34 protein-coding genes, 4 tRNA genes and 1 pseudogene (1 of these 39 running past the window's edge) are annotated in these 42717 nt (G+C 71.4%); 4 read left to right on the plus strand and 35 right to left on the minus strand.

What is annotated here, in order from left to right:
- A protein-coding gene (locus ACZ5WK_RS21225; protein ID WP_465548924.1) for an ADP-ribosylglycohydrolase family protein crosses the window boundary here: on the plus strand, positions 1–58 show its end. Its footprint begins 1043 nt before the window's first position; the window shows 58 of its 1101 coding nt (coding positions 1044–1101); the start codon falls outside the window, past its left edge; its stop codon occupies positions 56–58.
- 11 nt (positions 59–69) lie between these two features.
- Here the strand turns inward: ACZ5WK_RS21225 and ACZ5WK_RS21230 are convergent, their stop codons facing one another.
- The 21 genes from ACZ5WK_RS21230 to ACZ5WK_RS21330 form a co-directional block, all read right to left on the minus strand.
- Entirely contained in the window at positions 70–1407 is a 1338-nt protein-coding gene (locus tag ACZ5WK_RS21230; protein ID WP_465548926.1) for a serpin family protein, read from the minus strand.
- A gap of 128 nt (positions 1408–1535) precedes the next feature.
- Complete coding sequence (locus tag ACZ5WK_RS21235; RefSeq protein WP_465548928.1) at positions 1536–2531, minus strand: ADP-ribosylglycohydrolase family protein; 996 nt, start codon at positions 2529–2531, stop codon at positions 1536–1538.
- Between the two features lie 8 nt (positions 2532–2539).
- A complete protein-coding gene (locus tag ACZ5WK_RS21240) occupies positions 2540–3754 on the minus strand; it encodes a cytochrome P450 (protein ID WP_465548930.1) in 1215 nt (404 codons plus the stop codon).
- A gap of 63 nt (positions 3755–3817) precedes the next feature.
- Complete coding sequence (locus ACZ5WK_RS21245; protein WP_465548932.1) at positions 3818–4558, minus strand: SIR2 family NAD-dependent protein deacylase; 741 nt, start codon at positions 4556–4558, stop codon at positions 3818–3820.
- 260 nt (positions 4559–4818) lie between these two features.
- Positions 4819–5427 (minus strand): hypothetical protein, encoded by a 609-nt coding sequence (locus ACZ5WK_RS21250; protein WP_465548934.1) that lies wholly within the window; start codon positions 5425–5427, stop codon positions 4819–4821.
- Positions 5428–5625: 198 nt separating this feature from the next.
- The gene (locus ACZ5WK_RS21255) at positions 5626–6315 is read right to left on the minus strand and encodes a response regulator (protein WP_396321487.1); all 690 of its coding nucleotides are present in this window, start codon (positions 6313–6315) and stop codon (positions 5626–5628) included.
- Positions 6312–7499 (minus strand): sensor histidine kinase, encoded by a 1188-nt coding sequence (locus tag ACZ5WK_RS21260; protein ID WP_465548936.1) that lies wholly within the window; start codon positions 7497–7499, stop codon positions 6312–6314. The genes ACZ5WK_RS21255 and ACZ5WK_RS21260 overlap by 4 nt, the downstream gene beginning before the upstream one ends.
- Positions 7500–7581: 82 nt before the next feature.
- Positions 7582–8253, minus strand: a complete 672-nt coding sequence (locus tag ACZ5WK_RS21265; RefSeq protein WP_465548938.1) for a DUF4097 family beta strand repeat-containing protein — start codon at positions 8251–8253, stop codon at positions 7582–7584.
- A gap of 198 nt (positions 8254–8451) precedes the next feature.
- Positions 8452–8525 (minus strand) — tRNA-Met (locus ACZ5WK_RS21270).
- Positions 8526–8669: 144 nt separating this feature from the next.
- Positions 8670–12560, minus strand: coding sequence for a DNA-directed RNA polymerase subunit beta' (locus ACZ5WK_RS21275; RefSeq protein WP_465548940.1), 3891 nt, complete (start codon positions 12558–12560; stop codon positions 8670–8672).
- A gap of 103 nt (positions 12561–12663) precedes the next feature.
- A complete protein-coding gene (gene rpoB, locus ACZ5WK_RS21280) occupies positions 12664–16140 on the minus strand; it encodes a DNA-directed RNA polymerase subunit beta (protein WP_396321491.1) in 3477 nt (1158 codons plus the stop codon).
- A 737-nt stretch (positions 16141–16877) separates the two neighbouring features.
- The gene (gene rplL / locus ACZ5WK_RS21285) at positions 16878–17261 is read right to left on the minus strand and encodes a 50S ribosomal protein L7/L12 (protein ID WP_380608299.1); all 384 of its coding nucleotides are present in this window, start codon (positions 17259–17261) and stop codon (positions 16878–16880) included.
- A 90-nt stretch (positions 17262–17351) separates the two neighbouring features.
- On the minus strand, positions 17352–17915 hold the full coding sequence (gene rplJ, locus ACZ5WK_RS21290) for a 50S ribosomal protein L10 (RefSeq protein WP_148644361.1): 564 nt from the start codon (positions 17913–17915) through the stop codon (positions 17352–17354).
- A gap of 388 nt (positions 17916–18303) precedes the next feature.
- Positions 18304–19164 carry an SCO4651 family lipoprotein gene (locus ACZ5WK_RS21295; protein WP_465548943.1) on the minus strand — a complete coding sequence of 287 codons (861 nt, stop codon included), beginning with the start codon at positions 19162–19164 and terminating at the stop codon, positions 18304–18306.
- 171 nt (positions 19165–19335) lie between these two features.
- Positions 19336–20160, minus strand: coding sequence for an SCO4651 family lipoprotein (locus ACZ5WK_RS21300; RefSeq protein ID WP_396321493.1), 825 nt, complete (start codon positions 20158–20160; stop codon positions 19336–19338).
- A gap of 96 nt (positions 20161–20256) precedes the next feature.
- Positions 20257–21042 (minus strand): hypothetical protein, encoded by a 786-nt coding sequence (locus ACZ5WK_RS21305; protein WP_465548945.1) that lies wholly within the window; start codon positions 21040–21042, stop codon positions 20257–20259.
- 247 nt (positions 21043–21289) lie between these two features.
- Positions 21290–22012, minus strand: a complete 723-nt coding sequence (gene rplA, locus ACZ5WK_RS21310) for a 50S ribosomal protein L1 (RefSeq protein WP_396321495.1) — start codon at positions 22010–22012, stop codon at positions 21290–21292.
- A gap of 76 nt (positions 22013–22088) precedes the next feature.
- Positions 22089–22523 carry a 50S ribosomal protein L11 gene (gene rplK / locus ACZ5WK_RS21315; RefSeq protein WP_376155943.1) on the minus strand — a complete coding sequence of 145 codons (435 nt, stop codon included), beginning with the start codon at positions 22521–22523 and terminating at the stop codon, positions 22089–22091.
- A 162-nt stretch (positions 22524–22685) separates the two neighbouring features.
- Entirely contained in the window at positions 22686–23588 is a 903-nt protein-coding gene (gene nusG / locus ACZ5WK_RS21320; RefSeq protein WP_396321496.1) for a transcription termination/antitermination protein NusG, read from the minus strand.
- 212 nt (positions 23589–23800) lie between these two features.
- Positions 23801–24142, minus strand: a complete 342-nt coding sequence (gene secE, locus ACZ5WK_RS21325; protein WP_465548948.1) for a preprotein translocase subunit SecE — start codon at positions 24140–24142, stop codon at positions 23801–23803.
- Between the two features lie 149 nt (positions 24143–24291).
- A tRNA-Trp gene (locus ACZ5WK_RS21330) sits at positions 24292–24364 on the minus strand.
- Between the two features lie 308 nt (positions 24365–24672).
- Here ACZ5WK_RS21330 and ACZ5WK_RS21335 point away from each other — a divergent pair.
- Positions 24673–25920 (plus strand): pyridoxal phosphate-dependent aminotransferase, encoded by a 1248-nt coding sequence (locus ACZ5WK_RS21335; RefSeq protein ID WP_465548950.1) that lies wholly within the window; start codon positions 24673–24675, stop codon positions 25918–25920.
- A gap of 94 nt (positions 25921–26014) precedes the next feature.
- Complete coding sequence (locus ACZ5WK_RS21340; RefSeq protein ID WP_465548952.1) at positions 26015–27070, plus strand: adenosine deaminase; 1056 nt, start codon at positions 26015–26017, stop codon at positions 27068–27070.
- Here ACZ5WK_RS21340 and ACZ5WK_RS21345 read toward each other — a convergent pair.
- From ACZ5WK_RS21345 to ACZ5WK_RS21370, 6 genes are all read right to left on the minus strand, one after another.
- On the minus strand, positions 27060–28103 hold the full coding sequence (locus tag ACZ5WK_RS21345) for a UDP-N-acetylmuramate dehydrogenase (RefSeq protein ID WP_465548974.1): 1044 nt from the start codon (positions 28101–28103) through the stop codon (positions 27060–27062). The genes ACZ5WK_RS21340 and ACZ5WK_RS21345 overlap by 11 nt on opposite strands.
- A gap of 89 nt (positions 28104–28192) precedes the next feature.
- Positions 28193–28615, minus strand: a complete 423-nt coding sequence (locus ACZ5WK_RS21350; RefSeq protein ID WP_465548954.1) for a MaoC family dehydratase — start codon at positions 28613–28615, stop codon at positions 28193–28195.
- Between the two features lie 4 nt (positions 28616–28619).
- A complete protein-coding gene (locus ACZ5WK_RS21355; protein WP_148644350.1) occupies positions 28620–29078 on the minus strand; it encodes a MaoC family dehydratase N-terminal domain-containing protein in 459 nt (152 codons plus the stop codon).
- 116 nt (positions 29079–29194) lie between these two features.
- The gene (rpmG, locus tag ACZ5WK_RS21360; protein ID WP_006604855.1) at positions 29195–29359 is read right to left on the minus strand and encodes a 50S ribosomal protein L33; all 165 of its coding nucleotides are present in this window, start codon (positions 29357–29359) and stop codon (positions 29195–29197) included.
- A gap of 83 nt (positions 29360–29442) precedes the next feature.
- Positions 29443–29515, minus strand: a tRNA-Met gene (locus ACZ5WK_RS21365).
- A 43-nt stretch (positions 29516–29558) separates the two neighbouring features.
- Positions 29559–29631, minus strand: a tRNA-Thr gene (locus tag ACZ5WK_RS21370).
- 253 nt (positions 29632–29884) lie between these two features.
- Here ACZ5WK_RS21370 and ACZ5WK_RS21375 point away from each other — a divergent pair.
- Positions 29885–31156, plus strand: coding sequence for an amidohydrolase family protein (locus ACZ5WK_RS21375; RefSeq protein WP_465548956.1), 1272 nt, complete (start codon positions 29885–29887; stop codon positions 31154–31156).
- A gap of 322 nt (positions 31157–31478) precedes the next feature.
- Here ACZ5WK_RS21375 and ACZ5WK_RS21380 read toward each other — a convergent pair whose 3' ends face one another.
- From ACZ5WK_RS21380 to ACZ5WK_RS21415, 8 genes and pseudogenes are all read right to left on the minus strand, one after another.
- Positions 31479–32153: a response regulator gene (locus tag ACZ5WK_RS21380; protein ID WP_396321502.1), complete on the minus strand. Its 675-nt coding sequence runs from the start codon at positions 32151–32153 to the stop codon at positions 31479–31481.
- The gene (locus ACZ5WK_RS21385; protein WP_465548958.1) at positions 32146–34755 is read right to left on the minus strand and encodes an ATP-binding protein; all 2610 of its coding nucleotides are present in this window, start codon (positions 34753–34755) and stop codon (positions 32146–32148) included. Before ACZ5WK_RS21385 ends, ACZ5WK_RS21380 begins: the two co-directional genes overlap by 8 nt.
- A gap of 131 nt (positions 34756–34886) precedes the next feature.
- Positions 34887–35534: a K(+)-transporting ATPase subunit C gene (gene kdpC / locus ACZ5WK_RS21390; protein WP_465548960.1), complete on the minus strand. Its 648-nt coding sequence runs from the start codon at positions 35532–35534 to the stop codon at positions 34887–34889.
- Between the two features lie 16 nt (positions 35535–35550).
- Complete coding sequence (gene kdpB / locus ACZ5WK_RS21395; RefSeq protein ID WP_465548962.1) at positions 35551–37719, minus strand: potassium-transporting ATPase subunit KdpB; 2169 nt, start codon at positions 37717–37719, stop codon at positions 35551–35553.
- Positions 37719–39380: a potassium-transporting ATPase subunit KdpA gene (gene kdpA, locus ACZ5WK_RS21400; RefSeq protein WP_465548964.1), complete on the minus strand. Its 1662-nt coding sequence runs from the start codon at positions 39378–39380 to the stop codon at positions 37719–37721. The genes kdpB and kdpA overlap by 1 nt, the downstream gene beginning before the upstream one ends.
- A gap of 1 nt (position 39381) precedes the next feature.
- Positions 39382–39471 carry a K(+)-transporting ATPase subunit F gene (gene kdpF / locus ACZ5WK_RS21405; RefSeq protein WP_465548966.1) on the minus strand — a complete coding sequence of 30 codons (90 nt, stop codon included), beginning with the start codon at positions 39469–39471 and terminating at the stop codon, positions 39382–39384.
- A gap of 333 nt (positions 39472–39804) precedes the next feature.
- On the minus strand, positions 39805–41799 hold the full coding sequence (locus ACZ5WK_RS21410; protein WP_465548976.1) for an APC family permease: 1995 nt from the start codon (positions 41797–41799) through the stop codon (positions 39805–39807).
- A gap of 291 nt (positions 41800–42090) precedes the next feature.
- Positions 42091–42717 (minus strand): annotated as a pseudogene (locus ACZ5WK_RS21415) (amino acid permease); the annotation flags it as partial.

Genomic DNA, 42717 nt, shown 5'->3' on the forward strand with positions numbered 1-42717 from the left:
GTTCGGCAGCCGGGAGCCGGCCCACCCGGCGCTCGGCGGCCGCTACCCGGCCTGGTGACCGGGTAGCGCTCAGCGCGCCTGCGGGTCGGTGACCTGGCCGAGGAAGAGCGGCCGGCCGGTCGCGGTGTCCCGGATCAGGAACAGGAACGGCCGGTCGATGTGCAGCTCGACGGGGCGCTTCGGGGCCGCCGCGCCCGCCGCCTCCATCCCGACGCCGCTGCCGGCGGCGGCCACCGTGCCCTCCTCGTCCACCTCGATGGTGGCCTTCTGGACGACCGTGCCGATCTTCAGCCGCTCCTGCGCGCCGGCCCCGGGGATGCCGCCGAAGTCCGCGGCGTCGAAGGCGGCGTTGACGCCGAGCGCGCGCAGCGTCGGGGTCAGCTCGTTGGCCGTGTCGAAGTGGAAGCGCGGCAGTGTCAGGTCGACGGACTGGTCGGCGAGTTCGCCCAGGATCCGGTCCAGTTGGGCCTGGTCCAGGCCCTTGGTGAAGGCCGCGAAGCCGCCCTGCGCGGGCACCAGCAGGTCCATGGCCAGCCCGCCGTCCGCGTACGGGAGTTCGACGGCCTGCCAGGGCTCGCCGAGGATCCCGCCGGAGCCCTCGGCGTAGCGGAAGGTGCCGGTCCGGCCCATGGTGCTGACCGCGGGGGCCGAGCCGTCCAGGCGGTGGAACGGTTTGTCGGCGGTGTCCGCGGGCTTGAACGGGGTGGCCCACTTCGCCTTGAGGTAGAGCGCGTCGGTGAGTGCCAGCCGGGTGTCCTTGTTGATCGCCTTCTCGCCGAAGAGGTCCTTGATCCGGCCTTCGGTGGCCTTCTCCACGGCCGCGTTGACGCTCTTGCGGGCGCCCTCCGGGTCCTTCGTGAAGTCGGCGGTGTGCACGCCGGTGTCGAAGGCGGCGGCGAGGGTGGCCAGGTAGTCCTGGTTCAGCGGGAAGCCCTGCTGGGCCCAGAGGTCGTCGGACTGGCGAAGGGTCAGTCCGTCGGTGGGCGGGAGGCGGCGGGCGAGGGCGCCGGTGGCGAGGGCGTACTGCTGCGGGGTGAGCTCGGTGTGCAGGGCCTTGGCGAGCTCGTCGGCGGTGGCGCCGCGGGCGCCGGGCAGCACCATGGCGAGCGCGGTGGCCAGGCCGGACGGCGAGAGCACCATGTTGCGGCCGGCCTGGTCGGGCGCGGCGGTGAGGGTGTGCAGGAGGTCCAGGCCGAAGGCGTTGGTGGCGGCCGCGGTCGCGGCGACCTGGGCCGGGTCGGCGGGCGGCGACGAGGCGGGCGTGGAGGCGCGGACGACGAGGGGCTCGGCGGCGCCGGTGGAGCCGCAGCCGGTGAGGAGCAGCGGGGCGGCGAGTGCGGCGGTGACGGTCGCGGTGAGGAGCAGGACGGCCGGGCGGCGGCCGGTCCGGCGGGTTCGACTGGTCATGGCGGTTCGACGCGGCCCCCGCCCGGACGGTTCCGCCCGGCAGGCTCGTGCCGGGCGGAACCGTCCGGCACGAGGGTGCGCGGCCGGCCGCCGCCAGGGGCTGCCGCTCGCGGCACCGCGCCGGCGCGTCAGTCCCAGAGCGCGCCGAGCGCGAGCAGCTCGTCCCGGTGCTCGATCCGCTCCACCCAGTCCGCCGGCCAGGCCGACGCGCCGTGGTGGGCACCGGCGAAGGCGCCGGTCAGACAGGCGATCGAGTCGGAGTCACCGGAGGAGTACGCGGCCCGGCGGACGGCGGCCACCGGGTCGTCCGGCAGCAGGAGGAAGCAGAGCAGGCCGGTGGCGAGCGCCTCCTCGGCGATCCAGCCCTCGCCGGTGGCCAGGCACGGGTCCGCCTCGACATCGGGCCGGGCCAGCGCCGCGTCCAGCCGGTCGAGGACGCCGAGGCACTCTCCCCAGCCGCGGGCGATGAAGTGCTCCGGCGACGGGTCCTGGGCGTGCGCCGCGAGGTCGCCGAGCCAGAACTCGTCGTACCGGGTGCGGTTGGCCAGCGCGTACGCCCGCAGCACGGCGGTCAGGCCGGACGGCGGCAGGCCCTCGGCGAGCTTGCGGACGGCGTACGCGGTGAGGTCACTGGCGGCGAGCGCGGTGGGGTGGCCGTGGGTGAGCGCGGACTGCAGCTGGGCGGCCCCGGCGAGCTGGCGTGTCGTCAGATCCTTGGCCAGCCCGATCGGGGCGACCCGCATGTTGGCGCCGCAGCCCTTGGAGCCGAGGTCGCTCGCCTCCTGCCAGCGGCGGCCGTTGGAGAGCCGCTGGCAGGAGCGCATGCAGGTCATTCCGGGCGCCCTGTTGTTCTCCGGCGAGCGCCACCAGTCGACGAACTCCTCGCGCAGCGGCCGCTCCAGCCGCAGCGGGCCCAGCGGACCGTGCTCCAGGGCGGTGCGCAGGGCGCGGGCGAGGGCGAGCGCCATCTGGGTGTCGTCGGTGACCAACGCCTTGCCAGGAAGCGGCAGTTGCCGCCAGTCGGGGTCGTACGCGGCGATCATCTCGACCGTGCGGAACTCGGTCGGCCGACCCAGCGCGTCCCCGATCGCCAGCCCCAGCAGTGCACCCGTCGCCTTGCCCACGACCCCTCCTATGCCTCGACCAGCAACTCCTTCAGCCCCCGGATCACGTAGCCCGGGCGCCACTCGGGCTCGCGGACCAGCCGCAGGCCCGGCGCCCGGCGCAGCAGCGCGCCGTACGACTCGGTGAGCTCCAGTCTGGCAAGGGGGGCACCGAGGCAGAAGTGAATTCCGGCGCCGAAGGTGATGTGCGGATTGTCGGTGCGGCCGAGGTCGAGCCGGTCCGGCTCGGCGAAGCGGTCCGGGTCGCGGTTGGCGGAGCCGAAGAGCAGCGCGATCTCGGAGCCGCGCGGGACGGTGACGCCGCGCACCTCGACGTCCTCCAGCACCCACCGCTCGAACATCTGCAGCGGGGTGTCCCAGCGCATCAGCTCCTCGACGGCGGTGGGCAGCAGTTCGTCCACCGAGCCGCGCAGCCGGGCCAGTTCGTCCGGGTTGCGGAACAGCGCCCACCAGCCGTTGCCGGTGGTGTTGACCGTCGCCTCGTGGCCGGCGTTGAGCAGCAGCACGCAGGTGGAGACCATCTCCTGCTCGCTGAGCGCGTCCGAGCCCTCCTGGGCCTGGATCAGGGCGCTGATCAGGTCGCCGGCCGGGTCGGCCCGGCGCTCGCGGATGAGCGCGCGCAGGTAGTCGGAGAACTCGGTGCTCGCGGTGACGGCCCGGCGGGCGGCCTCCTCGGTCGGGTTGAGCTCGAACATGCCGGTGATGTCGGCGGACCACGGCCGCAGCAGGTGCCGGTCCGGCTCGGGGACGCCGAGCATCTCGGCGATCACGGCGACCGGCAGCGGTTCGGCGACGGCGGCGATCAGGTCGCCGCCGCCGGCCGCGAGCAGCCCGTCGACCAGCTCGCCGGCGAGCCGCTGCACGGTCGGCCGCAGCCCCTCGACCATGCGCGGGGTGAACGCCTTGGAGACCAGCCGCCGGATCCGGGTGTGGTCCGGCGCCTCCAGGTCGAGCAGCCCGTTGTCGTTGAGCGTGTGGAACGGCTCGTGCGCCGGGTCGGGCGCGGGCCGCCCGAACTCCTCGTGGGTGAACCGGTGGGTGTACGTCCGCCCGAGCCGCCGGTCCCGCAGCAGCGCGCTGACGTCCTCGTACCGCGAGACCAGCCACTGGCCGGTCGGCTCGTGGTACGTCACCGGCGCGTGCTCGCGCAGCTCGGCGTACGCGTCGTACGGGTGGGCCACGAACGCCGCCGACCAGGGGTCGAACTTCGCCGTCGTCGTCATCGATCACTCCAGGCCGTGAGGGGGTAGCCGGGGTGATCATCGTATGCACGCGGCCTCGCAGGATTAAGGGTGTCCGGCCACCAGCTTCGCCACCAGCGCCGGGAGCGCGGTGGAGATCGGCTCGCGGATCACCTCGTCGGCGACCTCGTCGAACGGCGTGGGCTCGCCGTTCATGACGACCAGCCGGGCCCCGGACTCCCGGGCGATCTGCGGGAGCGCCGCCACCGGGTAGACCTGGAGGCTGGTGCCGACGGCGACGAAGAGGTCGCAGGCCTTGGCGATGGCGTCGGCCTGCTGGAGCACCACCGGGTCGAGACTCTCGCCGAACATCACCGTGCGCGGCTTGAGCACGCCGCCGCACTCCCGGCAGGGCGGGTCCGGCTCGCCGGCCGCCACCCTCTCCAGGACCTCCTCCATCGGGCCGGCCGCCCGGCAGTCCACGCACTGCACCTCCCGGGCGGTGCCGTGCAGTTCGAGCACCTTGCGGGCGGGCAGGCCGGCCCGCTGGTGCAGGCCGTCGACGTTCTGGGTGAGCACCCGCACCGGCAGGCCGCTGCGCTCCAGCCCGACCAGCGCCCGGTGGCCGGCGTTGGGCTCGGCGGCGAGCGCGCCCGCGTCCCGGCGCATCAGCCAGGCCCGGCGGCGGACCTCCGGATCGGCCAGGTACGGGCCGATGGTGACCAGCTCCTGGGCCTTCGGGTCACGCTGCCAGAGGCCGTTCGGGCCCCGGTAGTCGGGGATGCCCGAGTCGGTGGAGATACCGGCACCGGTCAGCACGGCGATCAGAGGGCGCTTGGCGTTCATGCCCCGGACGGTACGGGCCGGCGCTCCCCGGCCGCCACCGAAAATCCGGTGCGCCGCGTCGACCCCCGCCGTGCACCGAGACTCCCGCCGTACCCGCCCCGGTCACCGCGACCGGACACCGAGGGCGCCCGGGGCAGGGCCCCGTCGGCGCCGGGCCCGCGCGGCCCCCGGCCCCGGCGACGGCGACGGCCGGACCTCCGGCTGCGCCGACACGCCCAAGGCGGCCGCCCCACCCCCGTGGGAGCGGCTGCCCCGGCCGGTCAGGCGAGGGCCGGCTGCCGCGCCCCGCCGACGCCGGCCAGCGGGGCCAGCGCCGCCAGGTAGAGCGCGGCGGCCACCGGGATCATCGCCAGGTCGGCCGCCGTCATCGCGGTACCGACCAGCATCAGCACCGGGCTCCACCAGCGCAGCGTGCGCGCCCGGCCCACCGAGGCGGCGACCAGCAGCGCCAGCAGGCCGACGTAGAACAGCAGCGGGCCCACCGAGTAGAAGGCCGGCAGCACCCCGGGCCGGCTCTGGATGCTGTCGAACAGCCGGTGCTGGTCCGCCTTGTCGACGGCCACCGCCCCGACGTACAGGTCGATGGCGATCTGCACCACCGAGGCCGCCAGGCCCGTGAAGGCCGCCCCCGTGGCTGCGCCGGCGGCGAGCCGGCCCGCCGTGGTGCGCGGTGCGAGCAGCCGCTGCAGGGCGGCGAGCACCGGGCCGAACAGCAGCAGCCCCACCAGCATCAGGCTGTGGCCGACCAGCCAGCCGGGGCCCGGATCCCGGGAGCCGTCCAGCAGCCGGATGCCGCCGTAGAGCGCCATCAGGGCGGGCCCGCCGACGACGGCGTACGGGGTGAGGCGGTCGGGCTTGGTGGTGGTCATGGGGGCTCCCCGGTCTGCGAGTTCGTTTCCGACATCCCAGATGCTGTCCGCCGGACCGCTCGTCGCGGATCGCCCGCACCGGCGAACCCGCCGCCTCCCCCGCGCGGGGGAGTCCCGACAGGAGTCCCCCGCCGAAGGCCCCGGACGGCCCCTGGAGAGCCCGGGCGGGCCCCGCAGGAGCCCCGGGGGCCCGGGGTGTCAGCCCTCCCCCGCGACGACCGCCCCCGCCTCGTACGCGAACACCACCGCGTGCACCCGGTCCCGCAGCCCCAGCTTGCTCAGCACATTGCTGACGTGGGTCTTCACGGTGTGCTCGCTCACCACCAGCTCGGCCGCGATCTCCGCGTTGGAGAGCCCGCGCGCCAGCAGCCGCAACGTCTCCTGCTCGCGCACGGTCAGCTGCTCCAGCAGCCGGGACGGCGCCCGCACGCCCTGCGCGGACTGCGTCGCCCCGCCCGGCCGGCGGGCGGCGAACTCCCCGATCAGCCGCTTCGTCACCGACGGCGCCAGCAGCGCCTCGCCGGAGGCCACCATCCGCACCCCGTGCGCCAGGTCGTCCCGCCGGACGTCCTTCAGCAGGAACCCGCTGGCCCCCGCGTACAGCGCGTCGAAGACGTAGTCGTCGATGTCGAAGGTGGTCAGCATGATCACCTTGGTGGCCGGGTACTCCGCGCAGACCCGGCGGGCCGCCTCCAGGCCGTCCATCACCGGCATCCGGACGTCCAGCAGCAGCACGTCCGGGCCGTGCTCGCGCACCGCCGCGATCGCCTCCACGCCGTCGCAGGCCTCCGCGACCACCTCAATGTCCGGCTGCGCGTCCAGGATCATCCCGAACCCGGCCCGCACCAGCTCCTGGTCGTCCGCGACGACCACCCGTATCGGCGTCATCCGCCCACCCTCTCCGCCAGGCCCGCTGCACCCAACGGCAGCCGTGCGCTCACCAGGAAACCCCTGCCCTCCGGTCCGGGCCCGGCCTCGGCACGCCCGCCGCAGGCCGCCGCCCGCTCCCGGATGCCGACCAGCCCCCGTCCGCCGGACCAGTCGCTCACCGTACGGTCGGCGCGCGGCCGCACCCCGTGCCCGTCGTCGGACACCACGACCTCCAGCTCCTCCCCCGCCCGGACCACCCGGACCGAGGCCGCGGCGGCACCGGAGTGCTTCACCGTGTTGGTCAGCGCCTCCTGGACGATCCGGTAGGCGGCCGCCTCCACGTCGGCCGGCAGCGGCCGGTCGGACGCGCCCAGCTCAAGCTCCACCCGCAGGCCGGCCCCGCGCACCCGCTCGGCCAGCGCGGCCAGCTCGGCCAGGCGCGGCTGCGGCGCCAGCTCCGGCGCCGCGCCCTCCTCCTTCAGCACGCCGAGCACCCGCCGCAGCTGCACCATCGCGTCACGTCCCGAGTCGGCGATGGTGTCGAACGCCTTGATCGCCCGCTCCGGACTGCTGTGCACCACCAGCGGCCCCGCCTCCGCCTGGATCACCATCAGCGAGACGGCGTGCGCCAGGATGTCGTGCATCTCCCGGGCTATCCGGGCCCGCTCCTCCGCCACCGCCCGCGCCGCGTCACTGGCCGCCCGCTGCCCGGCCTCCCGGGCCCGCTCCGCCTCCACCAGCGCGAGCCGGCGCAGCTCGCGCACCAGCGAGCCGAGGACGAAGGTGCCGACGGTCAGCAGCAGGCTGAAGAACGCCCCGTTCACCGAGTGGGTGCCCAGGATGTTGGAGACGACCAGGACCACCAGCAGCAGCCCGCGCTGCCAGTCCCGGGCCCGGTCCGCCACCGTGTAGATGGTGAGCACCGCGTACACCGGGATCTGCGGCATCACCGAATGGGCGACCACCGACACCGGGACGGACGCCAGCCCGCTGAGTGCGGCCACCAGCAGCGGCGCCCGCCGGCGCCACGGCAGCGGCAGGGCCGTGCCGAGCGTCATCAGGTAGATCCACCAGGGCCAGGCGACGTCGTCGTTGTAGACCGACCAGACCGACACCCCGAGGGAGAGCAGTGCCAGCGGCACGTCCAGCACGTACGGGTTCACCCCGGCCATCCGGCTCCGCCAGCGCGCGATCAGCCCCATCACCGCTCCTCCCCCGGGTGCGGGGAGGCCGCCCCCGCGGAGACGATCATGCCCCACCGGGAGGACCACCGGCACGCGGCGCTCAGCCATGGGCGACCGTCACGCCCCCGGTCTCCGTCCGCGCCAGGATGCTGTGCTGCGCCCCCGGCTGCCGGGGCACCTCCACGTCGACCCCGCCGGTGCCCGCGCTCGCGTCCACCGCGTAGGCCTCTCCGGCCGGCACCTTCACGCGCACCCCGCCGGTCCCCGCCCGCGCCTCCACCTTGGCCGGCGCCCCGGCGAAGGACGCCTCGATGCCGCCCGTCCCGGTCCGCAGCAGCGCCGTCGGCGAGGTCAGCCCGCTCGCCTCCACCCCGCCGGTGTCGACCGCGGCCTCCACCTCGCCCGCCAGCCCGGCCAGCTTCACCCCACCGGTCTCGGCGGTCACCCGCACCTTGGTCCCGGCCGGAACGTCCACCTCGTAGCCGATCCCGCACTCCTCGCAGTCGTACGTCAGCGTCAGCGTGCCGTCCTTCAGCTCGTGACTGCTCCGCGGAGCCTCGCCGTGGTAGCTCTGGTGCTCGGACACCTTCACCGCGTCCCCGCCGCCGCGCACGGTGACCCCGCCGGTGTGCCCGGCGATCACCAGCTCCCGCACCGGCCCGGACACCCCGTAGGCGACGTCCCGGTGCTGCTCGTCGTCCCAGGCGAAGCACCCCGACATCCCGAGCAGTACCGCCCCGGCGATCGCCGCCGCCCCCAGTACCCGCTTCATTTCCGGCTCCCCTCCGACGTTGTTCCTCCGACACCGAAGAGCCTGCCCCACCACCCCCGGGCTCCGCCTCGCCCACCCGGGCGGTTTCCCGGCCTCCCCCGCACGAGGGAGCCGGGGAGCGCGACGATCCGGGGAACGCGAGGATCCCGGGAACGCCGAAGGGCCCGGAGGCTGAATGCCTCCGGGCCCTTCGATTTGTAGCGGGGACAGGATTTGAACCTGCGACCTCTGGGTTATGAGCCCAGCGAGCTACCGAGCTGCTCCACCCCGCGTCGGTAAACACCACTCTACGCGACCTCGCCCGGGAAACCTAATCGGCTTCGCTTCGACCCGGATCCACGGCGGCGCCGGCCCGGAAACGCCGCCGGGCGGCCACCCCGTGAGGGGTGACCGCCCGGCGGTAGGTGACCGTGAACTCAGCCGGTGTACGGGCCGTAGTCGTAGTCGTCCAGCGGGACGGCCTGGCCGGAGCCGGCGCCGAAGGGCGACAGGTCGTAGTCATCGTAGCCGACGGCCGAGTACATGGCGGCCTTGGCCTCCTCGGTCGGCTCGACCCGGATGTTGCGGTAGCGGGGCAGACCCGTACCGGCCGGGATGAGCTTACCGAGGATGACGTTCTCCTTGAGGCCCAGCAGCGGGTCCGACTTGGCGTGGATCGCCGCGTCGGTGAGGACCCGGGTCGTCTCCTGGAAGGAGGCGGCCGACAGCCAGGACTCGGTGGCCAGCGAGGCCTTGGTGATACCCATCAGCTGCGGACGGCCGGAGGCGGGGTGCCCGCCCTCGGAGACCACGCGACGGTTCTCGGTCTCGAAGCGCCCGCGCTCGACGAGCTCGCCCGGGAGCAGCTCGGCGTCGCCCGACTCGATGATCGTCACGCGGCGGAGCATCTGCCGGATGATGATCTCGATGTGCTTGTCGTGGATCGACACGCCCTGCGAGTTGTAGACCTTCTGGACCTCGGCGACCAGGTGGATCTGGACGGCACGCTGGCCCATGATCCGCAGCACGTCGTGCGGGTTGGTGGCACCCATGGTCAGCTTCTGGCCGACCTCGACCGCCTCGCCCTCGCTGACGAGCAGCTTCACACGCTTCGAGACCGGGTAGGCGATCTCGTCGGTGCCGTCGTCCGGCGTGACGACCAGCTTGCGGGTCTTCTCGGTGTCCTCGATGCGGACCCGGCCCTGCGCCTCCGAGATCGGGGCCACACCCTTGGGGGTACGGGCCTCGAAGAGCTCGACGACACGGGGCAGACCCTGGGTGATGTCGTCACCGGCCACACCACCGGTGTGGAAGGTACGCATGGTCAGCTGGGTACCGGGCTCACCGATGGACTGGGCGGCGATGATGCCGACCGCCTCACCGATGTCGACCAGCTTGCCGGTGGCCAGCGAGCGCCCGTAGCACATGGCGCAGGTGCCGACGGCCGACTCACAGGTCAGGATCGAGCGGGTCTTGACCTCGCCGATGCCGTGGCGGATCAGCTCGTCGATCAGCACGTCACCGAGGTCGGTGTTGGCGGTGGCAAGGAGCTTGCCGTCCACCGTGATGTCCTCGGCGAGCATGCGGGCGTAGACGCTGGTCTCGACGTCGTCCGTCTTGCGCAGGACGCCGTTCTCGACCGTGCCGATCGCCAGCTTGAGGCCGCGCTCGGTGCCGCAGTCCTCCTCGCGGATGATGACGTCCTGCGAGACGTCGACCAGACGACGGGTGAGGTAGCCCGAGTCGGCGGTACGCAGGGCGGTGTCGGCCAGACCCTTACGGGCACCGTGGGTCGAGATGAAGTACTCGAGAACGGTGAGGCCCTCACGGAACGACGCCTTGATGGGACGGGGAATCGTCTCGTTCTTGGCGTTGGACACCAGACCACGCATACCGGCGATCTGGCGCATCTGCATCATGTTTCCACGAGCACCCGAGTCGACCATCATGAAGATGGGGTTCGTCTTCGGGAAGTTCGCGTTCATGGCCTCGGCGACCTCGTTGGTCGCCTGGGTCCAGATGCCGATGAGCTCCTGCTTGCGCTCGTCGTTGGTGATCAGGCCGCGCTCGTACTGACGCTGGACCTTCTCCGCCTTCGCCTCGTAGCCCTCGAGGATCTGGGGCTTGGTCGGCGGGACGACGACGTCGGAGATCGAGACGGTGACACCCGAGCGGGTGGCCCAGTGGAAGCCGGCCGCCTTCAGGTTGTCCAGGGTCGCCGCGACGACGACCTTGGGGTAGCGCTCCGCCAGGTCGTTGACGATCGCGGAGAGCTGCTTCTTGCCCACCTCGTAGTCGACGAACGGGTAGTCCTCGGGCAGCAGCTCGTTGAAGAGCGCGCGGCCCAGGGTGGTCTTCAGGCGGAAGGACTCGCCCTCGAACCAGCTCGACTGACCGTCCTCGTCGACCGGCGGGGTCCAGCCACGGGGCGGGACGGTGCCGATCGGCAGGCGGACGTCGATGACCGCCTGGACGTCCAGCTCCTTGGCGTCGAACGCCATGACGGCCTCGGCGGTGGAGGAGAAGGAACGGCCACCGCCCTTCACCTCCTCGCGGTCCGAGGTCAGGAAGAACAGACCGAGCACCATGTCCTGGGTCGGCATGGTGACGGGGCGACCGTCGGCCGGCTTCAGGATGTTGTTCGAGGACAGCATCAGGATGCGGGCCTCGGCCTGCGCCTCCGCGGAGAGCGGCAGGTGGACGGCCATCTGGTCACCGTCGAAGTCCGCGTTGAACGCGGTGCAGACGAGCGGGTGGATCTGGATGGCCTTGCCCTCGACCAGCTGCGGCTCGAAGGCCTGGATGCCGAGGCGGTGCAGGGTGGGTGCACGGTTCAGCAGCACCGGGTGCTCGGCGATGACCTCTTCGAGGACGTCCCACACGACCGGGCGCGCGCGCTCGACCATGCGCTTGGCCGACTTGATGTTCTGCGCGTGGTTCAGGTCGACCAGGCGCTTCATCACGAACGGCTTGAAGAGCTCCAGCGCCATGGCCTTCGGCAGACCACACTGGTGCAGCTTGAGCTGCGGGCCGACGACGATGACCGAACGGGCCGAGTAGTCGACTCGCTTGCCGAGCAGGTTCTGGCGGAAACGACCCTGCTTGCCCTTCAGCATGTCGCTGAGGGACTTCAGCGGACGGTTGCCGGGGCCCGTGACCGGGCGGCCGCGACGACCGTTGTCGAACAGGGCGTCGACGGCCTCCTGGAGCATGCGCTTCTCGTTGTTCACGATGATCTCGGGGGCACCGAGGTCGAGAAGCCGCTTCAGGCGGTTGTTGCGGTTGATGACGCGGCGGTACAGGTCGTTCAGGTCGGAGGTCGCGAAGCGGCCACCGTCCAGCTGCACCATCGGACGCAGGTCCGGCGGGATGACCGGGACGCAGTCCAGCACCATGCCGTTGGGCTTGTTGGTGGTCTGCAGGAACGCCGAGACGACCTTGAGGCGCTTCAGCGCGCGGGTCTTCTTCTGGCCCTTGCCGGTGCGGATGATCTCGCGCAGGCGCTCGGACTCCTCCGCCAGGTCGAAGGTCTCGAGGCGGTCCTTGAGGGCCGCCGCGCCCATCGAGCCGGAGAAGTAGGTGCCGAAGCGGTCGCGCAGCTCGCGGTAGAGCAGCTCGTCGCCCTCGAGGTCCTGGACCTTGAGGTTCTTGAAGCGGGCCCACACCTCGTCGAGACGGTCGAGCTCGCGCTGCGCACGGTCGCGCAGCTGCTTCATCTCGCGCTCGGCACCCTCGCGCACCTTGCGGCGCACGTCGGCCTTGGCGCCCTCGGCCTCCAGCTCGGCCAGGTCGGTCTCGGCCTTCTTGGCGCGGGCCTCGAGGTCGGAGTCGCGGCGGTTCTCGATCTGCTGGCGCTCGACCGAGACGTGCGCCTCCAGGGACGGGAGGTCGCGCTGGCGGCGCTCGTCGTCGACCCAGGTGATCATGTAGGCGGCGAAGTAGATGACCTTCTCGAGGTCCTTCGGCGCCAGGTCGAGCAGGTAGCCCAGGCGGGACGGGACACCCTTGAAGTACCAGATGTGGGTGACCGGGGCGGCCAGCTCGATGTGGCCCATCCGCTCACGGCGCACCTTGGCGCGGGTCACCTCGACGCCGCAGCGCTCACAGATGATGCCCTTGAAGCGGACGCGCTTGTACTTGCCGCAGTAGCACTCCCAGTCCCGGGTCGGACCGAAGATCTTCTCGCAGAAGAGTCCGTCCTTTTCGGGCTTCAGGGTGCGGTAGTTGATGGTCTCCGGCTTCTTGACCTCGCCGTGCGACCACTGGCGGATGTCGTCGGCGGTGGCCAGGCCGATGCGGAGCTCGTCGAAGAAGTTGACGTCAAGCACTGGTCGTCAAGCCCTCTTTCGTAAGTCGAGAGTCGTTCGTGTGGTCTGAGGGGGGCCTGGGGGCGGGCCGGCTCTCAGTGGTTAAGAGCCGGCCCAGCCTCCGTCAGACCTCTTCGACGCTGCTCGGCTCGCGCCGGGACAGGTCGATGCCGAGCTCCTCGGCGGCGCGGAACACGTCCTCGTCGGAGTCCCGCATCTCGATGGACTGGCCGTCCGAGGACAGCACCTCCACGTTGAGGCAGAGCGACTGCATTTCCTTGATGAGGACCTTGAAGGACTCGGGAATGCCGGGCTCGGGGATGTTCTCGCCCTTGACGATGGCCTCGTAGACCTTCACGCGGCCGAGAACGTCGTCGGACTTGATGGTGAGCAGCTCCTGCAGCGCGTAGGCCGCGCCGTACGCCTCAAGGGCCCACACCTCCATCTCACCGAAGCGCTGACCACCGAACTGCGCCTTACCACCGAGCGGCTGCTGGGTGATCATCGAGTACGGGCCGGTCGAACGGGCGTGCAGCTTGTCGTCGACCAGGTGGTGCAGCTTGAGGATGTACATGTAGCCGACCGAGACCGGCATCGGGAACGGCTCGCCGGAGCGGCCGTCGAACAGCCGGGCCTTGCCGGTGGAGTTCACCAGGCGCTCACCGTCACGGGTGAGGGTGGTGTTGTCCAGCAGGCCGGTGATCTCGTCCTCGCGGGCGCCGTCGAAGACCGGGGTGGCGAGGTTGGTGCCGCCCTGGACGGTGTCGGCGCCGATCGCCTGCAGGCGCTGGGCCCACTCGTCGGCGAGGCCGGAGACGTCCCAGCCCTGCTTGGCGAGCCACCCGAGGTGAATCTCCAGGACCTGCCCGGGGTTCATTCGGGACGGGACGCCCAGCGGGTTGAGGATGATGTCGACCGGGGTGCCGTCCTCCAGGAACGGCATGTCCTCGACCGGCAGGATCTTGGAGATGACACCCTTGTTGCCGTGACGGCCGGCGAGCTTGTCGCCATTGGTGATCTTGCGCTTCTGGGCCACGTAGACGCGGACCAGCTGGTTGACGCCCGGGGGCAGCTCGTCGCCCTCTTCGCGGTCGAAGACGCGGACGCCGATGACCTTGCCGGACTCACCGTGCGGCACCTTCAGCGAGGTGTCGCGGACCTCACGGGCCTTCTCGCCGAAGATCGCGCGGAGCAGGCGCTCCTCCGGGGTCAGCTCGGTCTCACCCTTGGGCGTGACCTTGCCGACCAGGATGTCGCCGGTGACGACGTCGGCGCCGATGCGGATGATGCCGCGCTCGTCGAGGTCGGCGAGGACCTCCTCGGAGACGTTCGGGATGTCCCGGGTGATCTCCTCGGGGCCGAGCTTGGTGTCACGGGCGTCGACCTCGTGCTCCTCGATGTGGATCGAGGAGAGGACGTCGTCCTGGACGAGGCGCTGCGACAGGATGATCGCGTCCTCGTAGTTGTGACCCTCCCACGACATGAACGCCACGAGCAGGTTCTTGCCGAGGGCCATCTCGCCCTCGTCGGTGCAGGGACCGTCGGCCAGGACCTGGCCGGCCTCGACCCGGGCGCCCTCGTCCACGAGCACCTTCTGGTTGAAGGCGGTGCCCTGGTTGGAGCGGGTGAACTTGGCGGCGCGGTACGTGGTGTACGTGCCGTCGTCGTTGGCCACGGTGACGTAGTCGGCCGAGACCTCCTGGACGACACCGGCCTTCTCAGCGGTGATGACGTCCGCGGCGTCGACGGCGCAGCGGTACTCCATGCCGGTACCGACCAGCGGAGCCTCGCTCTTCAGCAGCGGCACCGCCTGGCGCATCATGTTCGAGCCCATGAGCGCGCGGTTGGCGTCGTCGTGCTCGAGGAACGGGATCATGGCGGTCGCGACCGACACCATCTGGCGCGGCGAGACGTCCATGTAGTCGATCTCGGTGCCGGGGATGTAGTCGATCTCGCCACCACGGCGGCGGACCAGGACACGCGGCTCCGCGAAGGTCAGCTCCGCCGTCAGCGGGGCGTTGGCCTGCGCGATGACGTAGCGGTCCTCCTCGTCGGCCGTGAGGTAGTCGACCTGCTCGGTGACGACACCCTCGATGACCTTGCGGTACGGGGTCTCGATGAAGCCGAAGGCGTTGACCCGGCCGTACGAGGCCAGCGACCCGATCAGACCGATGTTCGGGCCTTCGGGGGTCTCGATCGGACACATGCGGCCGTAGTGCGAGGGGTGCACGTCACGGACCTCGAAGCCGGCGCGCTCACGGGAGAGACCGCCGGGGCCGAGCGCGGACAGACGACGCTTGTGGGTCAGGCCCGACAGCGGGTTCGTCTGGTCCATGAACTGCGACAGCTGGCTGGTGCCGAAGAACTCCTTGATGGAGGCGACGACCGGCCGGATGTTGATCAGGGTCTGCGGCGTGATCGCCTCGACGTCCTGGGTGGTCATGCGCTCGCGCACGACGCGCTCCATACGAGCCAGACCCGTGCGGACCTGGTTCTGGATGAGCTCGCCGACGTTGCGCAGACGACGGTTGCCGAAGTGGTCGATGTCGTCGACCTCGACCACGATGTCGCGGCCCTCGTCGTCACGCCACTCGGTCTCGCCCGCGTGCAGCTTCACCAGGTACTTGATCGCACCGATGATGTCGGGCTCGGTGAGCACGCCGGAGTCCAGCGACTCGGCGTTGCCCAGCTTGCGGTTGACCTTGTAACGGCCGACCTTCGCGAGGTCGTAGCGCTTCGGGTTGAAGTAGAGGTTCTCCAACAGCGTCTGCGCGGCCTCACGCGTGGGCGGCTCGCCCGGGCGCAGCTTGCGGTAGATGTCCAGCAGCGCGTCGTCCTGGCCCTGGGTGTGGTCCTTCTCCAGGGTGGCGCGCATCGACTCGTACTCGCCGAACTCCTCGAGAATCATCTCGTTGGTCCAGCCGAGCGCCTTGAGCAGCACGGTGACGGACTGCTTGCGCTTGCGGTCGATGCGGACGCCGACCATGTCGCGCTTGTCGATCTCCATCTCCAGCCAGGCACCACGCGAGGGGATGACCTTGCAGGAGTAGATGTCCTTGTCGGACACCTTGTCCAGGGTGGAGTCGAAGTACACACCCGGGGAGCGGACCAGCTGCGAGACGACGACACGCTCGGTGCCGTTGATCACGAACGTGCCCTTGTGGGTCATGAGCGGGAAATCGCCCATGAAGACCGTCTGAGACTTGATCTCACCGGTCTCGTTGTTGGTGAACTCGGCCGTGACGAAGAGCGGAGCCGCGAACGTGAAGTCGCGGTCCTTGCACTCGTCAATGGAGTTCTTCGGCGGCTCGAAACGGTGGTCGCGGAAGGTCAGCGACATCGACCCGCTGAAGTCCTCGATCGGGGAGATCTCTTCGAAGATCTCCTCCAGACCGGACTTCGTGGGGACGTCCTGACCACTCTCCAGGGCCGCCTCGACCCGGGACTTCCAGGCCGCGTTGCCGAGCAGCCAGTCAAAGCTCTCGGTCTGCAGGGCCAGGAGGTTCGGGACCTCGAGGGGCTCCTTGATCTTCGCGAACGAGACGCGGAGCGGGGCGGTGGATGCGGCGGAATTGTTCGAGGCGTTGCGCGGCGCGGCCAAGAGGGGGGTCCTTCCGAGGGCTCGGAGCTCACTACGCGCGTACCGGCCGGGCCTGGAAAGGCTTGGTCCCACCTCCTCGCCACTGGCCTCTGCCGGGAGTGAAACCCGAGGTCAGAGCCGTTTTGCGGAGGCGGTGCCAGACCCCTTCAGGGCAACGCAAACTCCGGGCGACGAGTCACGGAGCAGCTAACAGGCAGCGCAAAGGGACAGTGTAGCCAAACGGCACACTGCTGTCCAGCTCTGATTCGGAAACCGAATCGGAGACTCCTCCCGGTAGCCGGCGGACGCGAACGCCCACCGGGTACTGCACCGGCCCGGACACTCCCGGGCCTCCACGACTCACGTGGAGTCACTTCCCGCCGGAGACGCTGGTTATGCATCCAGCAACAAACCAACCGGGCGGACTCGCGCCTCGAGAATCGCGCGCCGCGCCTGGTTCGTCAAGGGCCCGCCTCCGGCGCGGACCTCGACCCGTCTATCGCTGCGAACCCGCCCGGCGTTACAGAAGCCGTGGTGAGAGCCACTCTCGATGACAGCGATCACCATACCCGTCCGCACCGACACTGCCGAGTGCGCTCTCGGCCACACCGGTGGATCCCCGCCGCCGGGCCCGCCCGGGGCCGGGTACGCGAAAAGGCCGGGCCGACCACCCGCAAGGGTGATCGGCCCGGCCTCAGGCAGCCTCAGCCCCCGGAGGGGCGTGGAGGCACCTCCCGGCCGTCATGGCCGGGGAGGAGTCACTTGACGGTGACCTTGGCGCCAGCGGCCTCGAGGGCAGCCTTGGCCTTCTCGGCAACGTCCTTGGCAACCTTCTCCAGGACCTTGGCACCAGCGGTGTCAACGAGGTCCTTGGCCTCCTTCAGGCCGAGGGAGGTCAGGGTGCGCACCTCCTTGATGACCTGGATCTTCTTGTCGCCGGCACCGTCGAGGATGACGTCGAACTCGTCCTGCTCCTCAGCGGCCTCGGCGGCCGGGCCGGCAACGCCGGCGGCGGCAACGGCAACCGGGGCGGCCGCGGTGACGTCGAACTTCTCCTCGAAGGCCTTCACGAAGGCAGCGAGCTCGATGAGGGTGAGCTCCTCGAACTGCGCGAGCAGCTCGTCCTGGGTCAGCTTCGCCATGATTGGCGTCCTTCCACTAATTCGGCAGGTGGTGCCGTATGTACGGGTTGGCGGGCGTACGGGCCCGCAGCGAGGCGTGAGCCTGCCGAATTACTCGGCGGCCTCGTCCTCGGCGGCGGGAGCCGGCGTACCGGCACCGCCCTGCTCGACCTTGTCGCGCAGCGCGTCCACAGTGCGGACGAGCTTCGACGGCAGGGCCTGGAAGAGCGCAGCAGCCTGGGACTGCTTGGCCTTCAGGGCGCCGGCCAGCTTGGCGAGCAGCACCTCGCGGGACTCGAGGTCCGCGAGCTTCTTGATGTCATCGGCGGACAGCGCCTTGCCGTCAAGGACACCGCCCTTGATGACGAGAGCGGGGTTCTCCTTGGCGAAGTCACGCAGAGCCTTCGCCGACTCCACCGGGTCACCGGTGACGAAGGCGACAGCCGTCGGACCGTTGAACTGGTCGTCGAGCTCCGTGATCCCGGCCTCGTTGGCAGCGATCTTGGTCAGCGTGTTCTTCACCACGGCGTACTGGGCGTTGTCACCCAGCGAGCGACGCAGGGTCTTGACCTGCTTCACCGTCAGACCGCGGTACTCGGTCAGTACGGCCGCGTTCGAGGCGCGGAACTTGTCCGCGATCTCGGCGACGGCAGCAGCCTTGTCGGGCCTAGCCATAGGCTTACGCCTCCTTCCGTGATGTCGAAGTCCGGCCGACCGCAAAAGTCGACCATTCTCGCCTCTGACCGACCGGACGGAAGGAAAGCTCCTGCAGAAAAGCAGATGAGCCCCGGTGCGCAGGCGCACGGGGCTCAGTACGACCTCGACAGGTCCACGTGCGAACACGCGGGACCCGGAAGTCCAAGCTCCAAACAATCCTGCGCGGGCTGCCTGCGCTGAAAGCGCAGATCCTTCGGTCGCCCACTCCCTTGCGGGGGCGCGGCGACAACCAGCGGTCTTTGGCTTCGGCAACAGTAGCCGGACCCCGCCGTCCGGGGCAAATCGCCCAGGACCACCGCCCGCGGACGGGCCGGACGGGCCGGACGGGACTGGTCGGCGGGCCGGCTCAGCGGGCCAGCGGGGAGACGTTGCGGGTGCCCGCGTCGACGGTGTCCGCCTCGGCAGGGGCCTGGGCCGAGAGGGCGCCGGCGAACTCGGAGTAGAGCACCGAGTCGTCGGCCCGGCCGCTCTCCCCGGTGCCGGTGCGCTGGAGCTTCACCAGCTGGTCCTTGTCGTTCAGCCAGAGGTCCAGGGTCAGCGAGGCCGATCCGCCGGGGGCGAGCGCGGCACGCAGGCCGTCCCGGCGGGCCTGGCTCAGCTGGGTCTGCGCGGCCGCGTACCGCTCGGCGTTGGTGGTGACCCGGTAGTGCTCGACCGTCGAGTCCTCGGCCTTCTCCTCGCCGACGTACTGCGCCGCCACCCCGTCCGCGGTCGCGGCGGCCAGCACCTCGACCGGGTTGAGCAGGTCGATCAGCCCGGCGTACGGGATCTCGCGGTGGCCGTCCGGGCCCGGCGCGCCGCTGAACCGCTCCCAGTGCCGGCCGCCGAGCCGGGCCGCGGTGGCGGCGTCACCGCCCTGGTAGGCCACGGTGTCCACGACGATCAGCTGCTCGGCCTCGGCCGGGGTGGAACGTTTGACCTGGAGGGCGGTCTTCGGCAGCCAGAACAGCGGGCCGGAGCCGGCGTCCGGCCCGAGCCGGTAGCTGACCTTGGCCCGGCGCGCGGTCTGCATGGCGAGCTGGGCGGAGAGCAGGACACCGTGCGGCGACCGGTCGGTCGGCTTGGCCGGGCCGGTCGGGGAGGCGCTGGTCGGCGTCGGCGTCCCGGAGGGCGTCGGCGGCGTGCCGCCGTTCCCGCCGCACGCCGTCAGCCCGCCCGCCAGCAGCGCGGCGGCCACCGCCGCCGCCAGCCGCTGCCGCACCGCCATGGCCCGCTCCCCTTCCGTCCCTGTTGCGCCTGTTCCGAGCCACCTTGCCACCAACTGCCCGGCCGGCCGGTGGCGCCCCCCTGGCCCGGCCCGGTGAACCCGGCGCGCCCCGCGACGCGCCGGGGTCGGAGCCGGGACCGGGGCCGGGACCGGAGGGAGAGCCCCCTGGGCTCAGCCGCCGAAGAGCTTGGAGAAGTCGGAGCTCTTGCCGACGTCGGCGAAGGCCGGCGCCTCGATCTTGGGCGCGGCGCCCAGGCCCGAGTACTTGACCGTGACGGCCTGCTGCTCGCCGTTCTTGTTGCCGTAGCCCTTGAGCTGGACGAGCTCCTGGGCGCCGTTGATCCAGAAGTCGACGGTCATCGTGTTGCCGCCCGCGGCGAGGGTCTGCTGGACGGCGGTGCGCTGGTCGTTGCCGAGCGCGCTCATCGCCTCGGTCAGCTTGGCGACATCCTCGACCGCGCGGTAGTGCGTGGTGTCGACCCCGCCGACGGCCTCGGCCCCGACCTTGGTCGGCTTGCCGACCTGGGCCGCCACCGTGAGCTGGAGCACCGGGTTGCTCAGCTGGGTCACGGTCAGGAACATCCCGGCCATCGGGCCCACGCCCGGGTCCTGGGGGGTGACCTTGGCCCAGTGCTTGCCACCCAGGGCGGCCGTCACGTCGGCGCCGCCACCGAGGAAGATGTCGTCGCCGACCACCCGCGTCTTGGTGGACGCCTTGCCCTTGCCGGCCACGTCGACATCGGTTCTCTTGCTCCACTGGGCCGTACCGGCCATGGAGTTGTCGGGCAGCGCCAGCTCGACGTTGCCGTTGGCGGCCTTCTGCATCACCACGGCCGAGGCGGCCAGCGCGGCCTTCGGGTCGAGGCCGGAGGACTTGCCGGCGGCCGGGCCCTCCGCGGACTTGGTGTCCGTGTTGCCGTCACCGCCGCAGGCCGTCAGTCCTCCGACCAGGACGGCGGCTGTGACGACGACGGAAGCGAGGCGCAGAGCACGCATGAAGAAACCCCCAATGAGGCCCGATTGTCAGGTAATACGCAGCGGACTCTAACGGATCGTCAAAGTCCGCCTGACAACGGCCACCCCCCGAACGGCTCAGCCCGTCGCGGCAGGGGTCTCCGCAACCGGCCCGAGGTCGGAGAGGTCGGTCGTGGTGACCACCTTGGCGGTGCCGCCCTGGACGGTGGCGCGGAGCCGGAGCAGCCGGTCACCGGGGGCGACCCAGAAGTCGTAGCCGATCGCCGTGACCCCGCGCTGCCGGTAGTAGGCGAGCAGGACCGCGAGCCGGTCGGCGGAGAGCCCCTGGTCGGCGCCGAAGAAGTCGGCCACCGGCGCGGAGCCCTGGTAGTGCGCCACCGTGGTGCCGGCCAGCTGCTCGCCGCCGAGCGAGGTGAGCCTCCCGGCCAGGGCCATCGAATGCGCCGGGCCGCCGGGGTTGGCGATCAGCCCGCTCAGCCAGCCGCCCGCGTACGCCGCGCCCGGCGCCCGCGGATCCAGCGACTCGGCATCGGCCCGCTCGGCCCGCTTCGCCGGCGCCCCGTCGTACGCGAGGTCGAGCGCGCCGTCCCGGGCCTCGAGCCGGGCGGTGCCCAGCTCGTCGGTGACGGCCAGCTCGACCGCGTCCCGGGCGCCCCAGGAGACGGCCCCGGAGGCGGTGCGCCGCCCGGCCGGGCCCTCCTCGGTGACCTGCACGCGCGTGCCACCGGAGTCGTCCAGGTTCTGCGCGGCCGAGAGCAGCACCTGCTTGGGCGGCCGGACGGTGGCGGGCGCGCCGGCCGGCGTGCGGTCCCCCGAGACGGCCAGCAGGCTGCAGGCGGTGAGACAGCCGGCGAGCAGCAGCAGGGCCGCCCCCCAGACGGCGGGGCGAAGGGCGGGCGGCACGGCACACTCCGACGGTCACACGGTAATTCACATGATCTGACCGGCTGAGCGTACGACGAGCCGCACCACACGTCCTCCCCGGCCCGGTCTCGATCCGGACACGACGACCGCTCGGAGGACGACCGCCCCGGGAGCACGGCCCGGGCCGGACACGACGACGGGCCCGCACCCCCGGTGAAGGGGGTACGGGCCCGTCGTACGGACTACTGCTGCGCCCAGGACGCGGCTACCGGTGTGAGCTCGGGGCTCAGACGGCGGCCGGGTCCTCCTCGACCAGGAGGTTGCGGGTGCGGTTCGGGTCGACCAGGATGCCGGGGCCGATCGTGGTGGAGATCGCGGTCTTCTTGATGTAGCGACCCTTGGCGGCGGACGGCTTGGCGCGGAGCACCTCGTCCAGCGCGGCGGCGTAGTTCTCGACCAGCTGCTCGTCGGTGAAGGAGGCCTTACCGATGATGAAGTGCAGGTTCGAGTGCTTGTCGACGCGGAACTCGATCTTGCCGCCCTTGATGTCGTTGACAGCCTTGGCGACATCGGGGGTGACGGTGCCGGTCTTCGGGTTCGGCATCAGGCCACGGGGACCGAGCACGCGGCCGAGGCGGCCGACCTTGCCCATGAGGTCCGGGGTGGCGACGACGGCGTCGAAGTCCAGCTTGCCCTTGGCGACCTCGTCGATGAGCTCGTCGGCACCAACGATGTCGGCGCCCGCAGCACGCGCGGCCTCGGCACGCTCGCCGGTCGCGAAGACCAGGACCCGAGCGGTCTTACCGGTGCCGTGCGGGAGGATCACGGTGCTGCGGACCATCTGGTCGGCCTTGCGCGGGTCAACGCCCAGACGCATGGCGACCTCGACGGTGCCGTCGAACTTGCTGGTGCTGGTCGCCTTGGCGAGGCGGATGGCCTCGAGGGGGGCGTAAAGGCGGTCGCGGTCGACCTGAGCGTCCGCGGCCTTCAGAGCCTTGCTGCGCTTCACTGCTGCTCCTGAGTGGGGAATGGAGTCGTGGTATGTACGGGCCGCGCAGGCCCTACCACATGGACGAGAAGGGTGATCAGCCCTCGACCGTGATGCCCATCGACCGGGCGGTGCCGGCGATGATCTTGGACGCGGCGTCCAGGTCGTTGGCGTTCAGGTCGGGGAGCTTGACCGTGGCGATCTCGCGGACCTGGGCGGCCGTGAGCTTGGCGACCTTGGTCTTGTGCGGCTCGGCGGAGCCCTTCTCCACGCCCGCGGCCTTCAGGATGAGGCGCGCGGCCGGCGGCGTCTTCGTGATGAAGGTGAAGGAACGGTCGTCGTAGACCGTGATCTCCACCGGCACGATCATGCCGCGCTGCGACTCGGTCGCAGCGTTGTAGGCCTTGCAGAACTCCATGATGTTGACGCCGTGCTGGCCCAGCGCGGGGCCGACCGGCGGCGCCGGGTTGGCCGCACCGGCGTTGATCTGGAGCTTGATAAGCCCCGTGACCTTCTTCTTCTTGGGAGGCATTTCTCTCCGGGTCCTTCCGAGAGGTGATTGCTGGTGCATGCCGGACCGGGGCGACACCCGGCCGCCAGCACACACATCGGACCAGGCTAACGCGGATGCGCCGCTGGACCAAAACGACTTCGGGGCGGAGCCGCAGCCCCGCCCCGAAGCCGAAGCTCAGTGCTAGTTCTTCTGGATCTGGTCGAAGGAGAGCTCGACCGGGGTCTCCCGGCCGAAGATCTCGACCAGGCCCTTGACCTTCTTCGAGTCCGGGTTGATCTCGTTGATGGTCGCCTGCAGGGTGGCGAAGGGGCCGTCGGTGACGGTGACGGAGTCGCCGACCTCGAAGTCGAGCACCTGGATCTCGCTCGGCTTGACCGGCGAGGGCTTGCCGGCCTCCTTGGCCGCCTGGCGCTCGACGTCGGGGGCGAGCATCTTGACGACCTCGTCCAGGGTCAGCGGGTACGGGTCGTAGGCGTTGCCGACGAAGCCGGTGACACCGGGGGTGTTGCGCACGACGCCCCAGGACTCCGGGGTGAGGTCCATGCGCACCAGGACGTAGCCGGGGAGCTTGTTCTGGCGGATGGTCTTGCGGTCGCCGTTCTTGATCTGGACGACCTCCTCCTGCGGCACCTCGGCCTGGAAGATGTACTCCTCGACGTTGAGCGAGACCGCGCGCTGCTCCAGGTTCTGCTTCACCCGGTTCTCGTAGCCCGCGTAGGTGTGGATCACGTACCACTCGCCGGGCATGAAGCGCAGGTCCTCGCGGAACTTGGCGACCGGGTCGACCTCGGCCTCGACGACGGCCTCGGCCTCGTCGGCAGCCTCGTCGGCCTCGTCGGCGGCCTCCGCGGACTCCTCGGCGGCGAGCTCCTCGTCGGCCTCCACGTGCAGCGCGGCCTCCTCGGCCGGCTCGCCGGCCTCGGCCTCGTCGTACGCCTCGGCCTCGTCCTCGTCGCTGTCCGCGGCGTCCACGATCTGCTCGGCGGACTCGGCTTCGTCAGCCAGCTCGGCCGCGTCCAGCTCGGCGGCGACATCCGCCTCGCGGACGGTCTCGTCGGCGTCGTACAGGGGGGACTCAGACACGGTGGCTGCTTCTTTCCTGGAGATGGTGAAGGTGGCGCGCTCCGGGACCGCTCCGGCGCCGCTACCGCTCACGCGGGCGCCAGGAGATGCCTCGGAGACTTCAACAGTACCGAGTCAACGGTAGCGGCCTCGTACGTCCGGCGCCGACAGCTCGACCCGGACCGAAGAATCGGCCCGGGTCGGAAAGCTGTTTCAAAGGTGGGGCGGCTCGGTCAGCCGAAGACCCAGAGGCTGAGCTTCGAGAACCCGTAGTCGAGGGCTGCGACGAAAGCCATCACGACCACGACGAACACGACCACGACGGTGGTGTAGTTGACCAGCTCGCTGCGGGTGGGCCAGACGACCTTGCGCAGCTCGGCGATGATCTGGCGGTAGAACAGGGCCAGGCGGGCGAAGACGCCCTTCTTGGCCCGCTTGCCGGACTTCTTGTCGCCCGAGCGGCCTCGCTTGCGGTCGCGGCGCGACTCGCCGGCCGGCGTGGTCTCGTCAGCGCCGTCGGCACCCTCGGGGTTGCCGCTCTCAGGCGTTGCGGTGGAGCCCGTGGTCTCCGTCACTCGTCCTCACCTGAATCCGGGTCCTGCCGAGCATCACCTGCGTACCCGATCGGGCACGAGCGGCCGGCTAAAGCGGTGCTGTTCGGTGCCCTCTCCGCATCAAGCCCGTTCGCTCTGTGGAGCGAACGGGCTGAATACGGATCAAGCAGCAGGGCAAGAGGGACTTGAACCCCCAACCGCCGGTTTTGGAGACCGGTGCTCTACCAATTGAGCTATTGCCCTACGGCGCCTTACGGCTCCTGTAGCGACCACCAACCTACCGCATCTCCCCCCGCTGTATGCACAGGCGGTGGAAGTCTTGGCTTCTCGGTGGCCGTCGAGCAGTGAGTGTACGTGGTCGAGGGGGGTTTGGTCGAACCTCTTCTTTTTCCCGGTTTCCCTCCCGAGCAGCCACGACCCGGTCACGACCCGGCCGCCACCGCGCCGCGACCGGGCACCGACCGCACCGCCTCCGGCCGCCATGCGGACGAGCCCGTACAGATGGTGAAACCCCCATGCCCGGTCCGTCCCGGTTCTGCGACCATGCAGGCATGAGCGCTTCCACCCCGCAGCCCGACAGTTCCGTCCGCCCCGCCGACCGGAGGGTCTCCGCCCGGATCGGCGCGATCGCCGAGTCCGCGACCCTCGCCGTGGACGCCAAGGCCAAGGCCCTCAAGGCGGCCGGCCGGCCGGTGATCGGCTTCGGCGCCGGCGAGCCGGACTTCCCCACCCCGGACTACATCGTCGAGGCGGCCGTCGAGGCCTGCCGCGACCCGAAGAACCACCGGTACACCCCGGCCGGCGGCCTGCCCGAGCTGAAGGCCGCGATCGCCGCCAAGACGCTGCGCGACTCCGGCTACGCGGTGGACGCCTCCCAGGTCCTGGTGACCAACGGCGGCAAGCAGGCGATCTACGAGGCCTTCGCCGCGATCCTCGACCCGGGCGACGAGGTCATCGTCCCGGCCCCGTACTGGACCACCTACCCGGAGTCGATCCAGCTGGCCGGCGGCGTCCCGGTGGAGGTCGTCTCCGACGAGACCACCGGCTACAAGGTCTCGGTCGAGCAGCTGGAGGCCGCCCGCACCGAGAACACCAAGGTGGTCCTCTTCGTCTCGCCGTCCAACCCGACCGGCGCGGTGTACACCGAGGCCGAGGCCCGGGCCATCGGCGAGTGGGCGCTGGAGCACGGCCTCTGGGTGCTGACCGACGAGATCTACGAGCACCTGGTCTACGGCGACGCGACGTTCACCTCGCTGCCGGCCCTGCTGCCCGAGCTGGCCGACAAGACCATCGTCGTCAACGGCGTGGCCAAGACCTACGCGATGACCGGCTGGCGGGTGGGCTGGGTGATCGGCCCCAAGGACGTCGTCAAGGCCGCGACCAACCTGCAGTCGCACGCCACCTCCAACGTCTCCAACGTCGCGCAGCGCGCCGCGATCGCCGCCGTCAGCGGTGACCTCGCCGCCGTGCACGAGATGCGCACCGCCTTCGACCGGCGCCGCAGGACCATCGTGAAGATGCTCAACGAGATCGAGGGCGTCGTCTGCCCCGAGCCCGAGGGTGCGTTCTACGTCTACCCGTCCGTCAAGGGCCTGCTGGGCAAGGAGATCCGGGGCAAGCGCCCGCAGACCTCCGGCGAGCTGGCCGCGCTGATCCTGGACGAGGCCGAGGTCGCGGTCGTCCCCGGCGAGGCCTTCGGCACCCCGGGCTACCTGCGCCTGTCGTACGCGCTGGGCGACACCGACCTGGTCGAGGGCGTCGCCCGGATGCAGAAGCTGCTCGGCGAGGCGACCGCCTGACGGCACCCGCCCGACGCGACCGCCCCCTTCACCCCTTCGGGGGACACGAAGGGGGCGGTTCCCGTATCCGGGCCCGATGCGGCAGTATCGGCGGATGGAACGCCTGCTGATTCCGCGAGACGTCAGGGACCTCCCCAAGGCCCACCTGCACCTGCACTTCACCGGCTCGATGCGACCCGCCACCCTGCTGGAACTGGCCGACAAGCACGGCGTCCGCCTGCCGGAGGCACTCAGCTCCGGCGAGCCGCCCCGGCTGCGGGCCACCGACGAACGCGGCTGGTTCCGCTTCCAGCGCCTCTACGACACCGCCCGGTCCGTCCTGCGGGACGAGTCCGACATCCGCCGGCTGGTCCTGGAGACCGCCGAGGACGAACGCCGGGACGGCTCCCGCTGGCTGGAGATCCAGGTCGACCCGACCTCGTACGCGCCCCGGCTCGGCGGCCTGATCCCCGCGCTGGAGCTGATCCTGGACGCCGTCCGGCACGCCGCCGAGGTCACCGGCGTCGGCATCCGCGTCCTGGTCGCGGCCAACCGGATGAAGTCCCCGATGGACGCCCGGACGCTGGCCCGGCTGGCCGTCCGGTACGCCGACCAGGGCGTGGTCGGCTTCGGCCTCTCCAACGACGAGCGGCGCGGCCTCGCCCGGGACTTCGACCGGGCATTCGACATCGCCCGCACGGGCGGGCTGCTGGCCGCCCCGCACGGCGGCGAGCTGGCCGGCCCGGAGTCCGTCCGGGACTGCCTGGACGACCTCGGTGCGGGCCGGATCGGCCACGGCGTCCGGGCCGCCGAGGACCCCCGGCTGATGCAGCGGCTGGCCGACCGTCAGGTCACCTGTGAGGTCTGCCCCTCGTCCAACGTCTCGCTGGGCGTCTACGAGCGGGCCGAGGACGTCCCGCTGCGCCGGCTGTTCGACGCGGGCGTGCCGCTGGCGCTGGGCGCCGACGACCCGCTGCTGTTCGGCACCCGGCTGGCCGCCCAGTACGACCTGGCCCGCGACGTGCTCGGCTTCGACGACGCCGAACTCGCCGAGCTGGCCCGCCAGTCGGTGCGCGGCTCGCGCGCGCCGGAGAGCACGCAGAAGGAGCTGCTGGCGGACATCGACGCCTGGCTGGCGGACGCCCCTCAGTGGACGCCCGCTAGAGCTTGACGCCCACCATGACCGGCTCGTTGACCAGCTCGACGCCGAACGCCGCCCGGACACCGTCGCGGATCTCCCGGGCCAGCGCCAGCAGGTCCTCGGCGGTGGCCGCACCGCGGTTGGTCAGGGCCAGGGTGTGCTTGGTGGAGAGGGTGGCCGGACCGCTGCCGTACCCCTTGCCGAAGCCCGCCTTGTCGATCAGCCAGGCGGCCGAGGTCTTGGTGCAGCCGTCCGGCGCCGGGTAGGCGGGGGCGGTGAGGTCGCGCTCGGCGGCCAGGGCGAGGAAGGCGTCGTACTGCTCGGCGGTCAGTACCGGGTTGGTGAAGAAGGATCCCGCCGACCAGGTGTCGTGGTCCGCCGGGTCGAGCACCATGCCCTTGCCCGCGCGCAGCCGCAGCACGGCGTCGTAGGCCGTGCGCAGCCCGACCGGCTCGCCCTGCTCGACGCCCAGGTGCCTGGCGGTCTCGGCGTAGCGGACCGGGGTGGAGAGCCCGCCGTTGTCCGCCAGGGCGAAACGGACCCGCAGCACGACGTGGCGGTCCGGGTCGGCCTTGAAGCGGCTGTGCCGGTAGGAGAACTCGCACGCGGCGCCGGAGAGCGTCACGACCTCGCCGGCCCGGCGGTCGTAGGCGACCACCTCGGTGACGGACTGCGCCACCTCCTGGCCGTACGCGCCGACGTTCTGGACGGGCGTGGCACCGGCCGAGCCGGGGATGCCGGCCAGGAACTCGATGCCGGCCAGGCCGTGCTCCACCGTCCGGGCCACCGCCTCGGCCCAGACCTCGCCGGCGGCCAGCTCCAGGGTGGTGCCGTCCAGCGCGAAGCCGGTGGTGGCGATGCGCAGCACCGTCCCGGCGAAGCCGGCGTCGCCGATCACCAGGTTGGAGCCGCCGCCGATGACCAGCAGCGGCTCGCCGGCGGCGTCGGCCTCGCGGACGGCGGCGACCACCTCGTCGTCGGTGGTCGCGGTCACCAGGCGGCGGGCCGGACCGCCGAGGCGGAGCGTGGTCAGCGGGGCGAGGGGGGCGTCGAGTTCTACCAGCACGCCCCCAGCGTACGGGGAGGAGCGGGGGCGGCCCCTCCCCCGTACGCGTCCTCGGGGGCGGGGCCGGCCCTGCCCCCGTCGTGCGCTCAGGCCAGCCGGACGACGGCGCGGGACATGCCCAGCACCTTCTGGCCGCCGTACGTCGCCACCAGGTCGACCTGGACCTTCCGGTCGTCCAGCAGCTTGGCCACCTTGCCGGTGACCTCGATCACGGAGCCGACCCCGTCGTTGGGCACCGGCACCGGACGGGTGAACCGCACGCCGTACTCGACCACCGCTCCCGGGTCGCCGACCCAGTCGGTGACCACCCGGACCGCCTCGGCCATGGTGAACATGCCGTGCGCGATGACGTCCGGCAGGCCCACCTCCTTGGCGAACTTCTCGTTCCAGTGGATCGGGTTGAAGTCGCCGGAGGCGCCCGCGTACTGCACCAGCGTGGCGCGCGTCACGGGGAAGGACTGCGCGGGCAGCTCGGTGCCGGCCGCGACCTCGTCGAAGCTGATCGCCATGGCGTTACTCCCCCGCCTCGTCGGCGGCCCGGGCCACCAGGGTCATGACCGACGTCACCACGTGCTCGCCGCTGGCGTCCGACACCTCGCCGCGCACCGTGAGCACGTCGTTGCCGGCGAGCGACTTGATGTTGTCGATGGTCACGGCGACCGAGAGGCGGTCACCGGCCCGCACCGGGCGGGTGTAGGCGAACTTCTGGTCGCCGTGCACCACGCGGCTGTAGTCCAGGCCCAGCTCCGGGTCCTGGACCACCTGGGCGGCGGCCCGGAAGGTCAGCACGAACGGGAAGGTCGGCGGGGCGATGACGTCCTGGTGGCCGAGCGCCTTGGCGGCCTCCGGGTCGGTGTACGCCGGGTTGGCGTCACCCACGGCGACCGCGAACTCGCGGATCTTCTCCCGGCCGACCTCGTACGGCTCGGTGGGCGGGTACGTCCGCCCGATGAAGGAGGGGTCGAGTGCCACGGGCAACTCCTCGAAAGTCCGGTGGATGACGAAAAAAGACTCCGGGCCGCACCCAGAGAGGGTGCGGCCCGGAGTCGAAGACCTGATTCACACAGGCCCGGCGCCCTGCAACAGGGTCAGCGGGTCTCGCGGTGCGCGGTGTGCGAGTTGCAGCGGGGGCAGTGCTTCTTCATCTCAAGACGGTCCGGGTCGTTACGCCGGTTCTTCTTGGTGATGTAGTTCCGCTCCTTGCACTCCACGCAGGCCAGCGTGATCTTCGGGCGGACGTCGGTGGCAGCCACGGGAGTGCCTTCCTTGGACAATGAATAAGAACACAACAAGAGTAGCCGACCGGGAGTGCGATCTCCCGACCGACTACGCGGGGTAGCGGTGACCGGACTTGAACCGGTGACACAGCGATTATGAGCCGCTTGCTCTACCAACTGAGCTACACCGCCACAGTGATCCGGAGCACAGCCGAAGCTGACTCCTTTTCACCAGAGCCCCCATGCGGAATCGAACCGCAGACCTTCTCCTTACCATGGAGACGCTCTACCGACTGAGCTATAGGGGCGAACGAGGAAGAGATTACACGTTCCGCGCCCAGAGGTGAAATCCGTATCCCGGCGCGAAGACCGCAGGTCGGCGGCGTGCACGGGCGAGCGATCGAAGGCCGGGCGTTCGAACGGCCCTCCGGCGGCGCGGCCCGACCCGATACGACTATTGCCCGCCTCCCGGCGCCCCGCGCCCGCGCGCCATAGGCTCGTCGCTCATTGATCGGGACGGGCCGGGCAACTCGACGGGCCAGCGCGAGAAGGAGCCGGGCGATGGACAGCGCAGCCGCCGACGGGCCGCACTCCGGGCCCGGCCCGGCGGCCAACCCGCTCGGGCACGGCCCCGTCCTGCTGCTCACCGACGCCCGGCTCGTCGACGGCCGGGTGGTGGACGTACGGATCAGCGGCGACCGGATCCAGGCCGTCGGCACCGCCGGCAGCCTCGGCCCGCTGCCCGCCCTCCCCGGCGCCCCCACGGCCACCACCGGCGCCCGGATCGACCTCAAGGGCTACCTGCTGCTGCCGGCCCCCGCCGAGGCGCACGCCCACTACGACGTCGCCTTCGCCGCCGCCCTGCCCAGCCCGCCGCCGGAGACCCCCTCCGACCTCACCCGGCGGGTCACCGAGGCCGCGCTCACCTCGCTCGGCTACGGCGCCACCGCCCAGCGCACCCACGTCCGGATCGGCGACGTGCACGGGCTGCGCAGGCTGGAGGCGGTGCTCACCGCCCGGCAGGCGCTGCGCGGGCTCGCCGAGCTCCAGGCCGTCGCCATGCCCCGGCTGCTCACCGGCCGGGCCGGGGCCGACGGCCGGGCCCAGCTGCGCGACGCGCTCAAGCTGGGCGCCACGGCGGCCGGCGGCTGCCCCGAACTCGACCCGGACCCGGCCGGCTACGTCCAGCTGCTGGTGGAGGCCGCCCGGGAGGCGGACTGCCCGGTCGACCTGCACACCACCGGCGCCGACCCGGCGCAGCTGGCCCGGCTGGCGAGCGCGCTGGCGCCGCTGCGGCCGCGGGTGGTGCTCGGCCCGTGCGGGTCGCTGGCTCCGGGCGCCCCGACGGTGCTGGCCACCAGTGGCGTCCGGGTGGTCTGTCTGCCGCAGAACGGCTGCTGCACCGGGCTGGAGGGCCGGCCGGGCGGCCTGCGGCCGGGGCTGCTGCGCGAGCTGGTGGACGCCCGGGTGCCGCTCGCGGCGGGCAGCGGCGCGCTGCGCGACCCGGCCAACCCGGTGGGGCGGGCGGATCCGCTGGAGGCCGCGTACCTGCTGGCGGCGGGCGGTGTGCTGGCTCCGGAGGCGGCGTACGACGCCGTGGCCAACCAGGCCCGCGCGGCGCTCGGGCTGCCGCCGGTCCGGGTGGACGCCGGGTTCCCGGCGGAACTGCTGGCGGTGCGCGGGGACAGCCTGGCGGGGGCGCTCGCGGGCGGGCACAGCCGGCTGGTGGTGCACAGCGGACGGGTGGTCAGCCGGACCAGCGCGGTGCGGGAGTTCGCCGACACGGTGGCGCTGGCGCTGCCCCGGCAGTCGGGCAGCGCGGGCGGGGGCTGACATGGACGGTGGTTCGGGGACGATTGGCGCTGGGCCGCACGCCCCTCCCTCACCTGTCGGCCACCTTGGGCGGCGGCTCTGGAGAAGCCCCAGGCATCCCCCACGTGACTCCTCCACCCCGCGAGCGGGGCGGCTTCTCACTCAGGTCCGTAGGCCCTCGTGACGGCCAAGCCCTGACCGCTACCCGGAGGCAGGATCACAGAGCACGAGTGAGAGACGGGGTCGCGCTTGCCACGCCCATATGTGACCCCAGCTGACCGGCATCGGCGTACGTTGCCTGCCAATGACCGGTCTACTGCCAATCCGTAGAGATGACGTCTGGTCAGGGCTCGTACCGGTAGCCGATGCCGGGCTCGGTGATCAGGTGGCGCGGCCGGGCCGGGTCGCGTTCCAGCTTGCGGCGCAGCCCGGCCAGGTAGACCCGCAGATAGTTGCCGTGCCCCTCCTGCGCCGGGCCCCAGACCTCGCGCAGGATCTGCCGTCCGGGCACCAGCCGGCCCGGGTTGGCGAGCAGCAGGGCGAGGATCCGCCATTCGGTCGGGGTGAGCCGGACGGGGCCGTCCGGGCCGGTCACGGTGGTCGCGGCGAGGTCCACGGCATGGTCGCCGATCACCGGCGCGGCCGGGGCGGGGGCGCCGGGCAGCCGGCGCAGCACGGCGCGCAGCCTGGCCAGCAGTTCCTCCATCAGGAACGGCTTGGTGAGGTAGTCGTCCGCCCCGGCGTCGAGCGCGTCCACCTTGTCGGCGGCGCCGGAGCGGCCGGAGAGCACGATGATCGGCACGTCGCTGCGGCTGCGCAGGCCCCGGATGACGTCCATGCCGTCCAGGTCGGGCAGGCCGAGGTCGAGCAGGACGGCGTCGGGCGCGGTGTGCGCGGCGCGGTCCAGGGCCTCGCCGCCGCTGGCGGCCGTCCGGACGGCGTACCGGCGGGCGCTGAGGTTGATCCGCAGGGTGCGCAGCAGCGCCGGTTCGTCGTCGACGATCAGGATCTCACTCATGCGGCGCCCCTCCCGGACGGTCGTCGTGAACGGTCTGCGCGGCGGGCAGGGTGAGCAGCATGGTGGTGCCGCCGCCGGGGGTGTCCTCGACCTCCAGGCTGCCGCCCATGGCCTCGGCGAGGCCGCGGGAGAGGGCGAGGCCGAGGCCGACACCGGTGGTGTTGTCGGTGTCGCCGAGGCGCTGGAAGGGCAGGAAGACGCGGTCGCGGTCCTCCGGGGCGATGCCGGGACCGCGATCGATGACGCGGATCTCGACCCGGCCCTGGTGGTGGCTGGCGGCGACCAGGACGGGGGCGCCGGGGGCGTTGTGCCGCAGCGCGTTGGTGATGACGTTGGCGAGGACGCGTTCCAGCAGCGGCGGGTCGACCAGCACGGCCGGCACCGCGTCCAGGTCCAGCGGCTGGACCGGCGCGTACGGGTCGGGGAGGGTGTCCAGCGCCCGGGGCAGGATCTCGTCGAGGTGGGTCTCGGCGAGGTGGAGGGTGAGGGCGCCGGCCTGGAGACGGCTCATGTCGAGCAGGTTGTCCACCAGCCGGGTGAGCTTGACCAGGGACTCGTCGGCGGTGGCCAGGAGTTCGGCCTGGTCCTCGGGCGAGAACTCGACGTCCGGGCTGCGCAGTGAGCCGACCGAGGCGAGGGCGGCGGCCAGCGGGGTGCGCAGGTCGTGGCTGACGGCGGCGAGCAGGGCGGTGCGCATCCGGTCCGCGGCCTTGATCGGCTCGACCTCGGCGGCGACCACGGCGAGCCGGTCGCGTTCCAGCGCGGCGGCGACGTGCGCGGCGAAGGCGGTGAGCACGCGCTGGTCGGCGGCGGGCAGCCGGCGGCCGGTGAGGACGAGCACCGCGTCGGCGCCGACGGGGATCTCGGTGGTCTCCGCCGGCTCGCCGCTCCGGACTCCGTCCTCCCGGCCGGTCCGAACGTCTCCGTCGCGGCCATCGTCGGTCCGGCCGTCGTCGTCGCAGCGGGCCAGCACCTCGCCGCCGGTGCGTTCCAGCAGGGCGACGGAGTCCATTCCGAAGGCCGTCCGGGACTTCTCCAGCAGGGCGGGCAGCGCGTCGGCGCCGCGCAGCACGCTGCCGGCGAGGGTGGAGAGGGTCTCGGCCTCGGCGGTGGCCCGGGCGGCCCGGGTGGTGAGCCGGCTCGCGTGGTCGACCACGGTGGAGACGGCGAGCGCGACGGCGGCGAAGACGACCAGCGCGACGATGTTGTTGGTCTCGCCGATGGTCAGGGTGTGGACGGGCGGGATGAAGAAGTAGTTCAGCAGCACCGAGGCGACGACCGAGGCCAGCAGGGCGGAGGTGGCGCCGCCGAGCAGGGCGACGATCACCACGCCGAGCTGGAAGATCAGCGCGTCGGTGGTGAGGTTGACGGTGCCGTGCGCCTGCGAGAGCAGGGCGGTGAGCAGCCAGGGCAGCACCAGCCCGGCGAGGTAGCCGGCGATGGTGCGGCGCTTGGAGTGGCGGCGGCCGAGCGAGGGCAGCCGGCCGCGGCCGGTGAACTCGTGCGTGACCATGTGGACGTCGATGTCCTCGGAGGCGTCCACCGTGGTCTCGCCGATGCCGGGGCCGGTGAGGAAGCGGGTGATCCGGCCGCGCCGGCTGGTGCCGAGGACGAGCTGGGTGGCGTCGTGGGCGCGGGCGAAGGCGAGCAGCGCGGTGGGGATGTCGTCGCCGACGACCACGTGGTAGCTGCCGCCGAGGGTCTCGACCAGCTGCCGCTGCTGGGCGAGCGCGCCGGCGGAGGCGCCGGCCAGGCCGTCGCTGCGGGTGACGTGGACGGCGAGCAGGTCGCCGCCGGCGGTACGGTCGGAGATCCGGGCGGCGCGGCGGATCAGCGTCTCGCCCTCGGGTCCGCCGGTGAGGGCGACCACGACGCGTTCGCGGGTCTCCCAGACGCGGTCGATGTTGTGGCTGGCCCGGTAGTCGCGCAGCCCCTCGTCGACCCGCCCGGCCACCCAGAGCAGGGCGAGCTCGCGCAGGGCCGTGAGGTTGCCGACCCGGAAGTAGTTGGAGAGCGCGGCGTCCACCTTCTCCGCCCTGTAGACGTTGCCGTGGGCCATCCGGCGGCGCAGCGCCTGGGGGGCCATGTCGACGAGTTCGATCTGGTCGGCCCGGCGGACCACCTCGTCCGGGACGGTCTCGCGCTGGGGGATGCCGGTGATCTTCTGGACGACGTCGTTCAGCGATTCCAGGTGCTGGACGTTGACGGTGGTGATGACGTCGATCCCGGCGTCGAGCAGCTCCTCGACGTCCTGCCAGCGCTTGGCGTGCCGGCCGCCGGGGATGTTGGTGTGCGCCAGCTCGTCCACCAGCGCGACCGTGGGCTTGCGCCGCAGCACCGCGTCGAGGTCCATCTCGTCGAACTCGGCCTCGCGGTAGGAGCGGTTGAGCCGGGGAACGGTCTCCAGGCCGGTGAGCATGGACTCGGTGTGCCGGCGCCCGTGGCACTCGATGAAGCCGACCACGACGTCCGCGCCGCGCTCCTGTCTGCGCCGGGCCTCGTCCAGCATCCGGTAGGTCTTGCCGACACCGGGGGCGGAACCGAGGTACACCCTCAGCCGGCCGCGGCGGGGGCCGGTGCCGGGGGTGAGGTCGCGGGCCATGGGCGCTGCTCTTTCGTCTTCTTCGTACGAGGGTCAGGGCGTACGTCGGCCGACCCGGGCGCGGGGTGGTGCCCCGGCCCGGGTCGGCCCGTCTCACTGGTCCAGCCGGTCGGCCGTCACTTCTGCCTCCGTCATTTCTGCTGGGCCAGGGCCTTGTTGAGCAGGACGACGTTGACGCCCTCCTGGCCGAGGAAGCCGAGCGAGGGGCCCTCGGTGTACTTCTCGATGAGCTTGTTCAGCGTCTCGGGCGAGACGTTGCCGCGGGTCTTGGCGACCCGGTCGGCCTGCTCCTTGGCGTAGGCGACCGAGATGTGCGGGTCGAGGCCGGAGCCGGAGGTGGTGACCGCGTCCACCGGCACGGTCGCCGGGTCGACGCCGTCGAACGCGGCGACGGCCTTGCGCCGCTCCTCGACGGTCTTGGTGAGGTCCTCGCTGTTCGGGCCCTGGTTGGAGGCGCCGGAGCTCTTCGGATCGTGGGCGCCGGGCCGGGGCTGGAACCACTGCGGGTCCGGCTTGGCCTCCTCGTTCGCGTCGTCCCCCGTTGTCGAACCGGAAGGGTTCTGTTTCGGCAGGTCGTAGTTCTGGCCCAGCAGGCTGGAGCCGATCTCCTTGCCGTCGGCGGTCTTCACGATCGAGCCGTTGGCCTTCCCGCTGAAGGCGGCCTGGCCGATGCCGGTGACCAGCAGCGGGTAGGCGAGGCCGAGGATCACCGTCATCACCAGCAGCATCCGCAGCGCGGTGAAGTGCGTGCGCACGGTGGTGGGCAGGGGCTTGGACATCTGGGGTTCTCCTCTCTCAGCTCAGACCGGGGATGAACTGGACGACGATGTCGATCAGCTTGATCCCGACGAAGGGGACGACCAGCCCGCCGAACCCGTACAGCCCGAGGTTGCGGCGCAGCAGCGAACTGGCGTCGGACGGGCGGTACTTGACGCCGCGCAGGGCGAGCGGGATGAGGCCGACGATGACCAGGGCGTTGAAGATGATCGCCGAGGTGATGGCGGACTGGGGGCTGTGCAGGCCCATGACGTTGAGCTTGTCCAGGCCCGGGTAGACCGCCGCGAACATCGCCGGGATGATCGCGAAGTACTTCGCGACGTCGTTGGCGATCGAGAAGGTCGTGAGCGCGCCGCGGGTGATCAGGAGCTGCTTGCCGATCTCGACGATCTCGATCAGCTTGGTCGGGTTGGAGTCCAGGTCGACCATGTTGCCGGCCTCCTTGGCCGCCATGGTCCCGGTGTTCATCGCGACACCGACGTCGGCCTGGGCGAGGGCGGGGGCGTCGTTGGTGCCGTCACCCGTCATCGCGACCAGCTTGCCGCCGGACTGCTCCTTCTTGATCAGGGCCATCTTGTCCTCGGGGGTGGCCTCGGCGAGGAAGTCGTCCACGCCCGCCTCCTCCGCGATCGCCCTGGCGGTCAGCGGGTTGTCGCCCGTGATCATGATGGTCTTGATGCCCATCCGGCGCAGCTCGTCGAACCGCTCCCGCATGCCCTCCTTGACCACGTCCTTGAGGTGGATGACCCCCAGGACCTTGGCCGGGTCCGCACCCGCCTTGGTCGCCACCACCAGCGGGGTGCCGCCGGCCGCCGAGATGCCGTCCACCAGGGTGGAGACCTCGTCGGTGACGGTTCCGCCGTTGTTCGCCACCCAGGTGGTGACGGCGGCGGCGGCGCCCTTGCGGATCTGGTGCAGGCCGCCCGCGCGTCGCCCGCCACCACCCGTGCCCGAGTCGCCGCGCCCCACGACGTCCGATTCGTCCAGGTCGACGCCGGACATCCGGGTCTGCGCGGTGAACGGCACCCAGGTGGCGTGCGTCAACTCGCCCTGCGCACGCGCCCGCAGGCCGTAGCCCGCCTTGGCGAGGACGACGATCGAGCGGCCCTCCGGGGTCTCGTCGGCCAGCGAGGAGAGCTGGGCGGCGTCCGCCAGCTCCTCGGTGGAGACGCCGGTGGCGGAGAGGAACTCGGCGGCCTGGCGGTTGCCGAGGGTGATGGTGCCGGTCTTGTCGAGCAGCAGGGTGTTGACGTCGCCGGCCGCCTCGACGGCCCGGCCGGACATCGCCAGCACGTTGCGCTGGACCAGCCGGTCCATGCCGGCGATGCCGATCGCGGAGAGCAGCGCGCCGATCGTGGTCGGGATGAGCGCCACGATCAGGGCGACCAGCACGATCGTCGACTGCGGGGCGCCCGCGAAGGTGGCCATCGGCTGGAGGGTGACGACCGCGACCAGGAAGACGATGGTCAGCGAGGCCAGCAGGATGTTGAGCGCGATCTCGTTCGGCGTCTTCTGCCGGGCCGCGCCCTCGACCAGGGCGATCATCCGGTCGATGAACGACTTGCCCGGCTCGGAGGCGATCTTCACCACGATCCGGTCCGAGAGCACCTTGGTGCCGCCGGTCACCGCGCTGCGGTCACCACCCGACTCGCGGATCACCGGAGCCGACTCACCGGTGATCGCCGACTCGTCGACGGACGCGACGCCCTCGACGACGTCACCGTCGCCCGGGATGATCTGCCCGGCCTCGACCACCACGTGGTCGCCCAGCCGCAGCGCCGTCCCGGAGACCTCCTCCTCCGCCTGACTCCTCGGCCAGTCGAGCAGCCGACGGGCCATGGTGTCGGTCTTGGTCTTGCGCAGGGTGTCCGCCTGCGCCTTGCCGCGGCCCTCGGCGACGGCCTCGGCCAGGTTGGCGAAGATCGTGGTCAGCCAGAGCCAGACGGTGATCGACCAGGCGAACACCGACGGATCGGCCATCGCGGCGACGGTGGTGACCACCGAGCCGACCTCGACCACGAACATCACCGGGTTCTTCACCATCACCCGGGGGTCGAGCTTCCTCACCGCGTCGGGCAGCGACGAGACGAGCAGCTTCGGGTCCAGCAGGCCGCCGGAGACTCTGTGCGGCGTCGCGGCGGGCGCCTCCGGCAGCGGGGCCGGCTTCTCGGTAAGGGTGGACGACATCAGGAGAGACCTTCCGCGATCGGCCCGAGGGCCAGGGCCGGGAAGTAGGTGAGGCCGACGACGATCAGGACGACGCCCGACAGCAGGCCCACGAACAGCGGCTTGTGGGTGGGCAGGGTGCCCGGGGTGGCGGGGACGGGCTGCTGCTGCGCGAGCGAGCCGGCCAGCGCCAGGACGAACACCATCGGCAGGAAGCGGCCGAACACCATCGCCAGGCCGATCGCGGTGTCGTACCAGTCCGTGTTGACGGTGATTCCCGCGAACGCCGAACCGTTGTTGTTCGCGCCCGAGGTGAAGGCGTACAGCACCTCGGAGAAGCCGTGCGCACCGGAGTTGAGCATCCCCGCCCGCTCGCCGGGCAGTGCCATCGCCACACCCGTGCCGACCAGCACGATCGTCGGCGTGGTCAGGATGTACAGGGAGGCGAACTTCATCTCCCGCCCGCCCAGCTTCTTGCCCAGGTACTCCGGGGTGCGGCCGACCATCAGACCGGCCACGAAGACCGCGACGATGGCCAGCACCAGCATCCCGTACAGGCCCGAACCGGTGCCGCCGGGCGCGATCTCGCCCAGCATCATGTTGAACATCGTCAGCCCGCCGCCGAACGGCGAGTACGAGTCGTGGAAGGAGTTCACCGCACCGGTCGACGTCAGCGTCGTGGACGCCGCGAACAGGCCGGAGGCCGCGATGCCGAACCGCTGCTCCTTGCCCTCCATCGCCCCGCCGGCCGCCTGCATCGCCGTACCGGAGTGCTGCGCCTCGAAGAAGGTGATCAGCGCGACCGAGGCCACCCAGAACAGGCCCATCACCGCGACGATCGCGTAGCCCTGGCGGTGGTCGCCCACCATCTTGCCGAAGGCCCGCGGCAGCGCGAACGGGATCAGCAGGATGAGGAAGATCTCCAGGAAGTTGCTGAGCCCGGTCGGGTTCTCGAACGGGTGCGCCGAGTTGGCGTTGAAGAAGCCGCCGCCGTTGGTCCCCAGCTCCTTGATGACCTCCTGCGAGGCCACCGGTCCGCCCGGGATCGCCTGCGGGTCGCCGGCCAGGGTCGCGACCTCGTGGAAGCCGTGGAAGTTCTGCACCACGCCGGTCGCGATCAGGGCGACGGCGAAGACGACCGAGATCGGCAGCAGCAGGCGCAGGGTGATCCTGGTGAGGTCCACCCAGAAGTTGCCCAGCCGGTCCGTCCGGTTGCGGGTGAAACCGCGGATGAACGCGGCCACGATCGCGATGCCGACCGCCGCCGAGACGAAGTTCTGCACCGCCAGGCCCGCCATCTGCACCAGGTGCCCCATCGCGGACTCGCCGCTGTAGGACTGCCAGTTGGTGTTGGCGACGAACGATATCGCGGTGTTCCAGGCCTGGTGGCCGGGCATCTGCTCGACCCCGAGGTTCAGCAGCAGGTGGCCCTGCAGCCGGATCAGGCCGTAGAGGAAGAGCACGGAGACGGCCGAGAAGGCCAGCACCGAGCGCAGGTACGCCGGCCAGCGCTGGTCGGCGTCACCGTCCACCCCGATGACCTTGTAGAGGCCGCGCTCGGCTCTGAGGTGTTTCTTGGAGGTGAGGAGGTGGGCGATGTAGTCGCCCAGGGGGCGGTAGCACAGGGCCAGGGCGCCGATGAGCGCGAGGACCTGCAGCCAGCCCGCGAGAGTGGAGCTCATGTCAGAACTTCTCCGGGTAGATCAGCGCCACGACGAGGTAGCCGACGAGGGCGACGGCCACGATGAGACCTGCGACGTTCTCGGCGGTCACAGCTTCTCCACCCCCCGCGCGATCAGGGCGATGACGGCGAACACGGCGACCGTGACACCGACGTAGATGAGATCCGACATGGGCTCCACCACAGTGGTTCGGAGGTGGCCGCGGCCGGCCCTCGACGGGCCCGGTGCGGCACCGGCGGAGGGCCGGCAGAGCCAGCAAAGCGCCCTCACAGGGCGTTACCGCCGTTCTTGACGCCCTCCATACGGTGCCCGTTCGATTGTTGACGAGGTCCATACGGGGGCGTCCCCGCGCGGGCTCCGCCCGTGTCCGGGCACGTGAAGGGCCCCGGACAGCGGTGCTGTCCGGGGCCCGGCCGGCTGTCCGTCAGGCGTTCTCGGGCGCCGGCAGCTTCTCGTACTCCGACCTCGCCGCCGGCTCACCGCGGCGCACCGCGCCCGGGGCGCGGCGGGACGGGTGGTACGCCTTGCTGGAGGAGGTCAGCTGCCACGGCACGCTGATCACCATCACGCCGGAGGTGAACAGCAGCCGGCTCTTCAGCCAGAGCGCCGACTGGTTGTGCAGCAGGTGCTCCCACCAGTGCCCGACCACGTACTCGGGGATGAAGACCGCCACCGCCTCCCGCGGGCTGCTCCGGCGGTACTCACGGACGTACTGGACGACCGGCTTGGTGATCTCCCGGTAGGGCGAGTCCAGCACCTTCAGCGGCACCTGGACGTCCAGTTCCTCCCACTGCCGCTCCAGCTCCTGGGTGGCGTCGCTCTCCACCGCGACGGTCAGCGCCTCCAGCGAGTCCGGCCGGAACGCCTGCGCGTAGCCGAGCGCCCGCAGGGTGGGCTTGTGCAGCTTGGAGACCAGCACGATCCCGTGCACCCTGGACGGCCGCACCGACTCCTCCCGCGGGTCGTCCACCGCCAGTTCCTCGGCCACGCTGTCGTAGTGCCGGCGGATGCCGCGCATCATCACCCAGAGCACGATCGCCGCGACCACGGCCAGCCAGGCGCCCTGGGTGAACTTGGTCAGCAGCACGATCACCAGCACCAGCGCGGTGGTGACCGCGCCGAACGCGTTGATCACCCGGGAGCGCTGCGCCGAGCCGCGGACGGCCGGGTCGGTCTCGCCGCCGAGCACCCGGTTCCAGTGCTTCACCATGCCGATCTGGGAGAGCGTGAAGGAGGTGAAGACGCCCAGGATGTAGAGGTGGATCAGGCTGGTGACGTCCGCGTCGTACAGCCAGAGCAGCCCGCCGGCCACCACCGCGAGCGCGATGATGCCGTTGGAGAAGGCGAGGCGGTCGCCGCGGGTGTGCATCTGCCGGGGCAGGTAGCGGTGCTCGGCCAGGATCGAGGCCAGCAGCGGGAAGCCGTTGAACGCGGTGTTGGCCGCCAGGATCAGCACCAGCGCGGTGACGGCCTGGATGAAGTAGAAGAGGAAGCTCTGGTCCCCGCCGAAGATCGCGGCCGCCAGCTGGGCGATCACGGTCTGCTGCGGCGCGGTGTGGCAGTCCCCGGGGAAGCCGGTCAGCTGGCAGGCGTCGTCGGTGATGTGCACCTTGGCCATCAGGGCCAGCGCGGTGATGCCGACGAACATGACCACGGCCGTGGTGCCCATCACGGCCATCGTGGCGGCGGCGTTCTTCGACTTGGGCGCCCGGAACGCCGGCACACCGTTGGAGATCGCCTCGACGCCGGTCAGCGCCGTACAGCCGGAGGCGAACGCCCGCAGGCCCAGCATCAGCAGGCCGAGGCCGGCCAGGGCGTCCTTCCCGTCCACCGGCAGGATCCCGTACGAGGCGCTGGCCGCCACCGGGGTGTCCCCGAAGGCCGCCTTGATCAGGCCGGTGACCACCATCAGCACGATGCCGCCGATGAACAGGTACGTCGGCGCCGCGAAGGCCTTGCCGGACTCCCGGACCCCGCGCAGGTTCATCGCCGCCAGCAGGACGACGAATCCGACCGCCAGCTCGACCCGGTAGTCGGCCAGCGAGGGCAGCGCCGAGATGATGTTGTCGACGCCCGAGGCCACCGACACCGCGACCGTCATCACGTAGTCGACCAGCAGTGACGCCGCCACCACCAGGCCGGAGTTGGCGCCCAGGTTGCGGGACACCACCTCGTACGAGCCGCCGCCGCTCGGGTAGGCGTGCACGACCTGGCGGTACGACATCACGACGACCGCCATCAGCGCGACCACACCGGCCGCGACCCACGGGGTCAGGTACAGGAAGGCGGTGCCACCGACGGTGAGCACCAGCAGGATCTCCTGGGTCGCGTAGGCGACCGAGGAGAGCGGGTCGGAAGCGAAGATCGGAAGGGCCAGCCGCTTGGGGAGCAGCGTCTCGCCCAGCTCCTCGCTGCGCATGGCCTTGCCGATCACTAGGCGCTTGAGCGCCTGGGGCACGTTGAACACATGGGCGAGCGTAAGGGCCTGAAACGGGCTGGCAATAAGCCTCGGCGGAGTGTCCCGCGGGCCCGGCACGCCCATTGGGCGGAGTGTTCCCGCAGGTCGAAGCCGCTATGTGCGGGCCGTACCGGGCCGGTCGGGGGCGTTTCGAGGGCATTGAGCCCCCCCGTTAAGACATCGTCAAGATATGACGATCGGATCGAACATTTGGGACATATATCCTCAATTCGCCTCCGTCGTCCCGGTGCGCTACATCCGCATCCGGAGCCGGCAGACCACCGCGTCGGTGTGGCGGCGCAGGGCGCGGTCGATGACGGCGCCGCGCCGGTTCTGCAGGGCGCGCTGCCAGGGGCGGGCCGGTTCGACCTCGGGGATCAGGACGGTGAGGCGGTCGTAGGCGTGCTCGGTGGCGAGGTCGTTGACGAGGGCGGCGATCGGCGGGCCGAGCCGGCGGTGGCCGTCCGGGATCTCCACCAGCGGCACCCCGGGCTGCCAGAGCTCCCAGTCCCGGCGCAGCGCCTCCGCCTCGGCGCCGTCGTGGACGACGGTGACGGCCATGACCTCGTCGCCGAGGGAGAGGGCGGCGGAGAGGGCGTCGCGGGTGAGGCGGGTGATCGCGGTGACGGGGACGACGACCAGGCTGCGCTGCGGGGTGAGGGGGCCGGGGATGCGGCCCAGCTCCAGGCGTTCGCCGATCCGGGCGTAGCTGCGGTGGATCGCCTCGAAGAGGGCGACGAGCAGGGGCAGGGCGAGGCAGATGCCCCAGGCGCCTTCGGTGAATTTGGTGCCGGTGACGACGACGGCGGCGATGCCGGTGAGGAGTGCGCCGAAGCCGTTGAGGGCGGCCTTGGCGTGCCAGTGGGCGGGTTTGTGCCG

The organism is Kitasatospora sp. NPDC032757 (genome assembly GCF_055579305.1).

Excerpts from the sequence above, each read along its gene's own strand:
- ACZ5WK_RS21230 (WP_465548926.1), bottom strand. The coding sequence starts at position 1,407 with ATGACCAGTCGAACCCGCCGGACCGGCCGCCGCCCGGCCGTCCTGCTC.
- ACZ5WK_RS21240 (WP_465548930.1), bottom strand. The coding sequence starts at position 3,754 with ATGACGACGACGGCGAAGTTCGACCCCTGGTCGGCGGCGTTCGTGGCC.
- ACZ5WK_RS21245 (WP_465548932.1), bottom strand. The coding sequence starts at position 4,558 with ATGAACGCCAAGCGCCCTCTGATCGCCGTGCTGACCGGTGCCGGTATC.
- ACZ5WK_RS21250 (WP_465548934.1), bottom strand. The coding sequence starts at position 5,427 with ATGACCACCACCAAGCCCGACCGCCTCACCCCGTACGCCGTCGTCGGC.
- ACZ5WK_RS21255 (WP_396321487.1), bottom strand. The coding sequence starts at position 6,315 with ATGACGCCGATACGGGTGGTCGTCGCGGACGACCAGGAGCTGGTGCGG.
- ACZ5WK_RS21260 (WP_465548936.1), bottom strand. The coding sequence starts at position 7,499 with ATGGGGCTGATCGCGCGCTGGCGGAGCCGGATGGCCGGGGTGAACCCG.
- ACZ5WK_RS21265 (WP_465548938.1), bottom strand. The coding sequence starts at position 8,253 with ATGAAGCGGGTACTGGGGGCGGCGGCGATCGCCGGGGCGGTACTGCTC.
- rplL (WP_380608299.1), bottom strand. The coding sequence starts at position 17,261 with ATGGCGAAGCTGACCCAGGACGAGCTGCTCGCGCAGTTCGAGGAGCTC.
- rplJ (WP_148644361.1), bottom strand. The coding sequence starts at position 17,915 with ATGGCTAGGCCCGACAAGGCTGCTGCCGTCGCCGAGATCGCGGACAAG.
- ACZ5WK_RS21295 (WP_465548943.1), bottom strand. The coding sequence starts at position 19,164 with ATGGCGGTGCGGCAGCGGCTGGCGGCGGCGGTGGCCGCCGCGCTGCTG.
- ACZ5WK_RS21300 (WP_396321493.1), bottom strand. The coding sequence starts at position 20,160 with ATGCGTGCTCTGCGCCTCGCTTCCGTCGTCGTCACAGCCGCCGTCCTG.
- rplK (WP_376155943.1), bottom strand. The coding sequence starts at position 22,523 with ATGCCTCCCAAGAAGAAGAAGGTCACGGGGCTTATCAAGCTCCAGATC.
- ACZ5WK_RS21335 (WP_465548950.1), top strand. The coding sequence starts at position 24,673 with ATGAGCGCTTCCACCCCGCAGCCCGACAGTTCCGTCCGCCCCGCCGAC.
- ACZ5WK_RS21340 (WP_465548952.1), top strand. The coding sequence starts at position 26,015 with ATGGAACGCCTGCTGATTCCGCGAGACGTCAGGGACCTCCCCAAGGCC.
- ACZ5WK_RS21350 (WP_465548954.1), bottom strand. The coding sequence starts at position 28,615 with ATGGCGATCAGCTTCGACGAGGTCGCGGCCGGCACCGAGCTGCCCGCG.
- ACZ5WK_RS21375 (WP_465548956.1), top strand. The coding sequence starts at position 29,885 with ATGGACAGCGCAGCCGCCGACGGGCCGCACTCCGGGCCCGGCCCGGCG.
- ACZ5WK_RS21380 (WP_396321502.1), bottom strand. The coding sequence starts at position 32,153 with ATGAGTGAGATCCTGATCGTCGACGACGAACCGGCGCTGCTGCGCACC.
- ACZ5WK_RS21385 (WP_465548958.1), bottom strand. The coding sequence starts at position 34,755 with ATGGCCCGCGACCTCACCCCCGGCACCGGCCCCCGCCGCGGCCGGCTG.
- kdpC (WP_465548960.1), bottom strand. The coding sequence starts at position 35,534 with ATGTCCAAGCCCCTGCCCACCACCGTGCGCACGCACTTCACCGCGCTG.
- kdpB (WP_465548962.1), bottom strand. The coding sequence starts at position 37,719 with ATGTCGTCCACCCTTACCGAGAAGCCGGCCCCGCTGCCGGAGGCGCCC.
- kdpA (WP_465548964.1), bottom strand. The coding sequence starts at position 39,380 with ATGAGCTCCACTCTCGCGGGCTGGCTGCAGGTCCTCGCGCTCATCGGC.
- ACZ5WK_RS21410 (WP_465548976.1), bottom strand. The coding sequence starts at position 41,799 with ATGCGCAGCGAGGAGCTGGGCGAGACGCTGCTCCCCAAGCGGCTGGCC.